This window comes from Pseudonocardia sp. Ae505_Ps2, assembly GCF_001932425.1.
In the GTDB taxonomy this organism is placed as follows: Bacteria; Actinomycetota; Actinomycetes; order Mycobacteriales; family Pseudonocardiaceae; genus Pseudonocardia.
In genome coordinates, this window is sequence record NZ_MCIP01000001.1 from 3,800,053 (window position 1) to 3,857,723 (window position 57,671).

Annotated in this window: 44 protein-coding genes (1 of these 44 running past the window's edge); 36 read left to right on the top strand and 8 right to left on the bottom strand. The window is 75.2% G+C overall.

The annotated features are described in order from the left end of the window. Positions 1 to 9: 9 nt before the first annotated feature. The 3 genes from Ae505Ps2_RS18200 to Ae505Ps2_RS18210 are packed head-to-tail and all read right to left on the bottom strand — an operon-like array spanning position 10 to position 4,674. The gene (locus Ae505Ps2_RS18200; RefSeq protein ID WP_083696102.1) at positions 10 to 2,358 is read right to left on the bottom strand and encodes a DUF3488 and transglutaminase-like domain-containing protein; all 2,349 of its coding nucleotides are present in this window, start codon (positions 2,356 to 2,358) and stop codon (positions 10 to 12) included. Continuing rightward, positions 2,355 to 3,719, bottom strand: coding sequence for a DUF58 domain-containing protein (locus Ae505Ps2_RS18205; RefSeq protein WP_083696100.1), 1,365 nt, complete (start codon positions 3,717 to 3,719; stop codon positions 2,355 to 2,357). Before Ae505Ps2_RS18205 ends, Ae505Ps2_RS18200 begins: the two co-directional genes overlap by 4 nt. 1 nt (position 3,720) lies before the next feature. Continuing rightward, positions 3,721 to 4,674, bottom strand: a complete 954-nt coding sequence (locus tag Ae505Ps2_RS18210) for an AAA family ATPase (RefSeq protein WP_060712583.1) — start codon at positions 4,672 to 4,674, stop codon at positions 3,721 to 3,723. 694 nt (positions 4,675 to 5,368) lie between these two features. On the opposite strand from Ae505Ps2_RS18210, the gene mraZ reads away from it, so the two are divergent. The 25 genes from mraZ (at position 5,369) to Ae505Ps2_RS31300 (ending at position 38,233) form a co-directional block, all read left to right on the top strand. Then, positions 5,369 to 5,800 carry a division/cell wall cluster transcriptional repressor MraZ gene (gene mraZ, locus Ae505Ps2_RS18215; protein WP_043276508.1) on the top strand — a complete coding sequence of 144 codons (432 nt, stop codon included), beginning with the start codon at positions 5,369 to 5,371 and terminating at the stop codon, positions 5,798 to 5,800. 386 nt (positions 5,801 to 6,186) lie between these two features. Continuing rightward, on the top strand, positions 6,187 to 7,185 hold the full coding sequence (gene rsmH, locus Ae505Ps2_RS18220; RefSeq protein ID WP_075305627.1) for a 16S rRNA (cytosine(1402)-N(4))-methyltransferase RsmH: 999 nt from the start codon (positions 6,187 to 6,189) through the stop codon (positions 7,183 to 7,185). Between the two features lie 64 nt (positions 7,186 to 7,249). Next, complete coding sequence (locus tag Ae505Ps2_RS32080; RefSeq protein WP_075305628.1) at positions 7,250 to 7,969, top strand: hypothetical protein; 720 nt, start codon at positions 7,250 to 7,252, stop codon at positions 7,967 to 7,969. After that, complete coding sequence (locus Ae505Ps2_RS18230; RefSeq protein ID WP_083696096.1) at positions 7,969 to 9,795, top strand: penicillin-binding protein 2; 1,827 nt, start codon at positions 7,969 to 7,971, stop codon at positions 9,793 to 9,795. The genes Ae505Ps2_RS32080 and Ae505Ps2_RS18230 overlap by 1 nt, the downstream gene beginning before the upstream one ends. A gap of 410 nt (positions 9,796 to 10,205) precedes the next feature. Then, positions 10,206 to 11,774: a UDP-N-acetylmuramoyl-L-alanyl-D-glutamate--2,6-diaminopimelate ligase gene (locus Ae505Ps2_RS18235; RefSeq protein ID WP_139320250.1), complete on the top strand. Its 1,569-nt coding sequence runs from the start codon at positions 10,206 to 10,208 to the stop codon at positions 11,772 to 11,774. Positions 11,775 to 11,868: 94 nt separating this feature from the next. Next, positions 11,869 to 13,314 carry a UDP-N-acetylmuramoyl-tripeptide--D-alanyl-D-alanine ligase gene (murF, locus tag Ae505Ps2_RS18240; RefSeq protein WP_075553805.1) on the top strand — a complete coding sequence of 482 codons (1,446 nt, stop codon included), beginning with the start codon at positions 11,869 to 11,871 and terminating at the stop codon, positions 13,312 to 13,314. After that, positions 13,311 to 14,381, top strand: coding sequence for a phospho-N-acetylmuramoyl-pentapeptide-transferase (gene mraY, locus Ae505Ps2_RS18245; RefSeq protein WP_020627574.1), 1,071 nt, complete (start codon positions 13,311 to 13,313; stop codon positions 14,379 to 14,381). Before murF ends, mraY begins: the two co-directional genes overlap by 4 nt. Beyond that, positions 14,378 to 15,796 carry a UDP-N-acetylmuramoyl-L-alanine--D-glutamate ligase gene (gene murD / locus Ae505Ps2_RS18250; RefSeq protein WP_075305630.1) on the top strand — a complete coding sequence of 473 codons (1,419 nt, stop codon included), beginning with the start codon at positions 14,378 to 14,380 and terminating at the stop codon, positions 15,794 to 15,796. The genes mraY and murD overlap by 4 nt, the downstream gene beginning before the upstream one ends. Further along, a complete protein-coding gene (gene ftsW / locus Ae505Ps2_RS18255) occupies positions 15,793 to 17,073 on the top strand; it encodes a putative lipid II flippase FtsW (protein ID WP_043277720.1) in 1,281 nt (426 codons plus the stop codon). Before murD ends, ftsW begins: the two co-directional genes overlap by 4 nt. Positions 17,074 to 19,341: 2,268 nt before the next feature. After that, entirely contained in the window at positions 19,342 to 20,418 is a 1,077-nt protein-coding gene (locus Ae505Ps2_RS33535; RefSeq protein WP_051050412.1) for a UDP-N-acetylglucosamine--N-acetylmuramyl-(pentapeptide) pyrophosphoryl-undecaprenol N-acetylglucosamine transferase, read from the top strand. Continuing rightward, positions 20,415 to 21,830 (top strand): UDP-N-acetylmuramate--L-alanine ligase, encoded by a 1,416-nt coding sequence (murC, locus tag Ae505Ps2_RS18265; protein WP_075305631.1) that lies wholly within the window; start codon positions 20,415 to 20,417, stop codon positions 21,828 to 21,830. The genes Ae505Ps2_RS33535 and murC overlap by 4 nt, the downstream gene beginning before the upstream one ends. 88 nt (positions 21,831 to 21,918) lie before the next feature. Further along, entirely contained in the window at positions 21,919 to 22,992 is a 1,074-nt protein-coding gene (locus tag Ae505Ps2_RS18270) for an FtsQ-type POTRA domain-containing protein (protein ID WP_075305632.1), read from the top strand. A 213-nt stretch (positions 22,993 to 23,205) separates the two neighbouring features. Next, positions 23,206 to 24,624, top strand: coding sequence for a cell division protein FtsZ (ftsZ, locus tag Ae505Ps2_RS18275; protein ID WP_075305633.1), 1,419 nt, complete (start codon positions 23,206 to 23,208; stop codon positions 24,622 to 24,624). Positions 24,625 to 24,695: 71 nt separating this feature from the next. Continuing rightward, entirely contained in the window at positions 24,696 to 25,418 is a 723-nt protein-coding gene (gene pgeF / locus Ae505Ps2_RS18280; protein WP_075311565.1) for a peptidoglycan editing factor PgeF, read from the top strand. 73 nt (positions 25,419 to 25,491) lie between these two features. Continuing rightward, positions 25,492 to 26,265, top strand: a complete 774-nt coding sequence (locus Ae505Ps2_RS18285) for a YggS family pyridoxal phosphate-dependent enzyme (protein ID WP_249265295.1) — start codon at positions 25,492 to 25,494, stop codon at positions 26,263 to 26,265. Between the two features lie 128 nt (positions 26,266 to 26,393). After that, the gene (gene sepF / locus Ae505Ps2_RS18290; RefSeq protein WP_064485438.1) at positions 26,394 to 27,143 is read left to right on the top strand and encodes a cell division protein SepF; all 750 of its coding nucleotides are present in this window, start codon (positions 26,394 to 26,396) and stop codon (positions 27,141 to 27,143) included. A gap of 21 nt (positions 27,144 to 27,164) precedes the next feature. Further along, entirely contained in the window at positions 27,165 to 27,443 is a 279-nt protein-coding gene (locus Ae505Ps2_RS18295; protein ID WP_075554268.1) for a YggT family protein, read from the top strand. 47 nt (positions 27,444 to 27,490) lie between these two features. Continuing rightward, positions 27,491 to 28,345 (top strand): DivIVA domain-containing protein, encoded by an 855-nt coding sequence (locus Ae505Ps2_RS18300; RefSeq protein WP_020624184.1) that lies wholly within the window; start codon positions 27,491 to 27,493, stop codon positions 28,343 to 28,345. A gap of 88 nt (positions 28,346 to 28,433) precedes the next feature. Continuing rightward, positions 28,434 to 30,059: a hypothetical protein gene (locus tag Ae505Ps2_RS18305; RefSeq protein WP_075553807.1), complete on the top strand. Its 1,626-nt coding sequence runs from the start codon at positions 28,434 to 28,436 to the stop codon at positions 30,057 to 30,059. Positions 30,060 to 30,334: 275 nt separating this feature from the next. Next, positions 30,335 to 33,520, top strand: a complete 3,186-nt coding sequence (gene ileS / locus Ae505Ps2_RS18310; protein WP_075305636.1) for an isoleucine--tRNA ligase — start codon at positions 30,335 to 30,337, stop codon at positions 33,518 to 33,520. Between the two features lie 153 nt (positions 33,521 to 33,673). Continuing rightward, positions 33,674 to 34,483, top strand: coding sequence for a class I SAM-dependent methyltransferase (locus Ae505Ps2_RS18315; RefSeq protein WP_075553808.1), 810 nt, complete (start codon positions 33,674 to 33,676; stop codon positions 34,481 to 34,483). Between the two features lie 13 nt (positions 34,484 to 34,496). Continuing rightward, positions 34,497 to 35,990, top strand: a complete 1,494-nt coding sequence (locus tag Ae505Ps2_RS18320) for a potassium/proton antiporter (RefSeq protein WP_075305638.1) — start codon at positions 34,497 to 34,499, stop codon at positions 35,988 to 35,990. Positions 35,991 to 36,033: 43 nt separating this feature from the next. Further along, the gene (gene lspA / locus Ae505Ps2_RS18325) at positions 36,034 to 36,582 is read left to right on the top strand and encodes a signal peptidase II (RefSeq protein WP_075305639.1); all 549 of its coding nucleotides are present in this window, start codon (positions 36,034 to 36,036) and stop codon (positions 36,580 to 36,582) included. A gap of 10 nt (positions 36,583 to 36,592) precedes the next feature. After that, complete coding sequence (locus Ae505Ps2_RS18330) at positions 36,593 to 37,504, top strand: RluA family pseudouridine synthase (protein ID WP_060714737.1); 912 nt, start codon at positions 36,593 to 36,595, stop codon at positions 37,502 to 37,504. Positions 37,505 to 37,507: 3 nt separating this feature from the next. Next, positions 37,508 to 38,233 (top strand): hypothetical protein, encoded by a 726-nt coding sequence (locus Ae505Ps2_RS31300; protein WP_139318680.1) that lies wholly within the window; start codon positions 37,508 to 37,510, stop codon positions 38,231 to 38,233. A gap of 378 nt (positions 38,234 to 38,611) precedes the next feature. Here the strand turns inward: Ae505Ps2_RS31300 and Ae505Ps2_RS18340 are convergent, their stop codons facing one another. Next, positions 38,612 to 39,259 (bottom strand): HAD-IA family hydrolase, encoded by a 648-nt coding sequence (locus tag Ae505Ps2_RS18340; protein ID WP_083696088.1) that lies wholly within the window; start codon positions 39,257 to 39,259, stop codon positions 38,612 to 38,614. Between the two features lie 345 nt (positions 39,260 to 39,604). Here Ae505Ps2_RS18340 and dnaE point away from each other — a divergent pair, with 345 nt between their 5' ends. Further along, the gene (gene dnaE, locus Ae505Ps2_RS18345) at positions 39,605 to 43,153 is read left to right on the top strand and encodes a DNA polymerase III subunit alpha (protein ID WP_020623479.1); all 3,549 of its coding nucleotides are present in this window, start codon (positions 39,605 to 39,607) and stop codon (positions 43,151 to 43,153) included. 112 nt (positions 43,154 to 43,265) lie between these two features. Here dnaE and Ae505Ps2_RS33540 read toward each other — a convergent pair whose 3' ends face one another. Then, the gene (locus Ae505Ps2_RS33540) at positions 43,266 to 44,312 is read right to left on the bottom strand and encodes a PaaX family transcriptional regulator C-terminal domain-containing protein (protein WP_249265297.1); all 1,047 of its coding nucleotides are present in this window, start codon (positions 44,310 to 44,312) and stop codon (positions 43,266 to 43,268) included. A 110-nt stretch (positions 44,313 to 44,422) separates the two neighbouring features. On the opposite strand from Ae505Ps2_RS33540, the gene Ae505Ps2_RS18360 reads away from it, so the two are divergent. The 7 genes from Ae505Ps2_RS18360 (at position 44,423) to Ae505Ps2_RS18390 (ending at position 51,928) form a co-directional block, all read left to right on the top strand. Next, the gene (locus tag Ae505Ps2_RS18360) at positions 44,423 to 45,715 is read left to right on the top strand and encodes an adenosylmethionine--8-amino-7-oxononanoate transaminase (protein ID WP_075554269.1); all 1,293 of its coding nucleotides are present in this window, start codon (positions 44,423 to 44,425) and stop codon (positions 45,713 to 45,715) included. 278 nt (positions 45,716 to 45,993) lie between these two features. Continuing rightward, entirely contained in the window at positions 45,994 to 48,312 is a 2,319-nt protein-coding gene (locus tag Ae505Ps2_RS18365) for a bifunctional SulP family inorganic anion transporter/carbonic anhydrase (protein WP_075305640.1), read from the top strand. A 49-nt stretch (positions 48,313 to 48,361) separates the two neighbouring features. Then, the gene (locus tag Ae505Ps2_RS18370) at positions 48,362 to 48,751 is read left to right on the top strand and encodes a thioredoxin domain-containing protein (protein ID WP_020623876.1); all 390 of its coding nucleotides are present in this window, start codon (positions 48,362 to 48,364) and stop codon (positions 48,749 to 48,751) included. Positions 48,752 to 48,823: 72 nt separating this feature from the next. Next, a complete protein-coding gene (locus tag Ae505Ps2_RS18375) occupies positions 48,824 to 50,005 on the top strand; it encodes an 8-amino-7-oxononanoate synthase (RefSeq protein WP_075334210.1) in 1,182 nt (393 codons plus the stop codon). Then, positions 50,002 to 50,700: a dethiobiotin synthase gene (bioD, locus tag Ae505Ps2_RS18380; protein ID WP_075305641.1), complete on the top strand. Its 699-nt coding sequence runs from the start codon at positions 50,002 to 50,004 to the stop codon at positions 50,698 to 50,700. The genes Ae505Ps2_RS18375 and bioD overlap by 4 nt, the downstream gene beginning before the upstream one ends. 2 nt (positions 50,701 to 50,702) lie before the next feature. Then, positions 50,703 to 51,710: a biotin synthase BioB gene (bioB, locus tag Ae505Ps2_RS18385; protein WP_020623921.1), complete on the top strand. Its 1,008-nt coding sequence runs from the start codon at positions 50,703 to 50,705 to the stop codon at positions 51,708 to 51,710. Next, positions 51,707 to 51,928: a hypothetical protein gene (locus tag Ae505Ps2_RS18390; RefSeq protein WP_020623920.1), complete on the top strand. Its 222-nt coding sequence runs from the start codon at positions 51,707 to 51,709 to the stop codon at positions 51,926 to 51,928. Before bioB ends, Ae505Ps2_RS18390 begins: the two co-directional genes overlap by 4 nt. Positions 51,929 to 51,943: 15 nt before the next feature. Here Ae505Ps2_RS18390 and Ae505Ps2_RS18395 read toward each other — a convergent pair whose 3' ends face one another. After that, entirely contained in the window at positions 51,944 to 52,981 is a 1,038-nt protein-coding gene (locus Ae505Ps2_RS18395) for a zinc-dependent alcohol dehydrogenase family protein (protein WP_075553809.1), read from the bottom strand. 80 nt (positions 52,982 to 53,061) lie between these two features. Between Ae505Ps2_RS18395 and Ae505Ps2_RS18400 the strand changes: the two genes are divergently transcribed. Further along, the gene (locus Ae505Ps2_RS18400) at positions 53,062 to 53,616 is read left to right on the top strand and encodes a type II toxin-antitoxin system PemK/MazF family toxin (RefSeq protein WP_075305643.1); all 555 of its coding nucleotides are present in this window, start codon (positions 53,062 to 53,064) and stop codon (positions 53,614 to 53,616) included. A 143-nt stretch (positions 53,617 to 53,759) separates the two neighbouring features. After that, positions 53,760 to 55,388, top strand: a complete 1,629-nt coding sequence (locus Ae505Ps2_RS18405) for an ATP-binding cassette domain-containing protein (protein WP_083702303.1) — start codon at positions 53,760 to 53,762, stop codon at positions 55,386 to 55,388. A gap of 2 nt (positions 55,389 to 55,390) precedes the next feature. Here Ae505Ps2_RS18405 and Ae505Ps2_RS18410 read toward each other — a convergent pair whose 3' ends face one another. Continuing rightward, entirely contained in the window at positions 55,391 to 56,062 is a 672-nt protein-coding gene (locus Ae505Ps2_RS18410) for an LON peptidase substrate-binding domain-containing protein (protein ID WP_060714735.1), read from the bottom strand. A gap of 13 nt (positions 56,063 to 56,075) precedes the next feature. After that, positions 56,076 to 56,786 carry an NUDIX domain-containing protein gene (locus Ae505Ps2_RS18415; RefSeq protein ID WP_020621720.1) on the bottom strand — a complete coding sequence of 237 codons (711 nt, stop codon included), beginning with the start codon at positions 56,784 to 56,786 and terminating at the stop codon, positions 56,076 to 56,078. Positions 56,787 to 56,953: 167 nt separating this feature from the next. Here Ae505Ps2_RS18415 and nadA point away from each other — a divergent pair, with 167 nt between their 5' ends. Continuing rightward, a protein-coding gene (gene nadA, locus Ae505Ps2_RS18420; protein WP_075553810.1) for a quinolinate synthase NadA crosses the window boundary here: on the top strand, positions 56,954 to 57,671 show its 5' portion. 281 nt of this gene lie beyond the right edge of the window; 718 of the gene's 999 nt are visible here — the first part of the coding sequence; it begins with the start codon at positions 56,954 to 56,956; its stop codon lies off the right edge, out of view.

Consider the following 57,671-nt stretch of genomic DNA (forward strand, 5'->3'; position numbering starts at 1 on the left):
CTTCACCGATCAGTGTACGTCGCCGTCGGGCCGAGACGTGCGGACCTCGTCCAGGTCGTCGGCCGGCGCGTCGTCGTCGGCCGGACGGCGCCCGCGCCGGACCGCCTCCGGCACGACCGAGGCCGGCAGCACCCGGGCCCGCAACGGCGTTCCGCCGGCCGCGATCGCCGTCCGGACCTCGTCCACCAGGCCGTCGAGCGTGCCGGGCCCGGGCAGCATCCCGCCGTACCAGCTCGCCTCGACCCGGCCCGCCAGCTCGCGCAGCGCCTCCGCGGGCCGCCCGGACAGGCCGTGCCGCTCGATGATGCGGTCGGCGGCCGCGCGGACGGTGTCCCCGGGCGGCACCGGGACCCCGTGGTCGCGGGAGGCGGCCAGGACCTCGTCCCACGCCGCGGTCGCCGCACCGTCGCCGCCGGCCCGGGCGAGCCCGGCCCGTCGGGAGTACTGGTGCCGGCGCCACAGGCCCGGGGTCAGCACGACGGCGAGCACCGCGGCCGCCAGCAGCAGCGCCACGACCAGCGGCCACCACGACCCGGTCGCGGCCGTCGGCCGGTCCGCCGCCTGCTCCTCGGTGGGCGGGGGCTCCGGGGTGGGACCGGCGGCCTCCGGGGGCGGGGGTGTCGCGGACGGCTCGGGCTGCGGGGTCTGCTCGGCGGCGGGCGTGCCGCTCTCCTGCTCCCGGGCCTGCTGGACGTAGGCCGGGTCGATGGTGCGGCCGTCGGCGAGCGGGGTCGGGTCGAAGGTCAGCCAGCCGTACCCGGGGAACCACGCCTCGACCCAGGCGTGCGCGTCCTCGGTCGTGATCGTCCGGGCCCCGGAGCCGTCGGCGTCGCCCGCGGTGAAACCGACCGCCACCCGGGCCGGGACGTCGACGGCGCGCAGCATGACGGCCATGGCCGAGGCGTACTGCTCGCAGTAGCCGGTGCGGCCGCGGGTCAGGAAGTCGACGAGGGCGTCGCCGTTGCTGCCCGGCGCGGTCGCCAGGCTGTAGGTGAAGGGGGAGCCGGGCCCGGTGAAGTGGTTCTCCAGCGCCATCGCCCGGTCGAACGGCGTCGCGGCACCGGCGGTCACCTCGCGGGCGATCGCGGTGACCCGCGGGTCGACCCCGTCGGTGTCGAGGTAGGCCCGGTCGACCGTGGTCGGGCCGGATGCCGCGCGCAGCTGGTCGGCCGAGGGCTCCGGCAGCCGCATCGACTGGGTCCAGCCGTCCTCGGACTGTGCGCGTTCGCTGTAGACGATGCCGCCGGCGGCGTCGTAGGCCCAGCTCGGCGAGGCGACCGCGATCCGGGTGGGGTCGCCGAACACCGGCAGCCAGTAGTCGCGGAAGCCGAGGTTCTCGACCTGCACGTCCTGCGCGGCGGCCGGCCCGGACGTCGACGGCGGCAGCGGCCCGGTCAGCGGCACCCCCGGCAGCGGACGGCCCGCCTTCCAGCCCTCCTGCGGCACGTAGGTCTGCAGGGTGAGCGCACGCAGGTAGGTCGGGGTCTCCAGACCCCGGACGCTGAACAGCGGCCGCGGCTCGCTGCGGGTCAGCTGTCCGCGCAGCGAGGTGAACGGGTTCAGCCCGATCGAGCCGTCGGCGTTGCCCCCGGTCCCGCCGGTGGCGTCGAAGCGACCCGAGGTCCCCACCGACGACGCCAGCAGCCCCACCAGCAGCGAGCCCACGACGGCCACCGCGACGACCGCGGCCCCGGCCGGGATCTGTCGCAGCCGGTCCGGGCGCAGGAGCAGCAGCACGCCGTAGCCGAGCGTCGCCGCGACGACGGTCCACCAGGGCAGCAGGTCCGGCTGCAGCGCGGTCGGCACCGCGAACACCACGAGCAGCGGCACCCCGGCCGCGGCCGGGGCGGCGACGGTCACCGCGAGACCGAACACCGCGATCGCGATCGTGCCGAACCCGAGGGCGACCAGCAGCAGGATCTCCGGGCTCGCCGGCACCGGCGGCAGGCCGCTGTCGATCTGCTGCCCGGCACCGCCGAGCAGGCCCGACAGCTCGCCGAACGCCGTGGGGCCCGGGAGCACCCCGAGCACACCGCTGCCGGTGAACCACGCCGTCACCAGCAGGATCAGGGCCAGCAGCTGCCCGGGCGCGACCAGCCAGGCCCGCAGCGGCAGCAGCAGGGCGCCGACCAGGGCGACCAGCACGACGGCGACGGCGGCGTGGGCGAACCAGGCCGCGCCCTGCACGACCGAGCTCATCGCCGTCCCGGCGAGCAGCACCGCGACGACGGTCGCGACCGGTCCCAGCACCACCGTCCAGGCCGGCGCGCCCGGCGTCCGGCCCGCCGGCGCGGTCTCGGCGACGGGCGCGGCGGGTGGCGGCGCGGGCCGCACGGGGGGCCGGGTCGGCGCGCTCATCCGGTCGCTCCCGCGGTGCCGGGCGAGCCGCAGGCGTCGGCCCAGGCCCGCTGGACGGTCATGTCGGAGGTGACGACGGTGGCGTGCCACCCGGCACGGCGCAGCGCGGCCGCCGCGACCGACGCCGGGCGGGCCCGCGTCGCCGCCGACCAGGTGTCGACGTCGAGGAGGACGGCGTGCCCGCCGCGCGGCCAGGCCGAGACCAGCGCGGTGACGTCCTGCGGCGCGGTCCCGCCGAGCACCGCGAGCACCCCCTCCGGATGCCCGGGCCCGGGGCCGGGTGCGGTGATCCCGGTGCTCGCCGAGGGCCGCAGCACCGCGAGCGACTCCAGCCGCGGGGGCACGGCGTCCGCGCCGGTCACACCGGGCGGCACGTCGCCGACGGTCTCGCCGGACTCGTCGACGAGCGCGACGGCCTCGCCGCGCTGGAGCAGGTGCACCGCGGCGCTGGCGGTGAACGCCACCGCCCACTCCAGGCTGGACGCGGGTCCGTGGCCGCGGTGGGCGCTGTCGCGCCGGTCGATCAGCAGGGTCACGCCGGACGGGTCGGGCCGGTCGTCGAGGCGGACCATCAGCTCGTCACGCCGGGCGCTGGAGCGCCAGTGCACGCGGCGCAGCTCGTCGCCGTGGCGGTAGGGGCGGATCAGCACGTCCGGGGTGCCGGGGCCGGGGCGGCTGCCGCCCTCGGCGCCACGCCCGGCGGCGGTGGAGGTCAGGGCGGGCCGCCCGGTGAGCGGGGTGACCCGGGGGAGGACCAGCAGCCGGTCGGCGGGCAGCAGGTCGTGGCGGAACTCGGCCAGGCCGAGTGCGTCGGTCCCGCGGCCGCGCAGCGGGCCGATCCGGTACGCGCCACGGACCGCGGGCCGCACCGGGTAGCCGACCCGGGCACCGCGGCGACCGAGCCGGTGCACGGTGAACCGTGGCGGGTAGCGGTCGGCGGGACCGGCGGCGTCGGGCACGTGGTCGGCGATCCGCAACGCGCCCAGCAGGGCGCCGCCGGCGATCCGCAGCAGCACCGTGCCGCCGTCGCCCGCCTCCAGCCGGGCCGGCTCCAGGGTGCGCGCGACCTGCAGCGAGCGGCGCGACCGCAGCGCGACGACGAGCGCGAGCAGCGGCAGGAGCAGCACGAACGCCCCGATCCGGACGAGGTCGCGCTCGTCGAGCGCGATCGCCGAGAGGACCATCGCGGCGCCGCCGGCGAGCAGGCAGCGCCCGCGCACGGTCAGCCCCGCCGGCCGTTCCCGGCGCGGTGCGCCGCCGGTCGCGAGCGGCGGAGAGGACGGCGGAGACGACCCGGACGCGGCCGGGGCGCCGGGCTCGGCGGGAGCCGGTGTCCGCGGCGGCGGCGCGGTCGGCGCCATCTCAGCCCCGCGGCGGGGACGGCACCGCGACCCGCGCGACGGCGGCCCGCACCAGGTCCGCCGGCGTGCGGCGGGCCGCGACCCCCTCGGGCCCCAGCATCAGCCGGTGCGCGAGGACGGGAACGGCGACGGCCTGGACGTCGTCGGGCACGACGTACCCGCGCCCGGCCGTCGCCGCCCAGGCCCGGGCGGCGCGCAGCAGGTGCAGGGTCGCGCGCGGCGACGCCCCGAGGCGGACCTCGGGCAGCCGTCGCGTCGCACCGACGACCTCGACGCAGTAGCGGCGCACCTCCGCCGCGGTGTGCAGACCACGCACCCCGGCGATCATCGACCGCAGCGTGCGCAGGTCGGTGACCGGCCGCAGCCGCTCCAGCGGGTCGGTCGAGCCGTGCTCCTCGAGCATCGCCAGCTCGGCCGCCGGGTCGGGGTAGCCGACCGAGACGCGGATCGTGAACCGGTCCTGCTGGGCCTCGGGCAGCGGGTAGGTGCCGTCCATCTCCACCGGGTTCTGGGTGGCGACGACCATGAACGGGTCACCCAGCGGGTAGGTGCCGCCGTCCACGGTGACCTGGTGCTCGGCCATGCACTCCAGCAGCGCCGACTGGGTCTTCGGTGACGCGCGGTTGATCTCGTCGGCGATCACGACGTTCGCGAACACCGGGCCGGGCCGGAACTCGAACTCCGCGGTCTGGCGGTTGTAGACCGACGAGCCGGTGATGTCGCCGGGCAGCAGGTCCGGGGTGAACTGCACCCGGCTCACCGCCCCGTCGACGGCGCGGGCGAGCGCCTTGGCCAGCGTGGTCTTGCCGACGCCCGGCACGTCCTCGACGAGCAGGTGGCCCTCGGCGAGCATCGCGACCAGGGCGAGCCGGATGGTGTCGGGCTTGCCGACGATGATTCGCGCCATCGCGGCGGCGATCCGGCCCGCCGCGTCGGCGACGGCGACGGCGTCCATCGGCTCGGGCGCGTAACCGGGGTGCGCACCGCTGGCCTCGGCCCGGCGGACGGGACCACCGGACGGCGACGGGACGGGCGGTACGGAGGGCGCGGACGGCGCGCTCGACGACAACGGGCCTCCTCAGGAGACGGCTCGGATGACCCCAGTCTGTCAAACGTCCCCCGATCGGGACCGGGCGCCGCCACCTGCCCCGCGACGCTGCTCCGTACGGCCGAACGCGGCGGGCCCCGCAGTGCCCCGGCCGGCGCCGTCGGCACCTCCGCCGCGGCGCCCCACGGCACTCCACGGCGGTTCCCCCACCGCGCCCCACCGTGGTTCCCCACGCCACCCCACCACGCGTCCGTCGGGCTCCCCACCGCCCCCCACCCGGCCTCCCCACGGTCGCCCCACCCTCTCCCCACTCGTCCCCACCCCGGACGCCCCGATCGGCCCGGAAACCGCCTCCGACCAGCCACGACGGCGGTGGGGGAGCGGTGGCGCCCCGGACGGGCGCGACGGGCCCGACACGGCCTCCGGACGTCGCGCGACCGGGTGGCGCGGCGCGCGCCCCCACCGTCCCCCACCGCTTCTGACCTGCGGAAACATTCGATGAACGGCGGAAGATCCCCCCGTCTCGGGTTGACGGTGGGTGAGTGTGGGGTAGTGTGGTGATCGCTGGGGCGAACAGGGGTCCCAGGTGGAGGTGGGGTCGGTGTTCCTCGGCACCTACACCCCGAAGTTGGACGACAAGGGGCGGCTCACGCTGCCCGCAAAGTTCCGCGACGAGTTGCGAGGCGGCTGCATGATCACGAAAGGGCAGGACCACTGCCTCTACGTGTTCACCCGTGACGCCTTCACCGAGATGGCGCGCAAGATCGCCGCGGCCCCGCTGACGAACGAGTCGGCGCGGGTGTTCCAGCGGAACCTCTTCTCGGGCACCGACGAGCAGAACCCCGACGGCCAGGGCCGGATCGCGATCCAGTCCGAGCTGCGCCGGTACGCCGGACTGTCCAAGGACTGCGTGGTGATCGGCGCGTTCACGCGTGCCGAGATCTGGGACGCGCAGGCCTGGCAGGAGTACCAGGAGCGGCACGAGGACGAGTTCGCCAAGGCCCAGGAGGAGGTTCTGCCCGGGCTGTTCTGAGTCCCGCTGGCGGGCGGGACGACGGACGGCGGCAGTACCGAGCAGGACAGCACGACCGACAGCGGACGACACCACCGTCGCCGCCCCGACCCGGGTGCCGTGATCGAGATGGCCCTGGCACACCTTCCCCGGTGCCAGGTCCGTCTCGGCACGGCCCCCGGGTGGGGACGGCGCCGGCGCCCACCCCGACTGGGGAGTTCGGGTGGCGCGGTGGAGCCCGCGCGTCTTCGGGCGTGGAGCGGACCGGTTGTGGGAGCCGGCACGCCACACCCACGGACATCGACCGTCCCGGTCCCGGCCCCGTGGCCGGGACCGGGGACGGACGCCGGCCGGCACGACACACACGCACACACCACGGGGACGGACGGCGCACCGGGGGGTGGGACGTGGACGGAACTTCCGGCGACGGCGCCACCCCGCGCGACGAGCGCGCGCCCGGTGACCGGCACACCCCGGTCCTGCTGGAGCGGGTGACCGAGCTGCTCGACCCCGCCCTGCGCGACCGGGACGCGGTCTACGTGGACGCCACCCTCGGCATGGGCGGCCACGCGGCCGCGCTGCTGGCCGCGCACCCCAGGCTGACCGTCGTCGGCATGGACCGGGACCCGCAGGCCCTGGAGCTCGCCGGCCGCAGGCTCACCGCCTACGCCGACCGGCTGCACCGGGTGCACACCGTCTACGACGACGTCGCCGGCGCACTGGAGCAGGCGGGGGTGCCCGCCGCCGACGGGATCCTGTTCGACCTGGGCGTGTCCTCGCTCCAGCTCGACGAGGACGCCCGTGGCTTCTCCTACTCTCGCGACGCTGACCTCGACATGCGGATGGACCCGACCACCGGGTCGACCGCCGCCGACGTCCTGAACTCCTACACCGCCGGTGAGCTGCGCCGGATCCTGCGGGAGTACGGCGAGGAGCGGTTCGCGGGCCCGATCGCGAACGCGATCGTCCGGACCCGGGAGAAGCGCCCCTTCACCCGCAGCACCGAGCTCGTCGAGCTGCTCTACGGCGTGGTCCCGGCCGCGTCCCGGCGCACCGGCGGGCACCCGGCGAAGCGGACCTTCCAGGCCCTGCGCATCGAGGTGAACCGCGAGCTCGAGGTCCTGCGCGACGCGCTGCCCGCGGCGCTGGACGCGCTCGCCCCGGGCGGGCGGATCGTCGTCCTGTCCTACCACTCGCTGGAGGACCGGATCACCAAGCGCGTGTTCGCCGAGCGCGTCCGCTCGCGGACCCCGGTGGACCTGCCGGTGGAGCTCCCCGGACACGGACCGGAGTTCCGGCTGCTGACCCGGGGCTCCGAACAGGCGTCCGACTCCGAGGTCGCCCGCAACCCGCGGGCCGCCCCGGTGCGGCTGCGCGCGGCCCAGCGCGTGGAGGACGGGCCGTGAGCACCCGTGGCACGGCCCCGAGCACGCAGGCAGTACCGGCACGGCGGAGAGGCAGGAACCCCCGATGAGCACACCCGTCATCGAGCGCCCGGGCACCCCGGGCGGTGGCCGGGCACGGCCCGACACCCGCCAGAGCCGTCGCACCGCGGCGCCCCCGCGGATCCCGGCCCAGCGCGGCCCCGGCGACGCCCGCCGGGTGGCCGACCAGCGCCGCCGCACCGCGGCCAGGGAGAACACCGGCCGCGCAAAGTTCGTGCTGGTCGTGATGGTGCTGCTGGTCTCGGGTCTGATCGCGACGCTGTGGCTGTCGACCGCCGCGGCGGCCGACTCCTACGCGCTGCAGGCGGCCCGGGAGCGGACCGCGTCGCTCACCGAGCAGTCCGAGGCGCTCCGCAAGGAGGTCACGGTGCTGCAGAGCCCCGGCTCGCTCGCCGACCGCGCCGCCGCCCAGGGCATGGTCCGGGTGACCGACCCGGCGCGCCTGGTCGTCGCCCCGGACGGACGCGTGGACGTCGTCGGGGAGCCGATGGCCGCCGTCGCCGCGGCCCCGGCCGTGCCACCCGTGCCGCCCGCCGCCGACGCACCGGCACCGCAGACCCCGCCCGCGCCGCCGGCGGGCCAGCCGGGTGCCGCCACCTCCGACCCGGCCGCCGAGGGCGGCGACGCCGCCCCGGGCGGGGCCGCGGGCGCCGGTCAGGGCGCCGGGCAGGATGCTGGTCAGGGTGCCGGTGAGGGCACCGAGCGCGAGGTCCCGGCCGACACCCGGGCGGCGGGCGGGAACTGATGGTCTACGCGCCGCCGCGCCCCCGGCCGCGGGGGCAGGGCCCACGGGGCGGACGGCGCCGGTCCCCGGCCGACGACCCGCGGTTCCGGCTGCGCCTGGCCTGGGTGGCGCTGGCCGCCCTGCTGCTGGTGTCCGGGGCGAAGCTCGTCGTCGTCCAGACGGTGCAGGCGGGCACGCTGACCGCGGACGCGGAGAAGCAGCGCGCCAGCCGGATCGTCGTTCCGGCCGAGCGCGGATCCATCACCGACCGCAACGGCGCCGTCCTGGCCTTCTCCACCGAGTCCAAGGCGCTCGTCACCAACCCGCGTCTGATCAACTCGACCAAGGGCGCGGACGCGGTCGCCTACAAGAACCGGATGGCCGAGGCCGTCGCCGCGGTGACCCACGGCGACCCCGAGGAGCTGAAGCGGGCGCTGAACAGCGACCGCGGCTACGTCGTGATGGCCACCGCGGTCGACCCCGGGCCCGCCCGTGACCTGCGCAGGCAGTTCCCGGAGATCGCCGAGGAGAGCCGCGAGGCGCGCCAGTACCCGAACGGGACGCTCGCCTCGAACATCATCGGCGCCGCGACCTGGAGCGCCGACGCGCAGAAGCTCATCGGCCGGATCGGCCTGGAGTCCTCCGACGACGCCCTGCTCGCCGGGCGCGACGGCTTCCAGATCGCCGACACCGCCGAGGGCAGCGGCACCGTCATCCCCGGCAGCGTGCGCTCCGAACAGGCCGCGGTGTCCGGCTCCGACGTGCAGCTCACCATCGACTCCGACCTGCAGTTCCAGGTGCAGCGGATGCTGGCCGACTACGCGGGCCGCGCCGAGGCGCGCAGCGGGTCGGCCGTCGTCCTCGACCGGGCGACCGGGCAGGTGCTCGCGCTCGCCGACAACACCTCGTTCGACCCGGCGCAGCTGCTGTCCGCGGACCCGAACACGCTGGGAAACAAGGGCGTCACCACGCCGTTCGAGCCCGGTTCGGTCAACAAGGTGGTCACCATGGCCGCCGCGCTGGAGGCCGGCGTCGCCAAGCCCGACGACGTGCTGGCCGTGCCCGGCAGCATCGAGGTCGCCGACCGGACGATCAAGGACGCCTGGGAGCACGGCCTCGACCACTACACGCTGACCGGTGTGCTGGCGAAGTCCTCCAACGTCGGCACGCTGATGACCGCGCAGAAGGTCGGCGAGGACCGCTTCTCGGACATGCTCGCGAAGATGGGCATCGGGCAGAAGACCGGTGTCGGGCTGCCCGGCGAGAGCGGTGGGCGCGTCCCGGCCCGCGCGACCTGGTCCGGCTCCACCTTCGGCAACCTGCCGATCGGGCAGGGGCTGTCGATGACCGTGCTGCAGATGGCCGGGATGTACCAGGCCATCGCCAACGACGGCGTCCGCATCCCGCCGCGGATCGTCGCCGCGACGACCGGCCCGGACGGCGTCCGGGTACCGACCGAGGCACCCGAGCCGGTGCAGGTGATGTCGCCGCAGACCGCGCAGACGCTGCGGACGATGCTCACCGCCGTCACCCAGAAGGCGCACGGCCAGTCCGGCACCGGGCCCGCCGCCGCGGTGCCCGGCTACGAGGTCGCGGGCAAGACCGGCACCGCCCAGCAGGTGGACCCGGCGACCGGGGCGTACTCGCGCTCCCAGTACTGGATCACCTTCGCCGGGATGCTCCCGGCCCAGGACCCGCGGTTCGTGATCGGGATCATGCTCGACGCCCCGAAGGGCGGGACGAGCGCGGCCCCGCTGTTCCACGACATCGCCTCCTACCTGGCCCAGCGCGACGCCGTGCCGGTGCAGACGACGCCCGCCCCGGTGCAGACCCTGCAGATCAGGTGACGGCGCGGCCGGGTGCGGTCCGGCTGCGTCGGGCGGTCCCGGCCGCTGCCCACCCGTACGGGTGCCGGCCGGGCCGCCGTGCGCCCTGCCCGGCGGCCCGCCCACCGGACCGGAACCTGCGCCGGATGGCCGTATCCGGCTGGTCGGACGGCCGGGTGCCGGTCGTCTGTCCGCCGCCCGCCGCGACCGCCTCCGCGAGCGGTCGGGGGCGTCCGACCGGGGGGAGGGGCGGCCCGTGCCGGTCGGTAACCTCCGGCCCTGTGCCCGACCTCCACACCGCAGCCACCGCCCGCTCCCGGAGCACCGGCGGAACCGCGCACGACGGCGGGCCGGGTGGCGTGGTCGGCGACCGGACGGGGACGGGTGACGTGGCGGGTCCGCTCGAGTCGCTGCCGGAGCGCCCCTCGCAGGTGCGCCCGGTCGACGTCGCGCTGCTCGGGCGGCTCGCCGGTGCCGAGCTGAACCCGCGCACCGCGGGCAGCGGCCCCGGCCCCCTGCTCGACCCCGCCGCCGGGCCGCACACCGTCACCGGCGCGACCCTGCGGGCGGGCTCGGTGCGCCCCGGCGACCTGTTCGCGGCGCTGCCCGGCGCCCGGGCGCACGGCGCCGACTTCGCCGCGCAGGCCATCGCCGCCGGCGCCGGCGCGATCCTCACCGACGCCGCCGGCGCGGACCGCGCCGAGATCCGGCACTCCCGGCTCCCGGTGCTGGTGCACCCGAACCCGCGCGAGGTCCTCGGGCCGGTCTCGGCCGCCGTCTACGGCGAGCCCACCGCCCGGCTTCGGGTGCTCGGGGTGACCGGCACCTCGGGCAAGACGACCGTCGCGCACCTGCTGGAGACGGGCCTGACCGCCGCCGGGCGGGCCACCGGCCTGCTCGGCACCGTCCGGACCCGGGTGCAGGTCCCCGGCAGCCCGGCCAGGGCGCTCCCCAGCGCGTTCACCACCCCCGAGGCGCCGGACCTGCAGGCGCTGTTCGCGGTCATGGTCGAGGCCGGCGTGACCGACGTGGCCATGGAGGTCTCCAGCCACGCGCTCGAGCTCGGCCGGGTCGGCGGCTCCCGGTTCACCGCAGGGGCCTTCACCAACCTGTCCCAGGACCACCTGGACTTCCACCCCACGATGACCGACTACTTCGAGGCCAAGGCCCGGCTGTTCGGCGGTGGCGGGGCGGGGGTGGAGGCCGCGCGGCACGCGGTCGTCTGCGTCGACGACGAGTGGGGCCGCCGGCTGGCGGCCCGCCACCGCGACGTGGTCACCGTCTCCTCCGAACCGCGCGGCCCGCACGCCACCTGGACGGTCCGCGACCTCACCGCCCACCCCGACGGCACCCAGACCTTCACCGCGGTCGGCCCCGGCGGGCTCGCCGTGCCGGTCACGCTGAGCCTGCCCGGCCGCTACAACGTCGCGAACGCGCTCGTCGCGCTGGCCGTGCTCGACGCCGACGGGATCGCCCCGGAGACGGCCGCGGCCGGGTTCGCCCGGGCATCGGTGCCGGGTCGGATGCAGCGCGTCGACGCCGGTCAGCCCTGGCTGGGCGTCGTCGACTACGCGCACAAGCCCGCCGCCGTCGCCGCCCTGCTCGCCGCGCTGCGCCGCCAGGTCCGCCCGCACGCGCGGGTGATCACCGTGCTCGGCTGCGGCGGGGACCGCGACACCGGCAAGCGCCCGCTGATGGGCGCCGCCGCCGCGATCCGGTCCGACGTGCTCGTCGTGACCGACGACAACCCCCGCAGCGAGGACCCCGGCGCGATCCGCCGCGCGATGCTCGACGGCGCGTTCGCCGAGCCCGCCCGCGGCGACGTCATCGAGATCGGCGACCGGCGCAGCGCGATCGTCTACGCGGTCCGCTCCGCCCGCCCCGGCGACGCCGTGGTGGTCGCCGGGAAGGGCCACGAGGCGGGCCAGGAGATCAACGGCGTCAAGTACCCGTTCGACGACACCGACGAGCTGGTGGCGGCGATCCGGGCGGCGACGTGACGCGCCGCGGGACACCACGGCGGGCCGTGCCGGCACCCGGCACGGCCCGCGCACGGGCAGGAGGACGGATCGGACCGGTGGAGGCGAGCGGGCGATGATCGAGATGACGCCGGCGGAGATCGCGGCCGTGACCGGCGGGCGCTTGCACCGCATCGACGACGAGACCGCCGCCGCACCGGTCACCGCCGTCGAGTTCGACTCCCGGAGGATCGGGCCGGGCGGGCTGTTCCTGGCGCTGCCGGGGGAGCGGGCCGACGGCCACGACTTCGCCGCGCAGGCCGTCACCCGCGGGGCGACCGCGGTGCTGGCGGGCCGCGAGGTCGACGCCCCGGCGATCGTCGTGCCGCCGGTCGAGGGGCGCGACAGCCAGACCTACCTCGGTGCGGTCGACCCCGACGGGACCGGCGCCGCCGTCCTGGCCGGGCTCGGCCGCCTCTCTCGGCACGTGCTGGGCGCCCTGCCGGGGCTCGCCGTCGTCGGCGTGACCGGATCGGCGGGCAAGACCTCCACCAAGGACCTGCTGTCCGCGGTGCTGTCCCCGCTGGGGCCGACCGTCGCGCCGCCGGAGTCGTTCAACAACGAGCTCGGCACGCCGTACACCGCGCTGCGCGCCGACGCGGGCACCCGCAACCTCGTGCTGGAGTTCTCCGCCCGCGGGATCGGCCACATCGCCGCGCTGTGCGCGATCGCGCCACCGCGGATCGGGGTCGTGCTCAACGTCGGCTCCGCCCACCTCGGCGAGTTCGGGTCCCGCGCCGCGATCGCCACGGCCAAGGGCGAGCTGGTCGAGGCGCTGCCCCCGGGCGACCTGCCCGGCGGGCGGGGCGGCGTCGCCGTCCTCAAGGCCGACGACGAGCTGGTCTCCGCCATGGCGTCCCGCACCTCCGCCCGGGTCGTCACCTTCGGACGCGCCGCGGACGCGCACGTGCGGGCCACCGACGTCGCCCTGACCTCGGGTCGGGCGTCGTTCCGGCTGGTCACCCCGGCCGGGTCGGCCGACGTCGCGCTGCGGCTGGTGGGGGAGCACCAGGTCTCCAACGCCCTCGCCGCCGCCGCGGTCGCCCTGGAGCTGGGCGGCACCCCGGACGGGATCGCGGCGGCGCTGTCCGCGGCGTCGCCGGCGTCGCGCTGGCGGATGGAGGTCACCGACCGCGCCGACGGGGTGACCGTCGTCAACGACGCCTACAACGCCAACCCCGAGTCCGTCCGCGCCGCGATCGACGCGCTCGGGCAGATCGCCGGTCCGGACCGCCGGGCCTGGGCGGCGCTCGGCCCGATGGCCGAGATCGGGGACGACGCGGCCGCCGAGCACGCCGGGGTCGCGGAGTACGCACGCGCCGCCGGGGCCCTGGTGGTCGCCGTCGGGGCGCCCGACTACGGGCCCGGCGCCGAGCACGTCGCCGACCTGCCCGCCGCCCTGACCCTGCTGCGGGAGCGGACCCGGCCCGGCGACGTCGTGCTGGTCAAGGCCTCCCGCAGCGCCGGGCTGGAGCGGCTCGCTGCCGGCCTGCTGACGACCGAAGGACCGGTGTACCGGTGAGAGGCCTGTTCCTGGCCGCGGGCCTGGCGCTCGCGGTGTCGATCCTGCTCACCCCGTACCTGATCCGCTTCTTCGCGCGGCAGGGCTTCGGGCAGGAGATCCGCGAGGAAGGCCCGCAGAGCCACCAGTCCAAGCGCGGTACGCCGACGATGGGCGGCGTGGCGATCCTGCTCGCCATCTGGGTCGGCTACCTGGGCTCGCACGCGTTCACCCGGGAGCCGATCACCGCCTCGGCGCTGCTGGTGCTGTTCCTGACCACCGCGCTGGGCGTCGTCGGGTTCCTCGACGACTACCTGAAGCTGCGCCGCAAGCGGAACCTCGGCCTCAACAAGACCTCGAAGATCGTCGGCCAGGTGCTGACCGCCTCGATCTTCGGCATCCTCGCCGTGCGTTTCGTCAACGAGCGCAACCTGGCCCCGGCCTCGGAGAGCCTGTCGTTCGTCCGCGACATCACGGTGCTGAGCTTCGGCGTCGTCGGGTTCGTGCTGCTGTGCAACCTGATCGTCGCCGCCTGGTCGAACGCGGTGAACCTCACCGACGGTCTCGACGGCCTCGCCGCGGGCACCGCCGCGATGGTGCTCGGCACCTACGTGATCATCGCGTTCTGGCAGTTCCGCAACAACTGCGCGATCGCCGCGACGGCCGGCTGCTACGAGGTCCGCGACCCGCTCGACGTCGGCCTGGTCGCCGCCGCCGCGATGGGCGGCTGCATCGGGTTCCTGTGGTGGAACGCCGCGCCGGCCCGCATCTTCATGGGCGACACCGGCTCGCTGGCGCTCGGCGGCCTGCTCGCCGGCCTGTCCATGGTGACCCGCACCGAGCTGCTGCTCGTCGTCATCGGCGGCGTGTTCGTCGTCGAGGCGCTGTCGGTGTCGCTGCAGATCATCGTGTTCCGCACCTCGCGGCGGCGGCTGTTCCGGATGGCGCCCTTCCACCACCACTTCGAGCTGGCCGGATGGGCCGAGACGACGGTCATCATCCGGTTCTGGCTGCTCGCCGCGATCTGCGCGGCGATGGGGCTGGGCATCTTCTACTCCGAGTGGTTGTCCATGTCGGGTTCCGGATGAGCGGCCCGTTCGGCGGGGGACCCGTCCTGGTCGCGGGGGCCGGTGTCTCCGGTCTCGCGGCCGCGTCGGCCCTGGTGGACGCGGGCAGCAGGGTGCTGCTGTCCGACGACCGGGAGGAGGCGCTGGCCTCGTTGCCCGACGGCGTCGAGCCGTGGCGCGGCGGCGGGATCCCCGAGGGGGTCCGTACGGTCGTCACCTCGCCGGGGCGACGCCCCGACCACCCGCTGGTCGCCGAGGCCGCCGGGCTCGGTGTCGAGGTGATCGGGGAGCCGGAGCTGGCCTGGCGGCTCGGCGCCCTGCGCGACACGCCGCCGTCCTGGCTGGTGGTGACCGGCACCAACGGCAAGACCACCACCACCGAGATGCTCGCCGCGATCCTCGCGCGCGCCGGGGTGGACGCCGTCGCCTGCGGCAACATCGGCCACCCGGTGGTCACCGCGGTCGCCGCGGGCCACGCGGTGCTCGCCGTCGAGCTGTCGAGCTTCCAGCTGCACTGGTCGCCGTCGGTGCGCCCGGCCGCGGGCGTGGTGCTCAACGTGGCCGAGGACCACCTGGACTGGCACGGCGGGATGGACGCCTACGCCGCGGCGAAGGCCCGCGCACTGGTCGGTGACGTCGCCGTCGGCGGGGTCGACGACGCCGTCGCGGCCCGGCTGCTGGCACGGGCCCCGGCTCCGCGCCGGGTCGGGATCACGCTGTCCGCCCCCGGGCCGGACCAGCTCGGCGTCGCCGACGGGGTGCTGACCGACCGCGCGTTCGGCGGCGGGGAGCTGCTCGCGGCCGACGCCGTCGTCCCTCCGGGGCCGCCCGGGATCACCGACGCGCTCGCCGCGGCCGCGCTGGCCCGCGCGCACGGTGTCGACCCGACCCACATCGGCGCGGCCCTGGCGGCGTTCACCCCCGGCCCGCACCGCAGCGCCCCGGTGGGCGAGCACGCCGGTGTCACCTACCTCGACGACTCGAAGGCGACCAACCCGCACGCCGCCGGGGCCGCGCTGGCCGCCGTCGCCGCCCGCCGGCCCGGCGCCCGCGCGGTCTGGGTGGTCGGCGGGCTGCTCAAGGGGGTGGACCCGGCCGAGTTCGGCCTGCTCGCCGCCGCGCACGCCGAGCGGCTGGCCGGGATCGTCGTGATCGGGACGGATCGGACACCGATCGTCGAGGCACTGACGCGACACGCGCCCGGCCTCCCGGTGCACGAGGTCGCGCCGGGACACGATGGCCCGATGGCGCCCTCCGACCTGCAGGACCCGATGCCGGCCGCGGTCCGCCGCGCGTCCGGCCTGGCCCGCCCCGGCGACGTCGTGCTGCTCGCCCCGGCCGCCGCCTCGATGGACCAGTTCCGCGACTACGCCCACCGCGGCGACGCGTTCGCCGCGGCCGTCGCCGATCTGGCCGCCGCCGGGGTGTCCCGGTGAGCCCGGCGGCGCCGGACCGCACGCTCGGCCAGGTCGCCGTCACCGGCGCCAGCGGGGCCGTGCGGCGGCTGCGGCGCTGGCTGCGCCGGCCGCTGACCTCGCTGCACCTGATCCTCGGCGTCTTCGGGCTGCTGACCCTGTTCGGGCTGGTGATGGTGCTGTCGGCGTCGTCGGTCGGCGACGGCTCGTCGTACTCGGTGTTCACCCGCCAGCTGATGTTCTGCGGGGTCGGGCTCGTGCTGTTCTACGTGGGGCTGCGTGTGCCGCCGCGACGCCTGCGGGCCGCGGCACCGGTGCTGCTGATCATCGGGCTGGTCGCGCTGGTCCTGGTGCTGATCCCGGGGATCGGCGCGCTGCGTGGGGGTGCCCGGTCGTGGTTCGCGTTCGGCCCGGTGTCGCTGCAGCCGTCGGAGGGCACGAAGATCGCGCTGACGCTGTGGGGCGCGCACGTGCTGGCCGCCCGCCGCGCGGTGATGCACCGCTGGAAGCACGCGCTGAACCCGGTCGTGCCGGTGACGCTGGTGATCTTCACGCTGCTCGTGCTGGAGCCCGACCTGGGCATGACGATCTCGGTCGGGATCATCATGCTCGCGCTGCTGTACTTCGGCGGTGCCCCGGTGAAGCTGCTCGCGCTGATCGCGGGCGGCGGCCTGGCCGGTGCGGTGATCCTCGGGCTGACCGCCGGCTACCGGGCCAGTCGGATCACGGCGTTCCTGTCGCCGTCGGCGGACCCGCTGGGTCCGGCGTACCAGGCGACGCAGGCGCTGTACGCGCTCGCCGACGGCGGCCTGTTCGGCGTCGGGCTCGGCCAGGGCCGGGCGAAGTGGGACTACCTGCCCAACGCCCACAACGACTTCATCTTCGCGATCATCGGGGAGGAGCTGGGGCTGGTCGGGGCGGGAGCGGTGCTCGCACTGTTCGCGACGCTGGCCTACACCGGCATGCGGATCGCCGCCCGCAACACCGACCCGTGGCTGCGGATCGTCGTCGCGACGTCGACGGCGGGCCTGGTCGTCCAGGCATCGATCAACATCGGGTACGTCGTGGGACTGCTGCCGGTGACCGGGCTGCAGCTCCCGCTGATCTCCTCCGGCGGTACCTCGCTGGTGGTGACCATGTTCCTGTTCGGGCTGCTCACGAACGCGGCCCGGCACGAACCGGAGGCGGTCGCCGCGCTCCGGAAGGACGGGCAGGGGCGGCTGGCGAAGCTGCTGCGCCTGCCGTTGCCGCAGCCCTACCGCGCACCGGTCCCGGTGTCGCGGTGGGCGGCGCGTTAGGGCGCTCCCACCCCGGGTGGAAGCGGACACGACGGACGACGCAAGGGGCACGAGAGCGTGACGGGTACGGATCAGACCGGCGGGAACGACGGCACCGGCTCGGGCCGGGAGCCCGGCCGGCGTCCGACCATGGGCGGCCGTGCTCCCGGGCCCCACGAGGTCCGGCCGGACGGTGTGGTCTTCGGCGGGCCCGACGGAGCGGGTGGCACGGGTGGGCGCCCGGCCTGGCCTGCGGAGACCCCGTCGGGTTCCGACCTGTTCAGCGCCCCCGCGCAACCCCCGTCGGCACAGCCCCCCTCGTCGCCGCAGCCCCCCTCGGGACTGCCCTCCGCGGAGCCGGGGGAGCCGCAGGGCGCGCGTGGGCCGCAGCGGCTGCCCGGGACCGGGTGGGACCCGCACGCGCAGTCCCGGCGCCCGGGTGCCCGCCCGCTGAACGGGAGTGGGTCGCAGGGCACGAACGGCGTCGCGCACGGCGACCGCGGTGCGGCACGGCCGGTGGGCGGCGCCGCGCACGAGGAGCCCCGGCCGGACGGCACCGACCGCCACGAGGCCCCGCCCACCGGTGCTCCGCGCAACGACGGCCCCTCCAACGGCGTTCCGCGCAACGGCGCCCCGGGCAACGGCGCTCCGCAGAACGGCGACCCGGGCAACGGCGCTCCGCAGAACGGCGACCCGAGCAAGGGGGCCCCGCTGAACGGGGCCCCGCGCAACGGGGCTCCGCGCGGCGCTGCCGGGGGCGGGGACCAGGGCGCCCCGCAGGGCCCGAACGCCGTGACCGGCGGCCAGGACGGCGCCCCGGACGGTGGGCCGCGCGGCCGCAACGGTGCCCCGCGTTCCGACGACGCCGGAGGGCAGCCGGGTGGCCTGCCGCGTCGTCGGCCCGGGCGACCGGTGCCCCCCGCGGCGATGCCGGCGCGACCCGGTGCGGCCGACGACCTGTTCACCCCGCGCGCGAGCACCGGACGCGGTGGATCGGCGCCGGCGGACCGCGGCCCGGCGGACGGCGCGGATCCGACCCGGTCCGGCGACCCGGTGAACGGCGTGCCGCGCACCGGCCCGGCGCAGGACGGCCCCGCCGCCGGTCCGGGACCCGAGGTCCCCGGCGGGTCCGCGACGGACACCGGCCCCACCGTCGCCACGCCGCACACCACGGTCCCGCAGGGCGCCGGTGCGGAGGGCACCGGAACGAACGGTGCCGTGCCGAACGGTGCCGTGCCGAACGGGGCTGCGCCGAACGGCACCGGCCCGGACACGGCCGACGCGTCCGGACCCGACGCCGGGACCGGCCCGCAGCGGCCCGTCGCCGACGCCCGGGGTGAGCAGGCGGCCCCCGACGAACCGCCGACCGTCGCGCAGGCCGCCGGTGACACCGCAGGGCTCCCGGCCGCCGCCTCGGCGGACGGGTCGTCGGGAACCGGTCGGCAGCAGGCCCGGCCCCCGTCGGCTCCGCAGCAGCGCCCGGGCCGGCCCGACGAGCGCGAGCACGCCGGCGTCACCGCCACCGGTCCGCAGAGCGGGCCCGAGCCGGGCGCCCTGTCGGCGACCGGCCCCCGCGGTCCGGTCCCGCCGCACGGCCGGTTCGCCCCCGGCCCGTACGCGCCCGGCCGTCCCGGCGTCGGCCCGCAGGGCCCCGGCGGACCCGGCCCGCAGCAGTTCGGGCGCCCCGGCCCGACCGGCCCGAACGCCCTGACCGGCACCGGTTCGCACCACCCCCACGCACCCGGCAGGCAGGGCCCCGGCCCGGCCCCGGGACAGCAGGGACCCGGTCCGGCCCCGGGACAGCAGGGCCCCGGCCGCCCGGCGCCCGGGTTCGCGGGCCCCGGACGACCGGGTCCCGCGGGGACCGGCCCGTTCCGCCCGGGCGGGTTCGGCTCGGCAGGTCCCGGCGCCCCCGGCCAGTACGGCCCCGGTGGACGGGGTGCCCCCGGTCAGTACGGCCCCGGCGCTCCCGGTCGGCCGGGCCCCGGCGCGCCCGGGCAGCAGGGCCCGGGTGCCCCGCAGAACCCCCAGGATCCCGGCGCCCCGCAGCCCCAGGGCTTCCAGGGACCCGGTCCCCAGCCGACCGGTCCCCAGCCGACCGGTCCCCAGCCGACCGGTCCCCAGCCGACCGGTCCCCAGCCGACCGGTCCGCAGCCGACCGGCCCGCAGCAGAGCCCGCAGGTCGAGGGTGTGCAGGGACCCGGCGTGCCCGGACCCACGGCCCCCGACGCGACCCGCACCGGCGGCCCCGCCACCACGCGTCCCGCCGGGGAGCAGGCACCGGGCCCGGTGTCGGGCGGCCTGTCGGTCGTCGTCGCCGGGGGTGGCTCGGCCGGGCACATCGAGCCCGCGCTGGCCGTCGCCGACGCGATCCGCCGGCTCGTCCCGGGGGCCCGGATCACCGCGCTCGGCACCGAGAAGGGCCTCGACACCCAGCTGATCCCGGCCCGCGGCTACCCGCTCGAGCTGATCCCGCCGGTGCCGCTGCCCCGCAAGCCCACCGCCGACCTGCTCAAGCTCCCCGGCAACGTCCGCGGTGCGGTGAAGCGGGTCCGGGAGGTGCTGGAGGCGGCCGAGGCCGACGTCGTCGTCGGGTTCGGCGGGTTCGTCTCGCTGCCCGCCTACCTGGGCGCCCGCGGCCGGGTGCCGATCGTCGTGCACGAGGCCAACGCCCGCGCCGGGCTCGCGAACAAGGTCGGTGCGCGGTTCGCCTCCGCCGTCTGCGTCGCGGTGCCCGGTACCGGCCTCGCGAACGAGGAGGTGGTCGGGATGCCGCTGCGCCGCTCGATCACCACCCTGGACCGGGCGTCGCTGCGGCCGGAGGCCCGGACGTACTTCAACCTGCCGCCGCACGGCCCGGTGCTGCTGGTCTTCGGCGGCTCCCAGGGCTCCCGGACGCTCAACGAGGCGGTCGCCGCCTCGCTGCCGGCGTTCACCGAGCGCGGCATCTCGGTGCTGCACGCGTACGGGAAGGGCGGCACTCCCGCCGACCCGCGGCCCGGCTACGTGCCGGTGCCCTACATCGAGCGGATGGACCTCGCCTACGCCGCCGCGGACGTCGTCCTGGGCCGCTCGGGCATGACCACCGTCGCCGAGCTGACCGCCGTCGGGCTGCCCGCGGTGTACGTACCGCTGCCGCACGGCAACGGCGAGCAGGCGCTCAACGCCCGTCCGGTCGTCGAGGCCGGGGGTGGCAAGCTCGTGCAGGACGAGGACATGAACGGCGACCGCGCGATCGACGAACTGATGCCGATGCTCACCGACCCCGACCTGGCCCTGGCCATGGGCCGACGCGCCCGCGCCGCCGGGCACGGCGAGGCCGACGAGAAGATCGCCCGCATCGTCCTCGAGGTGGCGGGCCGGTGAGCGTGCTCTCCGACCACGTCCACCTCATCGGGATCGGCGGCGCCGGGATGAGCGGGATCGCGCGGATCCTGCTCGCCCGCGGGGCCATGGTCTCCGGGTCCGACGCGCGGGACTCGCGCACGGTCACGGCGCTGCGTGCGCTCGGTGCCCGCGTCGAGACCGGGCACGACGCAGCCCACCTGCGGCACGACGGCGAGGCCCCGCCGACCGTGGTCGTCTCCACCGCCATCCGGGAGACCAACCCGGAGCTGGCCGCCGCCCGCGAGCGCGGCTACGACGTCGTCCACCGGGCGGTCGCACTGGCCGCGCTCACCGAGGGACGGCGGCTGGTCGCCGTCGCCGGGACGCACGGCAAGACCTCGACGACGTCGATGGTCACCGTCGCCCTGCAGCACGCCGGGGCCGACCCGTCGTTCGCGATCGGCGGCGACCTGTCGGTGTCCGGGTCGGGCGCACACCACGGCAGCGGCGACGTGTTCGTCGTCGAGGCCGACGAGAGCGACGGCTCGTTCACCGCGTTCGCCCCGTCGGTCGCGATCGTCACCAACGTCGAGCCCGACCACCTCGACCACCACGGCGACGAGGCCGCCTACCGGGCCGTGTTCGAGCGGTTCCTGGAGCGGCTCGTCCCCGGCGCCACCCTGGTCGCCTGCGCCGACGACCCCGGGTCGGAGGCCGTGGCCGTGCGGGCGGAGCAGGCCGGCGTCACCGTGCTGCGCTACGGCCGCACCGCGACCGGCCGCCACGACGCCCGGCTGATCGAGTTCACCCCGGACGGCACCGGCTGCCGCGCCCGGTTCCGCACCGGCGACGCCGAGCACGAGCTCACCCTCGGCGTCCCGGGTGAGCACATGGTCCTCAACGCGCTCGGTGCCTTGCTCGCCGGCCGCGCCGTCGGGGCCGACCCCGCCGTGCTGCTGGAGGGGCTCGCCGGGTTCGGTGGGGTGCAGCGCCGGTTCGAGTTCAAGGGCCGCGCCCGCGGCGTGTCGGTCTACGACGACTACGCCCACCACCCCACCGAGGTCGCCGCCACCCTGCGCGCCGCCCGCGAGGCCGCACCGGTCCGGAACGGGCGGCGCGGCCGCGTCCTGGTCGTGTTCCAGCCGCACCTGTACTCCCGCACCCGGCTGTTCGCCGCCGAGTTCGGCGCGTCGCTGTCGCTGGCGGACGAGGTGATGGTGCTCGACGTCTACGGTGCCCGGGAGGATCCCGAACCCGGGGTCGGTCCGGCGCTCATCACCGACGCGGTGACGTTGCCGGCCGAGCGGGTGCACCGTGCCCCCTCGTGGGAGCGGGCACCCGCGGCGATCGCCGCGCTCGCGACCGACGGAGACGTCGTGATCACCATGGGCGCCGGTGACGTCACCGCGCTCGGGCCGGAGATCCTGCGGGAGCTCGCCGGCGAGGGGTGAGCGCGCGGGCAGCAGCGCCACACCAGCGCCACGGCAGTGGGACAGCGGCGGCAGACCGGCGGCAGACCGGCGGCACAGCGGGGGCACGATGAGCAGCGACGAGCAGGACACCGGCGACGACCGGGCCCGGGACGGTGCCCGCTCGTCGGGCCGCCGTGACCCGGACCGGGAACGGCGCGCCGCCGAGCGTGCCCGCCGCATCCGCGAGCGCCGTGCCGCCGAACGCCGCGCCGGACGCCGTGGCACCGCCGGGACCCCCGCCGACACCGACGATCACACTGCCGCGGCCGACCACGCTGCCGCCGCCGACCACACCGCCGCCGACGCCGACGACGGGGCGACCGACGACGGGGCGGCCGGCACCGACCGGGCCGGGACGGCGGGCCGGGGGAGGGGACGCGGCGCGGCCGCCGCCGTCCGGGAGCGCACGGCGGCCCGTGCGGCCGAACGGTCGCGCAGCCGCGACCCCCGCTACCGGCGCCGCCGCCTCGTCGCCCTGCTGGCCACCGCCGCCGTCGTGCTCCTCGGGGTGTCCGCGGCCGGCTGGTGGGCGCTGGGGCGGTACGGCCCGCCGGTGGCCACCGTGCGGGTCGACGGCACCCGCCAGATCCCGGTCCGCGACGTCGAGGACGCCGCCGGCGACCAGACCGGGGTCCCGCTCGCGGCGGTGGACACCGACGGCGTCGCCGCCCGGGTGTCGGCCATCCCGGGCGTCGCCGCGGTGGAGGTCGACCGGTCCTGGCCGGACACCCTGGTGGTGGTCGTGACCGAACGCACTCCGGCCGCGGTGCTCGACACACCGGACGGACCGAAGCTCGTCGACGTCACCGGGTTCGTCTACCGCGACGCCCCGCCGGACGTGCGGCTGCCCCGGCTGCAGCTGCCGCGCATCGCCCCGGACGACCCCGCCACCCTCGCCGCGGTCGGCGTCCTGCAGGCGCTCCCGGTCCCGGTCCGCGACCAGGTCCAGACGCTGTCGCTCGGCGGGGGCGGTTCCACCTTCGAGCTGGGGCTCACCGAGGACCGGCGGGTCCTGTGGGGCCCGTGGGCGGACACCGGGCAGACCGCCGCCCGGGCCCGGGTCCTCGGGCCGGTGCTGCAGCGCCCGGGCGCCGTCTACGACGTCTCCAGCCCGTCGCTGGTCACCGTCCGGCAACGCTGAGCACCCGCCCGCTGCAGCGGGTGACCGGACGACGACCCTGCGCGTTTCCATCGGGGGAGAAGACGAACCACCCGAGCGGGGTGTTGTCGTTGCGCGGCGCGCCTGCTGGACCCGGGCACCGCACTCCACTTAGCGTGCGCGTTCGAAGGCCCGGGGCACCCGGAGCTTGACCCACCCGAACCCCGGACCCCGAGCGACTGGAAGGTGCCGCGCATGACGCCCCCGCACAACTACCTGGCAGTGATCAAGGTGGTCGGCATCGGTGGCGGCGGCGTCAACGCCGTCAACCGGATGATCGAGGTCGGCCTCAAGGGCGTCGAGTTCATCGCGGTGAACACCGACGCCCAGGCCCTCCTCATGTCCGACGCCGACGTGAAGCTCGACATCGGCCGTGAGCTGACGCGCGGCCTCGGTGCCGGCGCCAACCCCGAGGTCGGGGGCAAGGCCGCCGAGGACCACGCCGAGGAGATCGAGGAGGTCCTCAAGGGGGCCGACATGGTCTTCGTCACCGCGGGTGAAGGCGGCGGCACCGGCACCGGCGGTGCGCCCGTCGTCGCGTCGATCGCCCGCAAGCTGGGTGCGCTGACCATCGGCGTCGTCACCCGCCCGTTCACCTTCGAGGGGCGCCGTCGCGCCGGCCAGGCCGAGGAGGGCATCCAGGCGCTCCGCAACGAGTGCGACACCCTCATCGTCATCCCGAACGACCGGCTGCTGCAGCTCGGCGACGTCGGCGTCTCGCTGATGGACGCCTTCCGCTCCGCCGACGAGGTGCTCCTCTCCGGTGTGCAGGGCATCACCAACCTGATCACCACCCCCGGCCTGATCAACCTGGACTTCGCCGACGTCAAGTCGGTCATGTCCGGTGCCGGGTCGGCGCTGATGGGAATAGGGTCCGCACGCGGCGAGGGCCGCGCGGTGCAGGCCGCCGAGAAGGCGATCAACTCGCCGCTGCTCGAGGCGTCGATGGACGGCGCCCAGGGTGTGCTGCTGTCGATCGCGGGCGGCTCGGACCTCGGCCTGTTCGAGATCCACGAGGCTGCGTCGCTGGTCCAGGAGGCCGCGCACCCCGAGGCGAACATCATCTTCGGCACCGTGATCGACGACTCGCTCGGCGACGAGGTGCGGGTCACCGTGATAGCGGCCGGCTTCGAGGGCGGCACGCCGACCCACAAGAAGCTCGAGCCCGCCGTGTTCGCCCGCGGCAGCCAGAAGCCCGCCGGGTCCGCCCAGCAGGCCGCGTCGCCCGCGACCCCGCAGCAGTCCGAGCAGACCCAGCAGCACCAGGCCCAGCAGCACCAGAATCAGCAGCAGGGGCAGCAGCCGCAGGGCCAGTCCCGCTGGGCCGCGACGACCACGACCACCCCGTCGGCGCCGCACCTGCCCGCCACCACGCCGGCGCCCGAGCGCACCGGCGTGCTGCCGCCCGAGCGGCCCACCGCCCCGGCCCCGCGCCAGGGCGACACCCAGCAGCACGGCGGCGACGGCGCGTCCGTCCCGAGCGGCCCGATGTCCGCGCCGGCCTCGTCGACGTCGGCCCCGGCCCAGCACGGCACCGTCGGCGGGAGTTCCGCGACGCGCCCGGCCGAGCCGGTCGAGGACGAGGTGGACGTCCCGCCGTTCATGCGGCGCTGACCCGCGTGCCGGACTCAGCAGGCCCGGCCCCGACCACGGCGGCCCGCGCCGGCGGCACCCGCCGCGCGCGCATCCGCCGGGTCACCACCACCCGCGCCGGTGGCCGGTCCGAGGGCCCGTTCACCTCGTTCAACCTGTCCGCCGGGGTCGGGGACGACCCGGCCGCGGTGGCCGGGAACCGGGCCCGGGTCGTACGTGAGCTCGCGCTGTCCGGTCTGGTCTTCCTGAACCAGGTCCACGGCCGTGACGTCGCGGTGCTGCGCGAGCCCCCGCGGGCCCGCCCCGGCACGGGCGGCGTCGCCCCGGACATCGCCGACGTCGACGCCGTGGTCACCGACGTCCCGCTGCTCGGTGTCGCCGTGCTCGCCGCCGACTGTGTTCCGGTGCTGCTGGGCGACCCGGTCGCCGGCGTCGTCGGGGCCGCCCACGCGGGTCGCGTCGGCGCGGCCGCGGGGGTCGTCGACGCCGTCGTGACCGAGATGACCGCGCTGGGCGCGGAGCCCGCACGGCTGGAGGTCCTGCTCGGGCCGTCGGTCTGCGGCCGCTGCTACGAGGTGCCCCCGGCCATGCGTGCCGAGGTCGACGCCGTGCTGCCGGGCAGCGCGTCCACCACCCGCACCGGCACGGCCGGGCTGGACCTGCGGGCCGGTCTCGTCCGCCGCCTCGCCGACCTCGGCGTCACCAAGGTCGCGACCGACCCGCGCTGCACCGTCGAGGACCCGGACCTGTTCAGCCACCGCCGCGACGGCCGCTGCGGCCGCCAGGCCGCGGTCACCTGGCTCGACCCGCGCTGACCGGCACCCCGGCCCGGCGATTCTCACCACGCGGGGCTCGCGGGCGCTCCCGCGGGCGGGAACCATGGGCGCCGTGCCCGATCCCGTGCCCGATCCCGTGTCCGATCTCGGTACCCCCGCCGCCGACCGTGTCGGTGAACTGACCGACCGACTGGCCGCCGTCCGCGAGCGGGTGGCCGCGGCCTGTCGTGCCGCCGGCCGCGACCCCTCCGAGATCGACCTGCTCGCCGTCACCAAGACGATCCCGGCCGTCGACGTGGCCGCGCTGGTGGATCTCGGGCTGGACGCCTTCGCCGAGAACCGCGCGCAGGAGGCCGCGTCCAAGGTGGACGAGGTCGGGGCCCTGCGCCCGGACGCCGCCCCGGACTGGTTCTTCGTCGGCGGGCTGCAGCGGAACAAGGTACGGACGGTGCTCCCGTGGGTGACACGGATCGACTCCGTCGACTCGCCGCGGCTGGCCCGCGCCATCGACAAGGAGGTCGCGAAGGCCCGTGACGCCGGGGCTCGCGGCGGCCCGCTGCCGGTGCTCGTGCAGTACAGCGTGGACGGCGACCCCGACCGCGGCGGCGTCGCCCCGGACGGGCTCGTCGAGCTGACCGACCTGGTCACGGAGCTGCCGGGGCTGGAACTGGCCGGGCTGATGGCCGTCGCGCCGCTGGGCTGGGAGCCCGACGCGGCGTTCGAGCGGATCGCGCAGGCGCACCGGGAGACCGTCGGACGGCACCCCGGGGCCACGGTTCTGTCGGCCGGAATGAGCGGGGACCTGGAGTCGGCGATCGGTCACGGATCGACGGTGGTGCGTGTCGGTACGGCCCTTGTGGGGGATCGGCGGATAGCCTTCGAGTAATCGCTGGTGGGTGTGGGTACTGAGCACGAGGCGGACACCGCGCCGCCGGCGAGACCGTCGCCAGAACGCGGGGTGCGCGTGCGGTTGGGACGCGTACGGAGTCGAGCAGTACTGCGAGGGGACAGCGGATGAGCGCGATGTACCGGCTGAAGGCGTACTTCGGCATGGTCCCGGCCGACGAGATGGACTATGTGGACGAACCGGATCACTACCGGGGCGGCCACGAGCACCACGCCGGCCCGCGCGGTGACCGTTGGTCCGCCGGGGCCGGTCGGTTCGCCGACCAGGCGTCCTACGATGACGACCGCTACGAGCCCGCGGTGCGCTACGAGGACGGATGGGGAGCCCGCCCGGCGCGGGAGACCCTCCGCCCGGCGCGCGCCGTGCGGCAGGATCCACGCGGCGAGCGGGAGACGCTCGGGCTGGTCCCGGAGCGCGGGAGCCTCCCGACACCCCTCGGAGGGGGTGCCGGAGCGGCCGTCCGCGGGGCGCTGGCGATGGACCCGGAGAGCCTCCGGGGCCCGGCACGCGAGGAGCGGAGCGAGCCCGTCGTCGCCCCCGCGCCGGTGCCGGAGCAGCGCGACCGGGCCGCCGCGGGACCGGCGTCGATCACGACGTTGCACCCCCGCAGCTACAACGAGGCCCGCACCATCGGCGAGCGCTACCGCGACGGTGTGCCCGTCATCATGAACCTCACGGATCTGGACGGCGCGGCCGCGAAACGCCTGGTGGACTTCGCCGCAGGCCTTGCGTTCGCCCTGCGCGGGAGCATCGACAAGGTCACCGACCGGGTGTTCCTGCTCACTCCGGCCGACGTCGAAGTGTCCGCGGACGACGCGCGGAGACTCGCCGAGCGCGGAGCTTTCCGACAGGATTGAGTCGTGGCCGTCGCGATCCTGATGTTGATCTACTACATCCTGTTCTTCTTCTGGCTGCTGCTCGCGGCCCGGATCGTCGTCGAGATGGTCCGGTCGTTCGCGCGCCAGTGGCGACCCGCCGGAGTGCCCGCCGTGGCGCTCGAGGTCGTCTTCACCGCGACCGACCCTCCGGTCAAGTTGCTGCGGAGAGTGATCCCCGTGGTCCGTATCGGAGGCGTAGGACTGGACCTGTCGATTATGGTTCTGTTGCTGGTGGTGTTCATCTCGATGAGCGCCGTCAGATCACAGCTCCTGGGATGAGCCCCAGTCACCCGGGAGTGCCGCCGAGGACCGCATGAGGTGATCCGATGCCGCTGACGCCCGCCGACGTTCATAACGTCGCGTTCAGCAAACCCCCGATCGGGAAGCGGGGTTACAACGAGGACGAGGTCGACGCCTTCCTCGATCTGGTCGAGGCCGAACTGGCCCGGCTGATCGGGGAGAACGACGACCTGCGCGACCAGGTCGCGCAGCTGGAGCAGCGCCTCGGCGATGCCGAGGCCGACCTGGAGGAGGCACGGAGCCAGCCGGCTCCGGCGCAGACCCAGGTCATGGCCGCCTCGCCGTCGCCGATGGGCCGTGGTGCGGGTGCTCCCGCTCCGCAGCTGGCCGGTGCCGGACCCGCCGATGCCGACGGCGGTGACCACCACGTGCAGGCCGCCAAGGTCCTGGGCCTCGCCCAGGAGATGGCGGACCGCCTGACCGCGGAGGCCAAGAACGAGGCCGACACGATGCTGTCGGACGCCCGGAACAAGTCCGAGCAGCTCCTGTCGGACGCCCGGACGAAGGCCGACGGCCTGGTCAACGACGCGCGCTCGCGCGCCGAGACCATGCTCAACGACGCCCGCACGCGGGCCGAGACGCTCGAGCGCCAGTCGCGCGAGAAGGCGTCCGGCCTGGTCAGCGAGGCCGAGCGCAAGCAGAACGAGATCATGGGCGCCATCCAGCGCGACAAGTCCGTTCTGGAGAAGAAGATCGACGAGCTCCGGACCTTCGAGCGGGAGTACCGCACCCGCCTGAAGACCTACCTGGAGTCGCAGCTGCGTGACCTGGAGGGTCGCGGTTCCGCTGCCCCGTCGGACGGCACCGGTGCCACCAGGTCGGGCTCGAACGGCGGCTACGCCGCCTCCGGGTACGGCCAGCGGGCCGACACCGGGAGCTGACCGCCCCACGGCGCCGCCCAGGCGCCGGGGACGACCGACGACGACCGGGTAGCGGACAGGTGCCGCTGCCGACCGACGGAGTTCGCCGATGCTGGTGCTGGTCCTGATCCTCGTGGTCATCGCGCTGGTGCTGCTGCTCGCAGGATGGTTCCTGCACGTGGTGGCACTGGCGTGGACATCGGTGGTCATCAGTCTGATCGCGGGCCTGGTGCTCGCCTACGACTGGTGGCAGACCCGTGCCGCGGTGAAGGCCGGTGACCGGGCGGAGGCCGATGCCTCCGGTCGTGGCACCGGTGCCACCGCGGTGCCGGACCAGGCCGACCGGGCCTCGACGGAAGCGGGCCACGGCGCCGACATGGAGTCCGCGACGCAGGTCCTGCCGGTCGTCCGGCCGGACGGTGGCGCGGCCTCGGGTACGCCCGAGGCGGCCCACAATGCGACCGACGAGACCATCCAGATGCCGGTCGTCCGGCCGTCCGGCTCTGCGGAGGGACCGTCCGGCGCATCTCGTTCGGGTGGACTTTCGTCACGCACGGTGACCGATTCGGGGGCCGAGGCCGCGGTCGACCCGAGCGGGGTGGGCTCACACGCGGGTGCCCCGGCGGGCGCGGACGCGTCGGCGGGACCGGACGGGGAGGACGGTGCGGGTCGTGGCGGCGACCCGGCGCGGTCCGGACCCGCCGATCCCGGCACCGCGGAACCGCCCGCCGAGGCAGCGCGGGCGACCGACTCGCGTCCGACCGGATCCGGCGCCGCCGGCACGACGTCGGCCGTGACGGCGGCAGCCGCAGGCGCGGTCGCCGCCGGCACCGCCGCCGCGGCCGGACGTGACACCACGTCGGGTGCCGACCCGGCGGCGCGCTCCGGTGCCCGTGACGGCGCCGACGACCCGGGCTTCGGCTCGGGTACCGGCCCGAGTGGCACCGGTCCGAGCAGCAACGGCCCGGGCAGCAACGGCCCGGGCGCCCCGGCCGCGGCCGGCCCCGACCGCCCGGGCACCACGGACGGCCCGTCCGACGCGACCACCGCGACCCGTGCCCCGGGAGCGGCGGATGCGACGACCGCGAACGCTGTGCCGGGAGCGGCCACCGCGAACGGTGCTCCCGGAGCGGCGGACCCGACCACGGCGGACCGTGCCACGGCAGCGGCGGCCACGGGAGCGGCGGACGCGACCACCGCGACCCGCACCCCCGCAGCGGCCGACGCCACCACGGCGGCCCGCGCCACGGGCGCTCCCGGTGGCCCGGGCGGGGGCACCGACCGTGCCTCCGGCGGACCGGCCGGTGCGAACACCCCGTCCGGTGCGGGCCTTTCCGATTCCGCCGTGCCCGCGGGTGCCGAGGGCACGGGATCGGTCGCGCCGGTCGACGACCCCCGCGGCGGGGCTCCCGCGGGCGCGGCCGCCGGAGCCGGCGCGGACACCGGCGGCGGTCCGGCCGACGTGGGTGGGACCGACGGGGCCGCCGGCGCGGACGGCGACTCCCCGGAGGAGCCGCACGAGCCCACCCTCGCCGCACTCGCCGCGCGCCTGCCCGACGAGGTGCTCGTGATCGACGAGCACCCCCGCTACCACGTGCAGACCTGCCGGGCCCTCACCGGACGCCCGGTGATCCCGCTGCCCGTCAGCGAGGCCGTCGAGCTCGGGTTCACCCCGTGCGGCTGGTGCGCGCCGAACCGGACCCTCGGCGAGCGGCACCCCGCCCAGGCCCGCTGACCAGCGGCGGGGCGCGCCCCGCGGAATAACGGGGTGCGCATCCGCGCTACCCTGGTTCCACAGGCACCGATCCGGCCATCACCGGGGAGCCTCCGGAAGAAACGGCCACGTGATCCACCGGCCGGAGTAGAACCGGACGGGTGCGGCCCGTCATCGCCGTCGAACGAGAGGCTCGTGCACCCGTGCACGGGCAAACGGGGTGGTACCGCGGCCCGGCTCGCCAGAGCCGTCGTCGTCCCCGTGCGAAGCGAGAGCACGCACGAGGAGCGACACACGTGAGCGGCTATCCCGACGTCCCGGCGCACCCGTCGTTCCCGACGCTCGAGCAGGACGTGCTCGCGTCGTGGGACACCGACGAGACGTTCCGCGCCTCGGTCGACCAGCGGCCCGCCGGCGAGAACGGTGCGGACGAGTACGTCTTCTACGACGGCCCGCCCTTCGCCAACGGCCTGCCCCACTACGGCCACCTGCTGACCGGCTACGTCAAGGACGTCGTCCCGCGGTACCGCACCCTGCGCGGCCACCGGGTCGAGCGTCGTTTCGGGTGGGACACCCACGGTCTTCCCGCCGAGGTCGAGACCGAGAACCAGCTCGGCATCAAGCACAAGTCCGAGATCGACGAGATGGGCGTCGCCGCGTTCAACGAGGCGTGCCGCACCTCCGTGCTGCGCTACACCGGCGAGTGGCGCGACTACGTGACCCGCCAGGCCCGCTGGGTCGACTTCGACAACGACTACAAGACCCTCGACCTGGACTACATGGAGTCCGTCATGTGGGCCTTCAAGTCGTTGTGGGACAAGGGCCTGGTCTACTCCGGCTTCCGGGTGCTCTGGTACTGCTGGCGTTGCGAGACGCCGCTGAGCGCCACCGAGACCAAGATGGACGACGTCTACACCGACCGGCAGGATCCGGCCGTCACCGTCGGGCTGCGCCTGTCGACGCCGGGCCGTCCGGAGACCGACGGCGTCCTCGCCCTGGTCTGGACGACCACCCCGTGGACCCTGCCGTCCAACCTCGCGATGGCCGTGCACCCCGACGTCGACTACGTGGTGGTGGAGGCGAACTCCGAGCGCTGGCTGCTCGCGGAGGCCCGGGTCGCCGCGTACGCCCGCGAGCTGGGGGAGGAGCCGCCGGTCCTGGCGCGGGTGAAGGGCTCCGACCTGCTCGGCGCGAGCTACACCCCGCCGTTCGACTTCTTCACCGGCCGCGAGAACGCCCACCGGGTGCTGGCCGCGGACTACGTCACCACCGACGACGGCACCGGGCTGGTCCACATCGCCCCCGCCTTCGGTGAGGAGGACAAGGAGGTCACCGACGCGGCCGGCATCGAGGTCGTCAACCCGGTCGACTCCCGCGGCGAGTTCACCACCGAGGTCCCCCCCTACGCCGGCATCCAGGTCTTCGACGCGAACCCGCAGGTCATCCGCGACCTCAAGGACGGCAACGCACACGCCCAGGGCGTCCTGCTGCGCCACGAGACCTACGACCACCCCTACCCGCACTGCTGGCGCTGCGGCAACGCGCTCATCCAGCGCGCCGTCGACTCCTGGTTCGTGCGTGTCACGCAGTTCCGGGACCGCATGGTCGAGCTCAACCAGCAGATCGACTGGACCCCGGCGCACGTGCGCGACGGGCAGTTCGGCAAGTGGCTGGAGGGTGCCCGCGACTGGGGCATCTCCCGCAACCGCTACTGGGGCAGCCCGATCCCGGTGTGGCAGTCCGACGACCCGCGCTACCCGCGCACCGACGTCTACGGCTCGCTGGAGGAGATCGAGCGCGACTTCGGCGTGCGCCCGACCGACCTGCACCGGCCGTACGTCGACCAGCTGACCCGGCCCAACCCCGACGACCCCACCGGCAACTCGACCATGCGCCGGGTGCCGGAGGTCCTCGACTGCTGGTTCGAGTCCGGCTCGATGCCGTTCGCGCAGGTCCACTACCCGTTCGAGAACCGCGACTGGTTCGAGGACCACTACCCGGGCGACTTCATCGTCGAGTACAACGGCCAGACCCGTGGCTGGTTCTACACGCTGCACGTGCTGGCCACCGCCCTGTTCGACCGGCCCGCGTTCCGCAACTGCGTCGCGCACGGCATCGTCCTGGGCGACGACGGCGCGAAGATGTCCAAGTCGCGCAAGAACTACCCCGACGTCAACGAGGTGTTCGACCGCGACGGCAGCGACGCCATGCGGTGGTTCCTCATGTCGAGCCCGGTCCTGCGCGGCGGCAACCTCGTCGTCACCGAGCAGGGGATCCGCGAGGGCGTCCGCCAGGCGATCCTGCCGCTGTGGAACACCTGGTACTTCCTGTCGCTCTACGCCGGCGACGAGCGCGGCACGTTCCGCACCGACTCACCCCACGTGCTCGACCGGTACGTGCTGGCCAAGACCGCCGACCTCGTCGACGGCGTCACCGCGGCCATGGACGCCTACGACATCGCCGGGGCCTGCGACCGGATCCGCGACCACGCCGAGACCCTCACCAACTGGTACGTCCGCCGGTCCCGTGAGCGGTTCTGGTCCTCCGACGATGCCGTGCGCCGCGACGCCGTCGACACCCTGCACACCGTGCTGGAGGTGACCTGCCGGGTCGCGGCGCCGTTGCTGCCGCTGACCGCCGAGGCGATCTGGCGTGGGCTCACCGGGGGGCGGTCGGTGCACCTGACCGACTGGCCCGGGGGCTCCGACCCGTCGGTCTCGCACCGCCGGGCCGGTGCCGGGCTGCCGCACGACGCCGACCTCGTCGCCGGGATGGACCGGATCCGGCAGGTCGCGAGCGCGGCGCTGTCGCTGCGCAAGTCGGCGAAGGTCCGGGTGCGCCAGCCGCTGCCCGCGCTCACCGTCGCGGCGACCGACGCCAAGGCGCTGGAGGACTTCACCGGGCTGCTCGCCGACGAGGTCAACGTCCGCTCGGTCGAGCTGACCGAGGACGTCGCCACCCACGGTCGGTTCGAGGTCGCCGTCAACGCCCGGGTCGCCGGCCCGCGCCTGGGCAAGGACGTCCAGACCTGCATCCGCGCGGTCAAGGCGGGGGAGTGGACCCAGGAGGGCGACACCGTCGTCGCCGCCGGCATCACGCTGCAGCCGGGCGAGTTCACCGAGAAGCTCGTCGCCGCCGACCCGGAGCGCACCCAGGCCCTGCCCGGGAACGCGGGGCTCGTCGTCCTCGACACCACGGTGACGCCGGAGCTGGCGGCGGAGGGCACCGCCCGCGACGTCGTGCGCGTCGTGCAGCAGGCCCGCCGCGACGCCGGCCTCGACGTGTCCGACCGGATCGCGCTGACCCTCGACGGGCCCGACGCGGTGCTCGACGCCGTCCGGACCCACGAGGCGTTCGTCGCCGGTGAGGTGCTGGCGACCTCGGTCGCCTACGGCCCCACCGGGGCCGGCGCGTCGAGCGGGCAGGTCGTCGGTCCCGACGGCGCGTCGGTCACGCTGTCGGCCGCGGTCGCCCGCGCCTGACCGGCCCGGCGCCGACCACCGCTCACCGGCGGGGCGTCCCCGCGGGACGGACGCGGTGGTCGGCGCCGGGATCCCGGGCGCCCCGGGCGTCGCCGGGATCTCCGGAACCACCGGTCCGGGGTGCCGGCCCCACCGGGCCCTATCCTCACCCCCATGGGTGACGCGGCGGAACGGTGGCGAGAACGCCAGACCGCCCGCGGGATCCCCGACCACGTCCTCCGCCGGGCCCCCGCCGACCCGTGGACCCACGACCCCGCCGACTTCACCCCGCCCGCCCGACCTGCCGACACGCCGTCGCACCGGGCCGCACGGGCGATCGCCGAGCGCGCCGCCGCGTGGACCTGCGCCGGGGCGAGCGTGCTCGACGTCGGCTGCGGCGGCGGGGACGCCGCGTTCGGCGCGGCGTGGCCGGAGCCGTCGCCGGTGGCCCGGGTGGTCGGCGTCGACCGGCAGGCCGACATGCTCGCGGTGTTCGCCGAGGCCGCCCGCGCCCGGGGACTGCCGCACGCCACCGTGCACGGCAGCTGGCCCGAGGCGGCCGGGGCCGCCGGGCGGCACGACGTCGTCGTCTGCCACCACGTGCTGCACAACGTCGTCGACCTGCCCCCGTTCCTCGCCGCGCTGACCGGTGCCGTCCGCACCCGGGGCGGGATCGGCGGTGTCGTGGTCGAGATGCTGACCGAGCACCCGCTGGCCTGGCTGGACCCGCTGTGGGAGCGCTTCCACGACGTGGTCCGGCCGCCGTCGGCCACCCATGACGACGCCGTCGCGGTGCTGCGCGAGCAGCAGGGCGTCGACCCGGAGGTCCTGACCTGGACCCGCACGGCACGCCTGCCGCACGACGCCGCCTGGGTCACCCGCAGGCTCTGCCTGCCCGCCGACCGTGTCGAGGAGGTCGCCGCCGCGCTGGTGGACCTCCCGCCGCGACGCACCGACGCCGTCACGCTGACCTGGTCGCCCTGAGCAGGGGGCCCCGGTGAGCCTGGAACTGCTGCTCGGCATCTCCGCGGGGGTGCTGCTGCTCGGCGTGCTCGCGGTGCGGGTGTCGGTGCGGCTCGGCCTGCCGTCGCTGCTGCTCTACCTGGGCATCGGGGTGCTGCTCGGCGAGTCCGTGCTCGGTATCCGGTTCGACGACACCGGCCTCACCGAGTCCCTCGGCCTCACCGCGCTCGTGCTGATCCTCACCGAGGGCGGGCTCACCACCCGCTGGTCGGCGGTGCGGCCCGCGCTCGGGCTCGGGCTGCTGCTGTCGACGCTGTCGGTGCTGGTGTCGATCGCCGTCACGGGCGGGCTGCTGCACCTGCTGCTCGACCTGGAATGGCGCACCGCGCTGCTGTGGGGCGCGGTGCTGTCCTCCACCGACGCCGCCGCGGTGTTCTCCGTGCTGCGCGGCGTCGCCGTCCCGCAACGCCTGGCCGGGACCCTGGAGCTCGAGTCCGGCATGAACGACGCGCCGGTGGTGATCGCCGTCGTCGTCCTGGCCGGGACCGAGGCCATCAGCTGGACGACGCCGCTGCTGATCGTCTACGAGCTCGTCGGCGGCGCCGTCATCGGTGTGCTGCTCGGGCTGGGCGCGGCCTGGGGACTGCGCCGCGCCGCGCTGCCCTCGACCGGCCTGTACCCGCTCGCGGCGATCGCGTCCTGCCTGCTCGCCTTCGCCGCCGGGCAGGGGGTGCACGCCTCCGGGCTGCTCGCCACCTACTGCGCCGCGCTGGTGCTGGGCAACTCCCGGCTCCCGCACCGCGGCGGCGTCGTCTCCTTCGCCGAGGGCACCGGCTGGATCGCCCAGATCGGGCTGTTCGTGCTGCTCGGCCTGTACGCGGTGCCCGCGCGGCTGCCCGCCGCCGTGGTGCCCGCGCTGATCTGCGCCGCCGTCGTCCTGCTCGCCGCGCGGCCGCTGTCGGTGGCCGCCGCCGCCCTGCCGTTCCGGGTGCCCTGGCGGGAGCAGGCGTTCCTGTCCTGGGCGGGGCTGCGTGGTGCCGTGCCGATCGTGCTCGCCCTCATCGCGGTCACCGAGGGCGGCGGGCAGAACCAACGGCTGGTCGACGTCGTGTTCGTGCTGGTCGTGCTGCTCACCCTGGTCCAGGGCACCACTCTGCCCTGGGTGGCGCGGCTGCTCGGGGTGGTCTCGCGCACCGACACCCGCGGCGTCGAGGTCGACGCCGCCCCGCTCGACGAGGTCGACGCCGAGCTCCTGCAGGTCAAGGTGCCCCCCGGTTCCCGGCTGCACGGCGTCTACCTGCGCGAGCTGCGGCTGCCCCGCGGAGCCACGGTCAGCCTGGTCGTGCGGGACGCCGAGGCGTTCTCCCCGGGCACCGACACCCGGCTGCGCGAGGGCGACCAGTTCCTCGTCGTCAGCACCCGGGACAACCGGGAGGACACCGAGAAGCGGATCCGCGACGTCGACCGCGGCGGCAAGCTGGTCCGCTGGCACGAGGGCGGGGGCCGGCCGGGCGAGCGGGCCGGTTGACCGGCCGGTCGGAGGTGTCGGGGCGACCCGCATAATCACGGGTGTGAGTGCCGACCCCCCACCCCCCACCGTGCCGATCGACCCCGCCGTACGACGGCGCGGTGTGGCGCTGTTGGCGGGCATCGCCGCGGTGTGGCTGGCGCTCGACCTCGTCACCAAGATCGCCGCCGTCGCCGCGCTGGAGGGGGAACGGCCGGTCACCGTGATCGACGGGTTCTTCTACCTCACGCTGCTGCGCAACCCGGGCGCCGCCTGGTCCATGGCCACCGGCTACACCTGGGTGCTGACGATCGTCGCCGTGGTCGTCGTCGGCGTGATCATCCGGATCGCGCGGCGGCTCGCCTCGACCGGGTGGGCCATCGGTCTCGGCCTGGTCCTCGGCGGCGCGCTCGGCAACCTGGTCGACCGGTTCTTCCGCGCACCCGGACCGATGCGCGGGCACGTCGTGGACATGCTGGCCTTCTTCTCCCCGGACGGGAGCGTCTTCCCCGTGTTCAACCTCGCCGACACCGGCATCGTGTGCGGCGGGATCCTGCTGGTGCTGATGGCCGTGCGGGGCATCGAGATCGACGGGAGTCGCGACCGTGGGTGAGGTACGGAGCATGCCGGTGCCCGACGGGTTGGACGGCATGCGCATCGACGCCGGGCTGTCCCGGCTGCTGGGGCTGTCGCGGACCGTCGTCGCCACCCTGGCCGAGTCGGGCCGGATCTCGGTCGACGGTCGTGAGGCCGGCAAGTCCGACCGGCTGCCGGGTGGGTCCTGGCTGGAGGTCGAGCTGCCCGACGCGCCCGCGCCCGCGGTCATCGAGGGCCCGGCCGAGGTCGTCGCGGGCCTGACGGTGCTGCACTCCGACGACGACATCGTCGTCGTCGACAAGCCGGTCGGGGTCGCCGCGCACCCCTCCCCGGGCTGGACCGGGCCGACCGTCACCGGCGGGCTCGCCGCGCTCGGGTTCCGGCTGTCCACCTCCGGCGCCGCCGAGCGGCAGGGCATCGTGCACCGGCTCGACGTCGGCACCACCGGGGTGATGGTCGTCGCCACCTCCGAGCACGCCTACACCGAGCTCAAGCGGGCCTTCAAGGAACGCACCGTCGACAAGCGCTACCACGCCGTCGTGCAGGGGCACCCGGACCCCTCGTCGGGCACGATCGACGCCCCGATCGACCGGCACCCGCGCCACGACTACCGGTTCGCGGTGATGCAGAGCGGCAAGCCCAGCGTCACCCACTACGACACCATCGAGGCGTTCCGCTCGGCCAGCCTGCTCGACGTGCACCTGGAGACCGGCCGCACCCACCAGATCCGGGTGCACTTCTCCGCGCTGCGCCACCCCTGCGTCGGCGACATCACCTACGGCGCCGACCCGACGCTGGCCAAGCGGGTCGGGCTGTCCCGGCAGTGGCTGCACGCCCGCACACTCGGGTTCGCCCACCCCGCCGACGGCCGGCACGTCGAGTTCACCAGCCCCTACCCGGCCGACCTCGACGCGGCGCTGGACGTCCTGCGGGACTGACGCGTGACCGGTCTGAGCACCCGGGCGCTGGGGTGGATCGCCGCGGCGATGGCGGTGGTGTTCCTCGGTGCCGTCTGGGCGGCCGGGTCCGGGCCGTCGGCCGGGCCCCCGGCGGCGACCGGGTCGGTGCGGCTGGGCCCCGACCCCGGCCAGGACGTCGCCGGCTACCTCGCCGGGCTGCCCGCGACCCTGCCCCCGCCCGGACCCGCGGTGCCCGCGCTCGTCCAGTTCGCCCGGCCGCTGACGGTCGACGCCGCGGCCGCGGTGCCCGCCGGGGTCGGCCCGGTCGGGACCGCGGTGTTCCGGGTGCCGATCGACCGGGTGCAGACCGCGCTGCGGTTCGAGCCGGTCACCGGCACCGGGGACGCCGCCGGCGCGCTCGGCGTCGCCCGCGAGCGGGCCGCGTACGGCGCCGGTGCCGACGCCGACCGGGCCGCCCACGACGGCGGGGGAGCGGGCACCCCGGAGGCCCGCGCCGCGCTCGCCCGGCGGGCCGCGGTGGCCGCCGCCGAGGGCCGCGCCCTCGGCGACCCGGGCTGCGCCTGCGTGGTCGCGCTGGTCGTGACCGCGGACCGGGCCGGGCTCGAGGCGCTCGCCGCGCGCCAGGGGGTGCGCGCCGTGCAGGCCGCACCGCCCGGGACCACCGCACCGGAGCTGGCGCTGTCGCCGCTGCTGCCCGAGCAGACCACCAGCGCGAGCCCACCCCCCGACGACGGCCCCGTCCCCTGAGCAGTCCTCCCGGTCCACCCACCGCCGCGAGCCGCCGGTGACGACGGTGGCCCGGCGCCGCCGCGGCCACCGGCTGCCCGGTCATGATCGCCACGGCCGAGCCGATCGGTGCCGGATCCGGCACCCATCGCTGCATCGGTGGTGATCATGCGGTGCCCGGGCCCTGAGCCGCGGTCCCGCCCGCGATCTGCCCGGGCCCGGCTCGTCCGCCTCCCGCGCACGCACGTCCGGTCATGATCGCCACGGCCGAGCCGATCGGTGCCGAATCCGGCACCGATCACCTCACCGGTGGTGATCACGGCGCCGGCTCCCGGGGGGGGTGCCGCCGGCCGGGCAGGAGGGTGCCGCACCCCTGCGGAGCACGGGCAGGCGGCCCGGTCAGCCGAGCACGCCGCGCTCGCGCAGCACCCGGACGGCCCGGGCGGCGCCCTCCCAGTGATGGGCGTCCCAGCCGTGCGCGACGGCGGCGCGGACGTTGTCGACCCGGTCGTCGAAGAACACCACCTGCTCCGGCGCGGTCCCGAACTCGACGTCGGCGCGTCGGTAGATGTCCTGCGACGGCTTCGCGGTCCCGACGTCGGCGGAGAACAGCAGCCGGTCGAACGGGCTGCTCCAGGCCGCCGCACGCACCGCGGCCGCGAGCCCGCGCGGGGCGTTCGACAGCACCGCCAGGCGCACCCGGGCCCGGGCGAGGTCGGCGATCAGCAGCGACGACGACGGCGGCAGCGTCGACCAGAAGGTCACGTCGACCCGTTCGGCGGCGTCGAGCCGGGTCCGCTCGGGCGCCAGGCCCAGCTCGGTGCAGACGGCGGTCCAGTAGCGGTCCGGCGGCTCGCCCAGGTCGTGCCGGGCCCGGTGGCGCCAGTACGCCTCGCGCAGGGCCGGCTCGGACACCCCGAGCACCGCGGCCAGGCGGCGTTCGAGCCCCGCGGAGGGGACGAGCACCTCACCGAGGTCGAACACGACCGTCCTCGGCATCGGCTGCAGTGTCGTCGGCGTCTGCGGCGGCTCGGGGGTGGCGGGCATCGTGGCCCGACCCTAACCCGCCACCGGGGGTCCGCGACACGCCGTCGTCCGGGGTGGACGGGGGGTGAGCTGGAGCGACACGCGGGGCCCGATCGTGCCCGCCCGCCGTCGCCGGAACCGTCGGACCCCACCGTTACGCTGAGGCCCTCACCGATCCGGTCGGTCCGGACCCGCAGGGTCCACCGGCTCCGGCGAGCGGGCCCCGCCAGGCCCGCACACCCGGCGCCGTCGTCCCTGCCCGGCCGTGCCGCCGGCCCGGTGCCGGGCACGTCCGCCCCGACGGGCGTGCGCACATCGTCAGGTCCGCGCCGTCCCAGCGGCGCGGGAGAGGAGCGCGGGACACACATGGGCAGTGCCGGATCCGGGAATCGCTCCTTCGTCCATCTGCACACGCACACCGAGTTCTCGATGCTCGACGGGGCCGCGCGGCTCGACGACCTGTTCTCCGAGGCCGCCAAGCACGAGATGCCGGCCATCGCGATGACCGACCACGGCAACGTGTACGGCGCCTTCGAGTTCTGGCGCAAGGCGAAGGCGCACGACGTCAAGCCGATCATCGGCATGGAGGGCTACCTCGCGCCCGGGTCGCGCCACGAGCGCAAGCGCACCGCGCTGGGGAACGGCAGCGAGAACAACCCCGACCTCATGTACACCCACATGACGCTGCTCGCGGAGAACACGGAGGGGATGCACAACCTCTTCCGGCTCTCCTCGCTGGCCAGCCTCGAGGGGTACTACTACAAGCCGCGTATGGACCGCGAGCTGCTCGAGAAGTACGGCAAGGGCCTGATCGCGACGACCGGCTGCCCGTCCGGCGAGGTCGCCCGCCTGCTCCAGCAGCACGACTTCGACGGCGCCTGCCAGGCCGCGAGCGACTACCGGGACATCTTCGGGAAGGACAACTTCTTCCTGGAGCTGATGGACCACGGCATCGAGATCGAGAAGCGGGTCCAGGAGGACCTGTTCCGGCTCAAGGACAAGCTCGACCTGCCCGGCCTCGCGACGAACGACCTGCACTACACCTACCCGGACGACACCAAGGCGCACGAGGTGCTCCTGTGCGTCCAGACCGGCAAGACCCTCGCGGACCCGAACCGGTTCAAGTTCGACGCGCAGGACTTCTACCTCAAGTCCGCCGCCGAGATGCGCGCCCTCTGGGACCCGATCCACCCCGAGGCCTGTGACAACACGCTGCTCGTCGCCGAGCGCTGCAACATCGACTTCACCACCGGCCAGGACCTCCAGCCCAAGGCGCCCGTCCCCGAGGGAGAGACCGAGGAGTCCTGGCTGATCAAGGAGGTCGAGCGGGGGCTGCACATGCGGTTCCCCGACGGCGTCACCGAGAAGTACCGGCGGCAGGCCAACTACGAGGTCGGCGTCATCATCAAGATGGGCTACCCCGGCTACTTCCTGGTGACCGCGGACCTCATCCAGCACGCCAAGTCGGTCGGCATCCGCTGCGGCCCCGGCCGTGGCTCGGCGGCGGGCTCGCTGGTCGCCTACGTCCTCGGCATCACCGACCTCGACCCGATCCGGCACAAGCTGATCTTCGAGCGGTTCCTCAACCCGGACCGTGTGTCGATGCCCGACATCGACATGGACTTCGACGAGCGCCGCCGCGGCGAGATGATCCGCTACGTCACCGAGAAGTACGGCGAGGACCGGATCGCGCAGATCATCACCTACTCCACGATCAAGGCGAAGGCCGCGATCAAGGACTCGGCGCGGGTGCTCTACGGCCAGCCCGGCTACTCCGTCGCGGACCGGATCTCCAAGGCGATGCCGCCCGCGGTGATGGGCAAGGACATCCCGCTGTCGGGCATCTTCGACCCGTCGCACAAGCGCTACTCCGAGGCGACCGAGGTCCGCGCCCTCTACGAGGCGGACCCGCAGGTCAAGGAGATCATCGACACCGCGCGGGGCCTGGAGGGGCTGAAGCGGCAGTGGGGTGTGCACGCCGCGGGCGTGATCATGTCCTCGACGCCGCTGATCGACGTCATCCCGATCCAGCGCCGCGAGTCCGACGGCGCGATCATCACCCAGTTCGACATGGGTGTCTGCGAGACCATCGGTCTGCTGAAGATGGACTTCCTGGGGCTGCGCAACCTCACCATCCTCGACGACGCCCTGGAGAACATCGAGCTCAACGGCAAGCCCGCCGTCGACCTGGACAAGGTCGAGCTGGACGACCGCAAGACCTACGAGCTGCTCTCCCGCGGGGACACCCTGGGTGTGTTCCAGCTCGACGGTGGCCCGATGCGGGACCTGCTGCGGCGCATGGCGCCCAGCGAGTTCGAGCACATCTCCGCGGTCGGCGCGCTGTACCGCCCGGGCCCGATGGGTGCGAACGCGCACAACGACTACGCCGACCGCAAGAACGGCCGGCAGGAGATCACGCCCATCCACCCGGAGCTGGCCGAGCCGCTCAAGGACGTGCTGGGTGAGACCTTCGGTCTGATCGTCTACCAGGAACAGGTCATGTCCATCGCGCAGGTGCTGGCGGGCTACACACTCGGCCAGGCGGACCTGCTCCGCCGCGCGATGGGCAAGAAGAAGAAGGAGATCCTGGACAAGGAGTACGCTGGCTTCGCCCAGGGCATGAAGGACAACGGCTACTCCGACGCCGCGATCAAGACGCTCTGGGACATCCTGCTCCCGTTCTCCGACTACGCCTTCAACCGCGCCCACTCCGCCGCCTACGGCGTGGTGTCCTACTGGACGGCCTACCTCAAGGCGAACTACCCGGCCGAGTACATGGCCGGCGTGCTCACCTCGGTGCGCGACGACAAGGACAAGGCCGCCGTCTACCTGGCCGAGTGCCGCCGGATGGGCATCACGGTCCTCCCGCCCGACGTCAACGACTCGGTGCGCAACTTCGCCCCGGTCGGCGACGACATCCGCTTCGGCCTCGGCGGCATCCGCAACGTCGGGCACAACGTCGTCGACGCGATCGTCGCCGCACGACGGGAGAAGGGGAACTTCGTCGACTTCTCCGACTTCCTGCGCAAGGTCGACGCGGTCGTCTGCAACAAGAAGGTCGTCGAGTCGCTGATCAAGGCGGGAGCCTTCGACTCGCTCGGGCACTCCCGCAAGGGCCTGCTGCTCGTGCACGCCGACGCCATCGACGCGGTGATGAGCACCAAGAAGGCCGCCTCGATGGGCCAGTTCGACCTGTTCGGGTCCCTGGACGGCCCCGGCGAGGGCGATGACGGCGGCCTCGGTGGCATCTTCGACGTGAAGGTGCCCGACGAGGAGTGGGACTCCAAGCACAAGCTCGCCGTCGAGCGGGAGATGCTCGGCCTCTACGTGTCCGGGCACCCGCTGCAGGGGCTCGAGCAGGCGCTCGCCGCGAAGTCCGACACCTCGATCGCCGACATCGTCGAGGGCTCGGTCGCCGAGGGCGCGCAGGTCACCGTCGGCGGCATCCTCGCCAACGTCAACCGCCGGGTGAACAAGAACGGCGAGCCCTGGGCCTCGGCGCAGATCGAGGACCTCGCCGGTGGCATCGAGGTGCTGTTCTTCCCGCGGGCCTACCAGGTGGTCGGCGTCGACGTCGCCGAGGACGCGATCGTGCTGGTCAAGGCGCGGGTCAACAAGCGCGACGACCGCGTGTCGCTGATCGCGAACGACCTCGCGGTGCCCGAGCTCGCCACCGGTGAGGCCGGACTGCCGATCAAGGTCAGTCTGCGCACCGACCAGTGCACCCCCGAGCGCGTCGCGAAGCTCAAGGAGGTGCTGACCCACCACCCCGGCACCTCCGAGGTGCACCTGACCCTGGTCTACGGCAGCAAGATGACCGCCCTGCGGCTGGACGACTCGCTCAAGGTCACGCACACCTCGGCCCTGATGGGGGACCTGAAGGCCCTGCTCGGCCCCGGCTGCCTCGGCGGCTGACCAGCCACACCTCTCAGCCGGCGTCCACACCCGTTGCAACGGGTGTGGGTACCGGGGACGGGGTGTGGATGCGGCACCGACCGGCCGCCGGCCCGGTCCGGTGGGGCGGGGCTCAGGCCCGGCGGGCCAGGTCGGCCCAGGCGGCGCGGGCGGGGGCGTCCCAGCGCTCGTGCAGGGTGGTGAACAGCTCCGTGGCACGGGACCCGGCCCAGTGCTCGGGCAGCAGCTCGGCGGGCAGCTCGGGGTCGAGGAACGGGAAGCGACGCCAGGCGTGGACCAGGCGGACCTGGCGGGCGAGGACGCCGTCACCGTCGTCGCCGCCGCCGACGCCACCGCCGGCGTCGGCGGCGGCGGCGGTGGACGCGGCGGTGTGACCGGACGCGGCTGCGCCGGCGCGAGCGGGACCGGATGCAGCGGGACCGGATGCGGCGTGGCCGGTTGTGGAGCGGCCGGATGCGGCGGGCCCGGGCTCGGAGCGGCCGGATGCGCCGGGCCTGAGGTGCGGGCCGAACTCGTCGAGGAACTCGGAGTAGGCCCGCTCCACGACGTCGAGGTCCCAGGCCTGGGCGACGATGTCGTCGGCGCGGCCGATGCCGCCGTAGTGCCCGACGAAGGAGTACCCGGACCCGGTGAGATCGAGTTCGTCGAGCACCGCCGCGACCCGGGCCTCCTTGCCGGGGTCGGGGCTGACCCACACCCCGGGGGCGGGGGAGCCCAGCCCGGCCCAGGCGAGCCGGGTGCGCAGCCGGTGCCGCAGGCGTCGCCGCGACTCCGGGACCGAGGCGAGCAGCACCAGCCAGCGACCGTCCCAGCCGGTCGTCGGGCGGCCGAATCCGTAGATGCGGGCGGCGCCGTCGGACAGCAGCTCCGACCCGGCGGGGGTGAGCGACCAGCGGACCCGGCGGCCGTCGCGGTCGGAGGTGAGCAGGCCCTCGCCCGCGGTGCGGGCCAGTGCCTGGCGGGCCGACTTGGCCTCCACGCCGAGCGCGCCCAGCACGTCGAGCAGGGCCCGGGTCCATACCGGCTCGCCGGCCGGGAGGACGAACTCGCCCAGCACGGTGAGCAGCAGAGATCGGGCGGAGGTCTGCCCGAGCTCGCGACGGCGCAGGGCCGACCCGTCGGGCCCCTCCGGCTCGTACACGGAGTCGGGCGTGGCCATGGTCGGGCCAGCGTAGAGGGTCGGCACTAGCGTGGCCGTTCGTGACCACCGCAGGCCCCGGGCGTGTCCCGGACCCGACCCTCCCCGGATCCGCGTCCGACACGGCGGCGCTGCTCGCCACCGACCGGGACCACGTCTGGCACCCCTACGCGCCGATGCCGGCCACCCGGGCGCCGATCGTCGTGGAGTCGGCGCAGGGAGTGCGGCTGACGCTGCCCGACGGCCGTGAGCTCGTCGACGGGATGTCGTCGTGGTGGTCGGCGATCCACGGCTACCGCCACCCGCGGCTCGACGCGGCGGTGCGCGACCAGCTCGGCCGGATGAGCCACGTGATGTTCGGCGGCCTGACCCACGGCCCGGCGGTCGACCTGGCCCGGCTGCTCGTGGACGTCGGCCCGGAGGGGCTGGAGCACGTGTTCCTCGCCGACTCCGGCTCGGTGTCGGTCGAGGTCGCCATCAAGATGTGCCTGCAGTACTGGCGGTCCCGCGGCCGCCCCGGCAAGCACCGGCTGATGACCTGGCGGCGCGGTTACCACGGCGACACCTTCGGCGCGATGAGCGTCTGCGACCCCGACGGCGGCATGCACTCGCTCTGGTCCGACGTGCTCCCGCAGCAGGTGTTCGCCGACGCCCCGCCGGAGGACTTCTCCCACGACTACGTCGCCCACCTCGCCGAGCTCGTCGAGACCCACGCCGACGAGCTGGCCGCGGTCGTCGTCGAGCCGGTGGTGCAGGGTGCCGGGGGGATGCGCTTCCACGACCCCCGCTACCTGCACGTGCTGCGCGAGCTGTGCCACGCCCACGACGTGCTGCTCGTGTTCGACGAGATCGCCACCGGCTTCGGCCGCACCGGTGAGCTGTTCGCCGCCGACCACGCGTCCGTCGCCCCGGACGTCATGTGCGTCGGCGAGGCGCTCACCGGCGGCTACCTGACGATGGCGGCGACCCTGTGCACCACCCGGGTCGCCCGCGGCATCACCGACGGCGAGGCCGGCGTGCTCATGCACGGGCCGACGTTCATGGGCAACCCGCTCGCCGCCGCCGTCGCCCACGCCTCGGTGTCGCTGCTGCTCGAACGGGACTGGCGGCGCGAGGTGAGCGACATCGCCGCCGGGCTGCGCGCCGGGCTGGCCCCCGTCCGGTCGCTGCCGGGGGTGCGGGAGGTCCGGGTCCTGGGCGCGATCGGCGTCGTCGAGCTGGACGAGGAGGTCGACGTCGCGGCCGCGACCGCCGCCGCGGTGCTCGCCGGGGTCTGGCTGCGGCCCTTCCGGAACCTCGTCTACGCGATGCCGCCGTTCGTCAGCACCCGCGACGACATCGCGCTGATCACCGCCGGGATGCGGGCCGCAGCGCTTGCGGGGCAGCGGGATCCCCACGGCGACGGGCACCGCGACCAGCGCTGAGCGCCTGATCGGACCACCGATCCGGTGGATCTTTCCGTGTTCCACATCACGTTACACAGAGATGTACGGCGCTGACCGGGCGTTTCGTCGCAGACGTCCGAAACGATGAGAAGCGCTCTCATCAGGATCCGATTCCCTGGTCGGGGTGAAACGGTGTCGGCCGATCGCATTCGTCCGGTCGGCCGCACCCGCTCCGCCGGTCGCGCACCGCACGACCCGCCCCAGCCGACCGCACCGTTGCGGTCCGGCACCCCCCACGGACCGATACGGAGGATCCGGTGCCCGCGCACAGTCACTCCAGCACCACCCGCCCCACTGGCAACACCAGCAACACCGAGCACGGCATGCAGGACCACGAGCACGCCCCGGCCGAGTCCGGCCGTGGCGAGCACTCGCCGCCCGGCGGCTCCTGGTTCGGGCGCACGTTCCCGCACGCCCGGGCGGACCTGTCCGCCTCGATCGTCGTGTTCCTCGTGGCGGTGCCCCTCTCGCTGGGCATCGCCGTCGCCTCCGGCGCCCCGATCCTGGCCGGCCTCATCGCCGCCGTCGTCGGTGCCGTCGTCGCCGGTCTGCTCGGCGGCTCGAAGCTCCAGGTCTCCGGCCCCGCCGCGGGTCTGACCGTGATCGTCGCCGAGCTGGTCAACACCTTCGGCTGGCAGGTCACCACCCTCATCACCGCGGGCGCCGGTGTCCTGCAGATCGTGTTCGGGCTGACCCGGCTGTCCCGGTTCGCCCAGGCCATCCCGCCGGCCGTCGTGCACGGCATGCTCGCGGGCATCGGCGCCACCATCGCCCTCGGCCAGCTGAACGTCGTGCTCGGTGGCCAGGCGCAGACCGGCGGTGTCAACTCGATCACCGCGCTGCCCGGCGCGATCGCGAACCTGTCCTGGCCCGCGCTGCTCCTCGGCGGCATCGTCATCGCGATCATGCTGACCTGGAACCGGCTGCCCGCGAAGCTGACCGTCGTCCCGGCCGCGCTGGTCGCGATCGTCACGGCCACCGTCGTCTCCCTCGCGTTCACCGACGTCGTCCGGGTGCAGCTGGGGGGCTCGCTCCTGGACGCGCTGTCGCTGCCCACGCTGCCGGAGTCGAACTGGGGCGGCGTGCTGTTCGGCATGCTGACGATCGCGCTGATCGCGAGCGTCGAGTCGTTGCTGTCCGCCGTCGCGGTGGAGCGCATGAAGCCCGGCACGAGCACCGACACCGACCGGGAGCTGCTCGGCCAGGGTGCAGCCAACACCGTGTCCGGCATGATCGGCGGCCTGCCCATCACCGGTGTGATCGTCCGGTCCGCCGCGAACGTCAAGGCCGGTGCCGAGACCCGCGCGTCGGCGGTGCTGCACGGTGTCTGGATCGCGCTGTTCGCGATCGTGCTGATCGGCGTCATCGAGCTCATCCCGATGGCCGCACTGGCCGGTCTGCTGGTCATGATGGGTGTCGGGCTGATCAAGCCGTCCGAGATCCGCACCGCACGTCAGCACGGCGAGCTGGCCATCTACGCCGCCACCCTGCTCGGCGTCGTGTTCCTGAACCTGCTCGAGGGCGTCCTGATCGGGCTGGTCCTGGCCGGGCTGATGCTGCTCTGGCGTGCCGTCCGGTCCCGCCCGCACCTGGAGCAGGCCGACGACGGCAGCTGCGAGCTCGTCGTCGAGGGCTCGCTGAGCTTCCTGGCCGTGCCGCGGCTGTCCCGCGAGCTGAACGCCGTCCCGCGCGGCTGCGACGTCACCGTCCGGCTGGTCACCGACTACCTCGACCACGCCGCCTACGACCACCTGCTCGCCTGGAAGGCGCGGCACGAGGGCACCGGCGCCACCGTGACCGTGATCGAGCCCGAGCAGGCCCGTCGCGCCACCGCGCCTGGCGCCGGGTTCCTGACCTGGGGCGAGTGGCAGGGCATGCGGACCGAGGGGCACGCGTCGGGGACGCTGATGGCCGGCGTCGCCGCCTACCACGACAACACCTCCGAGGCGATCCGCCCGACCATGACCGGGCTCGCCGACGGGCAGTCCCCATCCGCGATGATGATCACCTGCGCGGACTCCCGGGTGCTGCCGCACGTCATCACCCACAGCGGCCCGGGTGACGTGTTCACCGTGCAGAACGTCGGCAACCTCGTCGTCGGTCCCGGCACCGCGGCCGCTGTCGAGTTCGCCACCGGCACCCTCGACGTCCCGATCGTCGCGGTCTGCGGCCACTCCGGCTGCGGCGCGATGCAGGGACTGCTCGCCGGCGGCGCGAGCGGGGACTCCGCGCTCGGCCAATGGCTGCGCGAGGCACGGCCAGTGCTGCGGGCCTACGAGACCGGCCACCCGGTCGCCGTCGCCGCCGCGGAGGACGGCTTCGGCGAGGCCGACCAGCTGGCGATGGTGAACGTCGCGATGCAGCTGGAGATGCTGCGGGCGCAGGACTCCGGCGCCGAGGTGCTGGGCCTGTTCTACGACATCCGCAGCGCCCGTGTGCTCGTCCTCGACGAGGCGGCGGGCCGGTTCGTCGAGCCCCGCGCCGACATCGGGACCGACGGCTCGGACCTCGACCGGATCGCCGCCGGACACGGGCACGGGGCCACCGCCGCGGCCCGCCGGCTGCTGAAGGTCTGAGACCGCGCACCCGGGAACAATCCGCACCCACGACGTCGTTGAGGACCGTATGGCCACCGTGGAACTGACCACCGACAACTTCGACGACGTCGTGGGCGCGCCCGGGACGACCGTGCTCATCGACTTCTGGGCGTCCTGGTGCGGGCCGTGCACCCAGTTCGCCCCCGTGTACGACGCCGCCTCCGAGAAGCACCAGGACGTGACCTTCGGCAAGGTCGACACCGAGGCCCAGCAGGCGCTGGCCGGGGCGTTCGGGATCTCCTCGATCCCGACCGTGATGGCCGTCCGCGACGGTGTGGTGCTCTACTCCGAGCCGGGCGCGCTGCCCGCCGAGGCCCTCGAGGACCTCATCGGCCAGGTGAAGGCGGTCGACATGGACGAGGTCCGTGCCGCCGTCGCCGAGCAGGAGAAGCAGCAGGGCGAGGCGCCGCAGGCCTGACCGGCGACGCCCGACCCCGGAGCCCCGCACACCTAGCGGTGGGCGGGGCTCCGCTCTGCCTAGGGTGTGGACGTGACCGGCCACCTCCCGACGACGCCAGGATCCGGCCCGCTGGCCTGGCTCGACCAGCACGCCCGCGCCCGTACCGAGGCCGGTCTGCGCCGCAGGCTGTCCCCGCGACCGGCCGACCCCGCGAGCGGGCCGTGGCTCGACCTCGCCGGCAACGACTACCTCGGGCTGTCCACCGATCCGCGTGTCCTCGACGGGGCCGCGGCCGCCTTGCGCACCTGGGGCGCGGGCGCCACCGGATCGCGCCTGGTCACCGGCTCGACCGCGCTGCACGCCGAGCTGGAGACCGAGCTCGCCGCGTTCTGCGGGTTCGCCGACGCGCTGGTGTTCTCCTCGGGGTACACCGCCAACCTCGGCGTCGTCACCGCCCTCACCGGGCCCGGCTCCCTGATCGTCTCCGACGCCGCGGCACACGCCTCGCTGGTCGACGCGTGCCGGCTCTCCCGGGCCCGGGTGGTCGTCGTGCCGCACGGCGACGTCGACGCGGTCGACGCCGCGCTGGCGGCCCGCACCGAGACCCGCGCGCTCGTCGTCACCGACTCCGTCGGGTCCGCCGACGGCGACCTCGCCCCGCTCACGGCGCTGCACCGGGTCTGCCGGGCCCGCGGCGCGGTGCTGCTCGCAGACGAGGCGCACGCCCTCGGCGTGCGCGGTCCCGGCGGGCGCGGGCTGCTCGCCGAGACCGGGCTCGCCGGGGCCGACGACGTCGTCGCCACCGTCACGCTGTCCAAGGCGCTCGGCAGCCAGGGCGGCGCGGTCCTCGGCCCGGCCGCGGTCACCGCCCATCTGGTGGACTCCGCGCGCAGCTTCATCTTCGACACCGGTCTCGCCCCGGCCGCGGCCGGCGCGGCGCTCGCCGCGCTGCGGGTGCTCGCCGCCGAGCCCGGCCGGCCGGCCGAGGTGCTGCACGTCGCCGGGGTGCTGGCCGGGGCCTGCGACGCCCCGGTGCCGGTGTCCGCGGTCGTCCCGGTCGTGCTGGGCGAGCCCGGCCCCGCCGTCGAGGCCGCCGCGGCCTGTCTGCGCCGCGGGCTGCGGGTGGGGTGCTTCCGCCCGCCGTCGGTCCCGCCGGGCACCTCCCGGTTGCGCCTGACCGCCCGCGCCGGACTCACCGACGCCGAGCTGTCCTTCGCGGCCGGGGTACTCACCGAGGTGCTGGCCGCGGCGCGGACGGGGGTCCCGGCATGACCGGGCGCCACCTGGTCGTCACCGGGACCGGCACCGAGGTCGGCAAGACCGTCGCCACCGCCGCGCTGGCCGCGGTCGCGGTCGCGGCGGGGGAGCGGGTGGCGGTGCTCAAGCCCGCCCAGACCGGGGTCGGACCGGACGAGCCGGGGGACGCCGCCGTCGTCGCGCGGCTGGTGCCGCAGGCGCACACCGCCGAGCTCGCCCGCTATCCCGAGCCGCTCGCACCCGGGACCGCCGCACGGCGGGCCGGGCTCGCCCCGGTCACCCCCGTCGCGGCCGCCGACGCCGCCCGCGACCTGGCCCGCACCCACGACCTGGTGCTCGTCGAGGGCGCGGGCGGGCTGCTCGTGCACCTCGACGACGACGGCGGCACCGTCGCCGACGTCGCCCGCCTGCTCGACGCGCCGGTGGTCGTCGTCGCCGCGGCCGGGCTCGGCACGCTCAACCACACCGCGCTGACCGTCGAGGCAGTGCGGGCGCGTGACCTGGTCTGCGCCGGGGTCGTCGTCGGGGCCTGGCCGGACACGCCCGACCTCGCCGCCCGGTGCAACCTCGACGACCTGCCCGCGACCAGCGGGGTGCCGCTGCTCGGTGTGCTCCCGGCCGGGCTCGGCGGTGCCGCTCCCGAGTGGTTCCGCGACGTTGCGTGCCGCACATTCGGACCGCGCCCGGTCGGCCGCTGGCAGGATGCCTGATCATGACGACCGCCAGGACCGACGTTCTCACCGTCGCGCGCGACCAGGTCCTCGACCAGGGCCGCGGCCTCACCGTCAGCCAGGTGCGCGAGGTGCTCGACCTTCCCGACGACCGCCTCGACGACCTGCTGGAGCTGGCCCACGAGGTGCGGATGCGCTGGTGCGGGCCCGACGTCGAGGTCGAGGGGATCATCTCGCTCAAGACCGGCGGGTGCCCCGAGGACTGCCACTTCTGCTCGCAGTCGGGCCTGTTCGCCTCGCCGGTGCGCTCGGCCTGGCTGGACATCCCGATGCTCGTCGAGGCCGCCAAGCAGACCGCGAAGACCGGGGCCACCGAGTTCTGCATCGTCGCGGCCGTCCGTGGGCCCGACGAGCGGCTCATGTCCCAGGTCGCCGCCGGCATCGCGGCGATCCGGGACGAGGTCGACATCAACATCGCCTGCTCGCTGGGGATGCTCACGGCCGAGCAGGTCGACGAGCTCGCCGGCATGGGCGTGCACCGCTACAACCACAACCTGGAGACCGCCCGCAGCCACTTCCCCAACGTGGTCACCACCCACACCTGGGAGGAGCGCTGGGACACCCTGCGCATGGTCCGTGCGGCCGGCATGGAGGTGTGCTGCGGCGGGATCGTCGGGATGGGGGAGAGCCTGGACCAGCGCGCCGAGTTCGCCGGGCAGCTCGCCGAGCTGGAGCCCGACGAGGTGCCGCTGAACTTCCTCAACCCGCGCCCGGGCACCCCGTTCGGGGACCTGGAGCCGATGTCCGGGCCGGACGCGCTGCGCACCGTCGCCGCGTTCCGCCTGGCGCTGCCGCGCACGATCCTGCGCTTCGCCGGTGGCCGCGAGATCACCCTCGGCGACCTGGGCGCCCGCAAGGGCCTGCTCGGCGGGATCAACGCGGTGATCGTCGGGAACTACCTGACCACGCTGGGACGTCCGGCCGAGTCCGACATCGACCTGCTCGGCGAGCTGGAGATGCCGATCAAGGCCCTCAACGAGACGCTGTGACGGCGCCGGTGCAGGTCTCCACCCGGGAGGACGGGGGCCCGTACTGCGACCAGTGCGGGAACCCCGACGCGACGGCGGGCCACGACCGGTGCGCCGCGCGACGTGAGCTGGAGCCGCCGCGCTTCTGCCCGGACTGCGCGCGGCGGATGGTGGTCCAGGTCGACCCGGTGGGCTGGACCGCCCGGTGCAGCAGGCACGGCGAGCGGTCCAGCCGGTAGCGGGCCCGGTCCCGGTCAGGGCTTGATCAGGACCTTGAGGGCCTCGCGGTCGTTCATGGCGCGGTAGCCGTCGGGGACCTCGTCGAGGCCGACCGTGCGGTCGAAGACCTTGCCCGGCCGGACCGTGCCGTCCAGCACGTCGGGCAGCAGCTCCTCGATGTAGGCCCGCGCCGGTGCGACGCCGCCGTGCACGCCGACGTTGCGCATGAACGAGCCCACGCCCAGCGGGATGTCGGAGTACTGCGAGACGCCGACCCGGCCGACGAGCTTGCCGTCCTTGGTGACCTCGACGGCGGTGCGGACGGCCTCGACGTAGCCGACGCACTCCAACGCGGCGTCGACGCTGTCGCCGCCGGTGAGCTCGCGGACCTTCTCGATCGCCTCGTCGCCGCGCTCGGGGACGACGTCCGTGGCGCCGAACTCGCGGCCCAGGTCGGTCCGGGCGGTGTGCCGGCCGAGCAGGATGATGCGCTCGGCACCGAGCCGCTTCGCCGCGAGCACCGCGCAGAGCCCGACCGCTCCGTCGCCGACGACGGCCACGGTGTCCCCGCGCTGCACCCGCGCCGAGACGGCGGCGTGGTGGCCGGTGGGGAACACGTCGGACAGGGTCAGCATCGAGGCGAGCAGCGCGTCGTCCGGCTCGCCGGGCATCGGGACCAGGGTGCCGTCGGCGAACGGCACACGGACGGCCTCGCCCTGGCCGCCGTCGGTGCCGTCGGAGCCCCAGCCGCCGCCGTGCCGGCAGGAGGTCTGCAGGCCCGCGGCGCAGAAGTCACAGGTGTTGTCGGCCCACACGAACGGTGCGACGACGAGCTGGCCCTTCGTGCGGTTCCGGACGCCGGACCCGACCTCCTCGACCACACCGAGGAACTCGTGGCCGATGCGGTGGCCCTCGGTGGAGTCCTCCGCCGAGTTGTACGGCCACAGGTCGCTGCCGCAGATGCAGGAGCGCAGGACCCGCACGATCGCATCGGTGTCGTCACGGATGACCGGGTCCGGTATGTCGGACGAGATCCGGATGTCGTGCTTGCCGTGGATCAGAGTCGCCTTCATACCGATGGGTGCCCACATGCGGAACCGTTCATGCGCGCCCGGTCGCGGTGACGCGCCGCACATGCGGCAGGCTGGCCGGCATGGCGATCAACTGGGGCTCGGTCCTGCGCAAGGCCGCGGACGTGGCGGTGCAGTTCCTCAAGGACTCGCAGAAGGACGCGCAGAGGTCCGGTCGGACGGCACCGCGGGGTGCGCGGCCGGGCGGCGGTGCCCGGCCCGGTCCGCCGCCCACGGCCGGGCGGGTGCGGACCGCGCCGACCGGCGACCGTGCCCGGCAGATCGCCTACGCCCCCGAGCCCGACGGCGCCGCGGACCCCGGCGAGATCGTCTGGACCTGGGTGCCCTACGAGGAGGACGCGAGCCAGGGCAAGGACCGGCCGCTGCTCGTCGTCGGGCGCTCGGGTGGGGACCTGCTCGGGCTGATGCTGTCCAGCCAGGACAAGCGGGCCCACGACCCGGACTGGGTCGGGATCGGCTCCGGCGCCTGGGACCGCGAGGGGCGCGACTCCTACATCCGGCTGGACCGGGTGCTGGAGGTGGAGGAGCACGGGATCCGCCGGGAGGGCGCGGTGCTCGACCGGGCGCGGTTCGACCGGGTCGCCACCGAGCTGCGCTCGCGCTACGGCTGGCACTGAGAAACCTGCGCTGAGAAACCGGGGTGCGCCGCACCGGCGCGCCCGCTAGTCTCCTGCTCATCATGAGGCACTGACGACCCCACCGACCGCGGACGCGGCACACGCCCCCGCGGTCCTCCTCCGTCTCCACCGGAGCCGTCGTCATGTCATCGACCGAGCAGATCCGTGCCGTCACCGCCCGCGGGCTGGTCCGTTCCTACGCCACCCACGCCGGCCGCCCCCCGGTGCTCGACGGCGTCGACCTCGTCGCCGCACCGGGCACGCGGGTCGGCCTGATCGGGGAGAACGGCTCGGGCAAGTCCACGCTGCTGAGGCTGCTCGCCGGCGTCGACACCCCGGACGGTGGGACGCTCACGGTGCCCGCGGACCGGGTGTACCTGCCGCAGGAGCCGGACCTGGGCGACGGGGGGACCGTCGGCGACCTGCTGGACGCGGCGCTGCGCCCGCTGCACGACGCCGTCGCCGAGCTGGAGCGCCTGGCAGGCCGGCTCGCCGACGGCACCGGCGCCGCCGCCTACGACCGGGTGCTGGCCTGGGCGATCGCCCACGACGCGTGGGACGCCGACCGGCGCGCCGAGGTCACCGCGGGCACGCTCGGCGTCGCCGACCTGGAGCGGGACCGGCCGGTCGCGACCCTGTCCGGCGGCGAGCGCACCCGGCTCGCGATGGCCGCCGCGCTGGTCCGCCGCCCCGCGGTGCTGCTGCTCGACGAGCCCACCAACCACCTCGACGACGACGCCCTGGACCTGCTGGAACGCTCACTCGTGGAGCTGCCCGGCGTCGTCGTCGCGGCGAGCCACGACCGCACCTTCCTCGACCGGGTCTGCACCGAGCTGCTCGACCTCGACGCCGGTGAGCTCGGCACCGACGGGCACGGCGGACGCCGGTTCGGCGGCTCGTTCACCGAGTACCTCGATGCCGCCGCGGCGAGCCGCCGTCGCTGGGAGGAGCGCTTCGCCGCGGAGCAGGAGGAGATCGCCGCGCTGCGCGAGCGGAGCCGGGCCGGGCTCTCGACGATCGCCCCCGGCCGCGGCCCGCGCGACAACGACAAGTTCATCCACGCCTTCAAGGAGGCCGGCGTCGAACGCACCCGGGCCCGCCGGGTGCACGACGCCCAGCGCCGGCTGGAGACCGCCGAGCGCGAGGCGGTCCGCAAGCCGCCCCGGCCGCTGGAGTTCACCGGGCGCCTGACCGGCGAGGCCCCGGCCGACGGGCTCGCCGTGAGCATCCGGGACCTGCGGGTCGACGGCCGGCTGCGGCTCGACCTGCTCGACCTGCCGGTGGGGGAGAAGCTGCTGGTCACCGGCCCGAACGGGGCCGGGAAGTCGACCCTGCTGGCGGTCCTGCACTCCGACCTGGCCCCGAGCGCGGGCACCGTGGACGTGCGGGCGCGCCGGGTCGGGCTGCTGGCCCAGGACCCCGACGTCGGCCCGCCCGACCGCAGCGCCGCGGCCGCCTACGCCGACGCCGTCGGCGTCGAGCCGGCCGAGGCCGTCCCGCTGCGCGAGCTGGGGCTGCTGCACCCGCGCGAGCACGGCACCGCGGTCGGCGAGCTCAGCCTGGGCCAGCGACGGCGGCTGGCACTGGCCGTCGCCGTCGCCGACGCCCCGGACCTGCTGCTGCTCGACGAGCCGACCAACCACGTCTCGCTGCGGCTGGCCGGGGAACTGGAGGAGGCGCTCGGGACCGCGCCGGGGACCGTCGTCGTCACCTCGCACGACCGGTGGCTGCGCCGGCGCTGGGACGGGCCGCACCTCGCGATCGGCGGGTGAGCTCAGTTCGGGCTGTGCTCGTCGGTGAACGACCCGAGCGGCGCGGGCACCGCCCGCAGGTTCTCCAGCAGGCCGCGCTCGCGGGCGAGCAGCCGGCGGATCTCCCGCAGCCGCTGCACCGGGCTGGTCTGCTCCAGGAGGAGCTGGCGGTCATCGAGGGGGAGCAGACAGTCCCCGGCGAGCAGGTGCGCGAGCTCGGCAGTGGGGGTGTCGTCGGCGGGTTCGGACCAGTCACCGGTCCGCCACGCGGTGTCGCAGTACTCGCGGTGGGCCGCGCGGGCGGACCGCTCCAGCATCGCCACCAGCCGCGGGTCGGCGTCGTCGCCGGTGTCGTCGGGCAGGAACTCGACCTCGCCGCAGAGGTAGGAGTGCGAGGTCGCGTCGAGGTCGAGCAGCCGGAAGCGGCGGGCCCCGCGGGTGACGACGTCGTAGCGGCCGTCGGGCAGCCGGCGGGCGTCGATGAGCACCGCGGTGCAGCCGACGGGGTGCATGCCCGCGGCGCCGGAGCGGTCCGGTGAGTGGCCCTCGCGCACCGCGACGACGCCGAACTCGCGGTCGGGGACGGCCCCGGTGAGCAGGTCGACGGTGAGCTGGCGGTAGCGGGGCTCGAAGATGTGGAGGGGAAGCGCCGCACCCGGCATCAGCACCGTTCCCAACGGGAACAGCGGGAGCATGGCGGACACCGGCTCACGGTAGTACGCCGTCGCGGGCCCCGCCGGGTCGCGCGGGTGGGCGGAGCACGGCGAACGCGTCGGTGACCCGCAGGCCGCGGTCGGTGAACCGGAACACCGCGGCCGGGCGCCCACCCGCGCGCCCGGACGGCGCGACCTCGCCGGTGGGCTCCAGCAGGCCGCGACGGGTGAGGACGCGCTGCAGGTTCGTCGCCGACACCTCGTGTCCCAGCGCGGCGACGTAGTGCTCCCGCAGCGCCGAGATCGTGAACTCCGCGGGGGCGAGCGCGAACCCGAGGTTGGTGTAGGAGAGCTTGGCGCGCAGCCGGTCCCGCGCCGCCGCGACGATCCCGGCGTGGTCGAACGCGGTCGCGGGCAGGTCCTCGACCTCGTGCCACGCGGTGTCCTCGGGCAGCGCCGGGTCCGCGTCGGAGGGGACCAGGCCGAGGAACGCGGTGGCGATGCGGCGCCTGCCGGGCGAGCGGGCCGGGTCGGAGAACACCGAGAGCTGCTCGACGTGGGCGACCTCGCGGACGTCGACCTTCTCGGCGAGTTGCCGGCGCACGGAGGTCTCGACGTCCTCGTCGGGGCCCAGGGTGCCGCCGGGCAGCGCCCAGCGGCCGGCGTCCGGGTCCAGGGCGCGCTGCCAGAGGAGGGCATTGACCCGCCCCTCCCGGATCCTGAGCACGACGGCGAGGACCTCGTGCAGGACCGGTGGAGGTGTCACGGACCCCAGCCTAGGGCGGACCGGCAACCGCACCGGGACGTGACGGTGAGGTGTCCGTCAGGTGAGGTCCCGGTCACGACGGAGGTGCCGGTGGCGGACGAGCGGTGCTACTATCCGCTCAGTTTCCGCCCGCTAGGTGAAAACCCGATTCGGCTCGGGAGGGCGCAATGACCGGAACGCTGACGGCACCCGGCGACACGGGGATCGACCCCGGCTGGGCCGACGAGGTGCGTGCGCTGGCCCGCGAGCGGGACGCGGTCCTGCTGGCGCACAACTACCAGCTGCCCGAGATCCAGGACGTCGCCGACCACGTGGGGGACTCGCTCGCGCTGTCCCGGATCGCGGCCGAGTCCGACGCGTCGACGATCGTGTTCTGCGGCGTGCACTTCATGGCCGAGACCGCCAAGATCCTCAGCCCGGACAAGACCGTGCTGATCCCCGACGCGCGGGCCGGCTGCTCGCTGGCCGACTCGATCACCGCCGACCAGCTCCGGGAGTGGAAGGCCGAGCACCCGGGTGCGGTCGTCGTCTCCTACGTCAACACCACCGCCGCGGTGAAGGCCGAGACCGACATCTGCTGCACCTCCTCCAACGCCGTCGAGGTCGTCGACTCGATCCCGCGCGACCGCGAGGTGCTGTTCCTGCCCGACCAGTTCCTCGGTGCGCACGTGCGCCGCACCCTGCAGCGGGAGAACATGCACGTCTGGGCCGGGGAGTGCCACGTGCACGCCGGCATCAACGGCCGCCAGCTCACCGACCGGGCCGCCGCCCACCCCGGCGCCGACCTGTTCGTGCACCCCGAGTGCGGCTGCGCGACCTCGGCGCTCTACCTGGCGGGCACCGGCGCGGTGCCGGCCGAGCAGGTGAAGATCCTGTCCAACGGCG

What these genes read in the sequence shown, in the direction of transcription:
- Ae505Ps2_RS18200 (WP_083696102.1), bottom strand. Translation starts at nt 2,358, where the DNA reads ATGAGCGCGCCGACCCGGCCCCCCGTGCGGCCCGCGCCGCCACCCGCC.
- Ae505Ps2_RS18205 (WP_083696100.1), bottom strand. Translation starts at nt 3,719, where the DNA reads ATGGCGCCGACCGCGCCGCCGCCGCGGACACCGGCTCCCGCCGAGCCC.
- Ae505Ps2_RS18210 (WP_060712583.1), bottom strand. Translation starts at nt 4,674, where the DNA reads ATGGACGCCGTCGCCGTCGCCGACGCGGCGGGCCGGATCGCCGCCGCG.
- Ae505Ps2_RS32080 (WP_075305628.1), top strand. Translation starts at nt 7,250, where the DNA reads ATGAGCACACCCGTCATCGAGCGCCCGGGCACCCCGGGCGGTGGCCGG.
- Ae505Ps2_RS18230 (WP_083696096.1), top strand. Translation starts at nt 7,969, where the DNA reads ATGGTCTACGCGCCGCCGCGCCCCCGGCCGCGGGGGCAGGGCCCACGG.
- murF (WP_075553805.1), top strand. Translation starts at nt 11,869, where the DNA reads ATGATCGAGATGACGCCGGCGGAGATCGCGGCCGTGACCGGCGGGCGC.
- murD (WP_075305630.1), top strand. Translation starts at nt 14,378, where the DNA reads ATGAGCGGCCCGTTCGGCGGGGGACCCGTCCTGGTCGCGGGGGCCGGT.
- Ae505Ps2_RS18270 (WP_075305632.1), top strand. Translation starts at nt 21,919, where the DNA reads ATGAGCAGCGACGAGCAGGACACCGGCGACGACCGGGCCCGGGACGGT.
- ftsZ (WP_075305633.1), top strand. Translation starts at nt 23,206, where the DNA reads ATGACGCCCCCGCACAACTACCTGGCAGTGATCAAGGTGGTCGGCATC.
- sepF (WP_064485438.1), top strand. Translation starts at nt 26,394, where the DNA reads ATGAGCGCGATGTACCGGCTGAAGGCGTACTTCGGCATGGTCCCGGCC.
- Ae505Ps2_RS18295 (WP_075554268.1), top strand. Translation starts at nt 27,165, where the DNA reads ATGTTGATCTACTACATCCTGTTCTTCTTCTGGCTGCTGCTCGCGGCC.
- Ae505Ps2_RS18300 (WP_020624184.1), top strand. Translation starts at nt 27,491, where the DNA reads ATGCCGCTGACGCCCGCCGACGTTCATAACGTCGCGTTCAGCAAACCC.
- Ae505Ps2_RS18305 (WP_075553807.1), top strand. Translation starts at nt 28,434, where the DNA reads ATGCTGGTGCTGGTCCTGATCCTCGTGGTCATCGCGCTGGTGCTGCTG.
- Ae505Ps2_RS18315 (WP_075553808.1), top strand. Translation starts at nt 33,674, where the DNA reads ATGGGTGACGCGGCGGAACGGTGGCGAGAACGCCAGACCGCCCGCGGG.
- Ae505Ps2_RS18330 (WP_060714737.1), top strand. Translation starts at nt 36,593, where the DNA reads ATGCCGGTGCCCGACGGGTTGGACGGCATGCGCATCGACGCCGGGCTG.
- Ae505Ps2_RS18340 (WP_083696088.1), bottom strand. Translation starts at nt 39,259, where the DNA reads ATGCCCGCCACCCCCGAGCCGCCGCAGACGCCGACGACACTGCAGCCG.
- dnaE (WP_020623479.1), top strand. Translation starts at nt 39,605, where the DNA reads ATGGGCAGTGCCGGATCCGGGAATCGCTCCTTCGTCCATCTGCACACG.
- Ae505Ps2_RS33540 (WP_249265297.1), bottom strand. Translation starts at nt 44,312, where the DNA reads ATGGCCACGCCCGACTCCGTGTACGAGCCGGAGGGGCCCGACGGGTCG.
- Ae505Ps2_RS18370 (WP_020623876.1), top strand. Translation starts at nt 48,362, where the DNA reads ATGGCCACCGTGGAACTGACCACCGACAACTTCGACGACGTCGTGGGC.
- bioD (WP_075305641.1), top strand. Translation starts at nt 50,002, where the DNA reads ATGACCGGGCGCCACCTGGTCGTCACCGGGACCGGCACCGAGGTCGGC.
- bioB (WP_020623921.1), top strand. Translation starts at nt 50,703, where the DNA reads ATGACGACCGCCAGGACCGACGTTCTCACCGTCGCGCGCGACCAGGTC.
- Ae505Ps2_RS18395 (WP_075553809.1), bottom strand. Translation starts at nt 52,981, where the DNA reads ATGAAGGCGACTCTGATCCACGGCAAGCACGACATCCGGATCTCGTCC.
- Ae505Ps2_RS18400 (WP_075305643.1), top strand. Translation starts at nt 53,062, where the DNA reads ATGGCGATCAACTGGGGCTCGGTCCTGCGCAAGGCCGCGGACGTGGCG.
- Ae505Ps2_RS18405 (WP_083702303.1), top strand. Translation starts at nt 53,760, where the DNA reads ATGTCATCGACCGAGCAGATCCGTGCCGTCACCGCCCGCGGGCTGGTC.
- Ae505Ps2_RS18410 (WP_060714735.1), bottom strand. Translation starts at nt 56,062, where the DNA reads ATGCTCCCGCTGTTCCCGTTGGGAACGGTGCTGATGCCGGGTGCGGCG.